Below are 44,471 nucleotides of genomic sequence, written 5' to 3'. Positions count from 1 at the left end.
TGAAGAGTCCGTGGAATCGGAGTTGCAGACATTGCAAGACAGTCGATGTTCGCTTTTAAGGACTTTAATTTTTCCTTGTCTTTTACACCAAAACGCTGCTCTTCGTCGATTATCATAAGACCTAAATCTTTGTATTTTACGTCTTTTTGAATTATTCTATGAGTTCCAACAAGAATATCCACTTTTCCGCTTTCGAGTTCTGCAAGAATTTTTTTCTGCTCTTTCGGAGAAACAAAACGGCTCATCTGTTTTATTGTAACCGGAAAATTTTTAAACCGTTCAAGACAGGTTTCATAATGCTGCTCCGCAAGAATTGTCGTAGGAGACAAAAAAGCAACCTGTTTTCCTCCCATTACAGCTTTGAACGCCGCTCGCATGGCAATTTCCGTTTTTCCAAAACCTACATCGCCACAGACAAGCCTGTCCATTGGAACTGGTCTTTCCATGTCTCTTTTTATTTCCTGCGTAACCGAATACTGATCTGCTGTGTCTTCATAAGGGAAACTCGCTTCAAATGCTGTCTGCCATTCATTGTCTTTTGGAAAAGGAAATCCTCTTGAAGCCTGACGGCGGCTGTAAAGCGCAATCAATTTTTCAGCCAAATCTTCAACAGCCTTTTTAACTTTGTTTTTGCGGTTTTCCCACGATTTTGAACCGATTTTATCGAGATGAGGTTTTTCGCCCTCGTTTCCAATGTATCTTTGGACGAGGTTTACTTGTTCAATCGGAACAAAAACAAATTCTTCTTCGGCATATTCAAGTTTTATGTAATCGCGTTCATTGCCCATGGCTTTTATGCGCTGAATTCCTTTAAACTGGCCAATTCCATAATTTACGTGGACTACAAAATCGCCTTCGTTAAGCTCAACAAAAGTGTCAATTGCCTGACTCTTTACATGTCCGAGCGATTTTTGAACATGCTTTCTTCTGCCAAAAATTTCATTTTCCTGAATAACCAGAGTTTTTGTCTCATCAATTCCAAATCCGCCGCTAACCGGAAAAGGAAGAACGGCAAGCGCAAAGTCTTTTAAAATTTCTTTTATGCGAAGCGACTGATTCGGATTATCTGCAAAAACAACTACGCTCCAACCGGAAACAATCACCGCATTTAGCTCATCTTTCAGATAGTTTATGTTTCCAAAAAAACTTCTGCCAGGATTGCAACGAACAGTCAGTTTTGAACGGGATTTTTTTGAATTTTGAAGAATTTCTGTTTTTTCGCCTTCGCAATGTACAGTTTTTTCAACATCTTCAGCTTCCGTTGTAAGAGTACGGAAGAAAATTGACTTTTCGTGAATGTTTATAACATCATCAAAATTCAAAAGCATCAGCCCTGCTTCGAGAACAGGAAAATTTTGACGCGCAATTCTGAACATTCCGGAATATTCCCTGGCAAAGCTTTCCTGCGCATTTTCCTGACGGTCGTAATCAAAATAAAAAACCGGAGTATTTTCTGCAACGTAGTCTAAAACCGTATAAATTTCATCCCACAAAACAGGATAAACAAGTTCTTCGCCTTCGCTTTGAGCCTTCGTTTTTAATTCTTCAATAAGCTTTTCTTTTGCTTTTTTTGCAGCCTCCGTAAGTTCAAGATGTTCCGAAAACTCTTCTGTTTTTTCAAGCTTAGAAATAAATTCGTCATTCCAAATCACTTCTTTCATCGGAAAAACTAAAATCGAATCAACAGTTCCAATTGTAGCCTGATTTTCCGGATTAAAAGTTTTTATATTTTCAATCTGGTCAAAATCAAAAAGAATTCGGTTTGCGACATCCATTCCTGGCGTAAAAACATCAAGAACTTCGCCCCGAAGAGTAAATTCTCCAGGCACGCTAACTTTTGGAACACGAAGATAGCCCAATTTGGCAAGATTTTCTGCAATTTGAGTTGAATCAATCTGCTGATTTTTGCGCAGGCTAAAGACAAGAGAACGAAGATATTCTGGCGGAGGAACAGGAGATTGAAGAGCTCTTTGCGTTACAAGGAAAATTCTAGGTTTGACTGAAGAACTTAACTTTCTTTCCTGAAATGCAAGTTTAGACAAAAAAGCCGAACGTTTTCCAAAAACCGCAGAACCTACATTTGCCGCCCTATACGGAACAGTTCCCCACCACGGAAGCGTAAAAATTTCCACATTTTCCTCAAATGCAGTCGCAAGATCCGAGGAAAGCTCCGCTGCATCTTTTTCGTTTGGAACGACAAAAACTGCATCAAGCGAAGCAGAATCGTTTGCTTTGATTATATTTTTTTGAGCTGGATTCACCGCAGAATTTGAATACCGTCCGGTCGCCTCATACTGCATTCTGCTAAAAGCCGCATTTTTTGCGCTATCAAGACAAGATGCCGCAAAAAAAGGAACTGCAGCTCCCTGCAGGCCGTTTATTTCGATTGGAAAAGAAATTTCACCGTTTTGAGAAGTAATTTTTTTTACGGCGGAAGAGAATTCCTGCCAACCATTTAAAATTGACAAAACGGAATTTGATAATAATGATTTCATTAAAAGTATCCGATATTAAAATATAACATGTTGAATTAAGGGAGACATAGGTTTTGAAACGAAGCCCACTTTTGATTATAGCGATTTTTTCTTTATTTGCACAGACAGCGTTTTGCAGCGGTCTTTCGGATGAAAAAAATGACGCAAAAAAAGACTTTTCCGATGCGAGCGTAAAAATTAAATTTTACGACAGAACAGTTTATTACACTTCTGCAGCTCAGGATAATCCTGTTTATGTAACTGTTTCTATCGAAAACACAGGCTCTCAGACGCTGCGCTTTAAGCTTGCAGACGACCGCGCATTTAGCCTTGATTTTGTTACAAGAACAATAAAAAACAAAGTTTTGCCGGCAACAGAAAATCTTATTATGAAACGTTCTGCAAACCAAACAGTATATTTTCGGGAAGTTTCTATTGAACCAGGGGAAGCATATTCTTTTGTCGAAAACGTAAAAGATTATATTAAGTTTGAAGAACCTTCGATTTATTACCTTGAATTGAAATTTTATCCAGAACTTTACAAATCAAAATACATTGAATTCGTGTCAAACCGTCTCAGCCTTGAAATCCGCCCTTCACCATCAGCGGCAAATTCTTTGATTCTTCCTGTTTCTGAAGAAAATGGACTTCTCCTAAAACCGGAAAACATTTCTCCAGACAAAGTTGTAGAACAGACAATTGTTGCAAGGCAGAAATCTCTTTGGAATCAGTATTTTCTGTATATGGATATTCAGGAAATGATGCTTAGAAATTCACAGCAGCGACGCCGTTACAACGCTGCTTCTGCTGACGAAAGGGAGCGCATATTAAAAAATTACAAAGCCGACCTTATGCAAAACAGAATCGACAGCGATATTGTTGCCGTTCCTGAACATTTTTCAATCGAAAATACATCTTACGGTCAAAATGAAGGAACTGTAACAGTAAAAGAATGGTTCAAATATCCGAATTTCCATGAAGTTAAGCGCTATATTTACAAAGTTCGCCAGCGCGATGGAATCTGGCAGATTTACGATTATTCAGTAACAAACCTCGGAACAGAATAAACAAGTAATAAAAAAATATTAAGGTAAAAAAATGAAAGCACTTTTGGTAGCAGACAATCAGATTGCAATTGACAACATTTCTCAGGTTCTCGAAACAGCAGGATACGACGTTATTATTTATAAATGGCTTTTAAAAGCTCTTGATAATGTTGAAGAAATTGCTCCCCACTTGATTATTGTAAGCACAAAGGATTATCCGCGCCATTGGAAAACTCTAACGCAATACGCGCAGACTGTATGCACATCTTACAAACCTCAGGTAATTTTATACTCGGAAGGCGGTCTCGAAGATGAAGAAGCTCAAAAGGCAAAAGCTTTAAATGTCCGCGGAATATTTGACTCAGTTGATGTAAAAGGTTTAGACGAATTTAGAAAGATTCTTACAAAAGAAACTGACATTTATTCAGGAAAACTTCTTTCTGACGATGGAATTCCGACAGTTGGAAACCTGCTAACCAACAGCGAAAATGATGAAAAAACTGAAACAGAAAATTCAATTCAAAATACTCAAAATAAACAAAACTGCGAAAAAGAAGAAATTGACGAACTTTTAAAAAATGCCGCAGAAATATTGAATTCTCAAGAAACAGAAATCGTTCAGCCAAATAAAAGTTCTTCTATTGAAAAAACTGAAAACTCTTCTGACAATGAAAATTCTCTGCTAGAAATCAAAGAAAATGCAACCCCTTCTGATTTTTCCGATATTGTAAAATCCGGCGAAAAAATAAAATCCATAGCCTGCACTTTTATGTTTGAAAATCCAGTTTCTGGAAAACTTATAACCGGTTATGCCTGCAATTTTGACGGAAAAACCTTTGAATTCAATGCCGACATTCCAGATTTTGTAAAAAATCTTTACAACGGAATTGAAATTGAAAACTGTTCGTTAAAAACAAAAGAAAGCACAAAAAATGTTCATACAATCGTAAAGCAGAATGAAGAAAATATGATTTTGGAGTTGCGCTGAATAAGATGACGCAAAAAGTAAAAACTGCAAAATTTTTTTGTGAAAACTGCGGCGCCGAAGTTTCAAGAAATGCAAAAGTTTGCCGGCATTGCGGGAGATTTTTTTCAAGCGTACGCTGCCCTCAATGCGGAAAAACCGGAACCCCAGAAGAATTTTCAAAAGGCTGTCCTGCCTGTGGCTATACTGTTGAAGCTTCAGCAAAAAACGAAAGGTCCATTCTAAAAAAAGACAAAAAAGCTCCATTTTTAAAAAGGAAAGCCTTAAAAAATCAAATAACCAGATTCAACAATCAAAGAAAAAGCGAAAAAACTTCTCAAAATGACGAAAATCTTCCTGTCTGGATTTTTCTTTTTATTTTTTTTATATTCTTGCTGATAATTTATTTTTTCTTAAAATTCTTTTAAGTTTTTCATTTTTTGGAGGCTAGATATGAAAACTTTTAAAATTGTTCCTCAAATCGTTGAGTACGAATCTTCAAGTGATTTTTGCAATGAATTTAAAATCGGAAGCGGCGATCTTGTTTTTTTGAGCAAATCTTCGGAAAAATATTTTGCAGGAAAACTAGGAAAAGCACATGTTATTTACAGAGGCGATTATGGCAGCGGAGAACCGACCGATGTCATGGTTGAAAAAATTTACGAAGACATAAAAAATATCGACTATAAACGCGTTATTGCAATTGGCGGGGGTACAATTCTTGATGTAGCAAAATTGCTGTCATTAAAAACTTTTCATCCAGTGGTTGACCTTTATGACAAAAAAATTCCGGCAGTCCGAGAAAAAGAACTTGTAATCGTTCCGACAACTTGCGGAACAGGAAGCGAAGTTACAAACATTTCAATACTTGAACTTACCGTCAGAAACACAAAATTCGGACTTGCAGTTGACGAGCTCTATCCAGACTATGCCGTTTTGATTCCTGAACTTTTAACAGATCTTCCATATAAATTCTTTGCAACAAGTTCAATCGACGCGCTTGTCCACGCAATGGAAAGCTATCTTTCACCAAAATCCACTTCTCTTTCAAGAAAATTCAGTTTTATGGCAATAGATTTAATTTTGGGCGGTTATGTAAAAATGGCTGAAAAAGGACAAGATGAATATAAAAATCTACTCTCAGACTTTTTGACAGGCTCAAATTACGCAGGAATCGCATTTGGAAACGCCGGAACAGGATATGTTCATGCAATGAGCTATTCATTCGGAGCAACTTACCACGTTCCTCACGGAGAAGCAAATTACGTTCTTTTTATGGCAGTTTTTAAAACTTACCAGCAAAAAAATCCGAACGGCTTTATTTCCTCGCTGAACAAAAAACTGTCAGAAATTTTAAAATGCAGCGAAAATGAAGTTTATGAAGAACTCGATAAACTTTTAAATAAAGTTCTTCCTCTCAAAAAAATGAGTGAATACGGTGTAAAAAACAACGAGCTCGACATCTTTACAAAAAATACAGTGGAATCTCAAACCAGGCTGACACAAAACGGTTATATTCAGTTTTCTGCCGAACAGGTAAAAGAAATTTACGAAAGTGTATTTTAAACAAAACTGCAAGAAGAGGCTTTCAAGTTTTTACAGTTCATAAAAAATGTTTTTTAAACTTTTTGGATCTGTAAATTCAAACCTGAAAGCTTCAAACTGCATTTTTTCGTCAGGTTTTGCATTCGGATTGTAAAGCTTATCCCCGCAAATAGGATAACCGGAATATGCAAGATGCGCGCGAACCTGATGCCTATAGCCTTCCGATATCCGGCAGACAGCAATATTTTTTTTAATTTTTATATCCGTTGAATAAATTTTATTTCCGCACTTTTTTATATCCGCAGCCGAAGAATTTTCAAAAACAGGTTTTACCATCCACCCTTTCGGACCAAACGGGCGAAAAGCCGATATTACGGTAAAATTCTTTTCAAAATCGCAGTTTTGGCTTTCGTTTTTATTCAATTCAACCTGGGCACGATAATATTTTATAAATCTGCCATTTTTTTGCTCTTTGCGCAAAAAATCATAACTTTCCTGATTTGAAGCAATCAGAAGAAGACCGGAAGTTTCAGTGTCAATCCTGTGCAAAAGACCATATTCAATTGATTTTTTTCCAACAACCTGTTTTAATTCTGGAAAAAATTCTATGGTCTTTGAAAGGGCACTTTCATCTCCTTCAAAAAGAGGAGCGCTTGCAAGTCCTGACGGTTTATAAATTACTGCAAAAGGATGATTTTTGTCAGGGGCTTGAATTATCTTTATTTCTGCCATTGTCCGTAACCTTTTTTTGCCTCAAAAACCAAAAGCTTTTGGTTTTGAACAGTCATTTCAGTTTTCAACTTGGAGTTTATTTTTTCAGGAGGCAGAGATTTTTTGAATGATTCATGAAGTTTTTTTAAGACTTTTTTAAACCTTACAGGAACTTTCGCCGTAAAAACAGATTTTTCATTTTTTCCAGGAAGCATAATTTTTAGCTTGTAAGCATGCAGCATGAGAGTTGCGTTCTCAAAAACCGTGCTTTTTGTCTTAGAATAAATCCTGTCTCCAAGAATCGGACATCCTATAAATTTTAAATGAACTCGAATCTGATGAGTTCTTCCTGTGTAAATTTTCACTTTCATAAGGCTGTAAGGACCATAACAGGCAATACATTTGAATTTTGTAACTGCAATTTTTCCGTTTCCTTCCAAATCAGTAGCTTTAAAGCGTTTTCTGTCGTGAGGATCGCGTGTGAGCTTTGTTCTTATAAGCCCTTCTTTTACAGGAGGATGTCCTTGACATATGCATATATAGATTTTTGAAAGTGATTTGTGATTTTTGAACTGATTTCCTAAAAATTCTTCTGTATCACGGTTTTTTGCCGTTATAATGATGCCCGATGTATCTTTGTCGAGGCGATGGACAATTCCAGGTCTGCGCCCTTCAAAAATTGCAGAATTTTGATTTTTTTGCTGAGGAACCGCTTCCCGTCCCCAATGATACAAAAGAGCATTTACAAGCGTTCCGTCCCAATTTCCGGCAGCAGGATGAGTTACAATTCCTTGCTTCTTATTTACGACAGTCACATTCTCATCTTCATAAATTATGTCCAATGGAATGTTTTGCGGCTCTATGTCGTCAGGAATCGAGTCTTCCCACTGAAAATAAATTTTATCTCCAGCCTTTATTTTTGAATTGAGTTTTGCTTTTTTTTCATTTACGAGAATTTCGATTATGCCGCTTTTTAATTTTGAGCGGTTCATTGCATTTGGAAGAGAAGAAAGAAATTTATCGAGACGTTCAGTTCCATTAAATTCAGCAGGAACCGTTTCGTTAAAAAATGGCATTTTCAAGTCCTCCGATTAAATATTCTTTTTTATGTTCTCTTTCCCGTTCAAAATTAAAATCTTCTTCAAAATTTTCATGTTCAGAATTTTGAATTTCCAACATCTGCTCGCTAAAAGGAATTACGCGGATTGTTTTTTCAATTTTGTTCTGTCTGGATTTTTTTACGTTCCTCATAATCAGATTTATTGCAAGATCTGTAAGTCCAAGGCCAACACTTGCTGCCGCTGAAATAGCAAAAATCTGTTTTTGTTCAGTTTGAGTATATCTTGTTGTCGATTTATTGAGCGGATTATGAAAAGTTCCATGGACTGCAAGACCGTAGCCAACCGTTGTCCAAAGCGTTACAAAAGGAAGCGAACCGAATGTAATTATTTCCGTGCGTCTTAAATCTTTAGACCACTGAGGAACCGTCTGCTCCGAAGTTTTTTCGGCAAAAGCAAAATTTGAAGAAAAAATCAATAATGAAAGCAAACACAAAGACTTTAATTTCATTTTGAATAATTCCGCTCGCCAAAAATTGCAGTTCCGATACGAACCATTGTAGAGCCTTCTTCAATTGCAATTCTATAATCTCCGCTCATTCCCATCGAAAGTTCTGAAAAATCAAATTCGCTGAATTTTTCAGCAAATTCATGCTGGATTTTTTTTAAAGTTGAAAAAGATTTTCTGACAAGTTCTGAGTCCTGCGAAAAAGGCGCCATCGTCATAAACCCCTTTATTTCGATATGAGGATACATTCCTTTCCTGAAATTTTGCACAGCTTCCTCGAGGTCTGGTTTCGCCGTAAAACCTGATTTGGATTCTTCTCCTGTATGAATTTCAAACAAAATTTGAATTTTTTTATTGATTTTTGAACACTGTTTTTCTATTTCGTTTAAAAGTTCAATCCGGTCAACAGATTCAATCATCGAAGAAATTCTTACTGCCTCTTTTACTTTGTTGCGCTGCAAGGAGCCGATTATATGAAGTTCTGGAGAAAACCCCGCGCTTCTGATTTCGTCGAATTTTTGAGCGGCTTCTTGAACCCTGTTTTCCCCAAAAAGATTTTGGCCAGCCCTTATAGCTTCTATAACTTCTTCAGCAGGATGAAATTTGCTTACGGCCACGAGTTTTACGTTTCTTGGAATCGTTTCTAAAATTTTTTTTAAGTTTTCCTGAATTTTTGACATTTTCTACTTTATTCCATTTTAGTTTTTTCTATTACGGAATTAAGCGCATCTGACAGTTTTAGCAAATCGTCTACGCTTAAATTTTCAGCACGGATTGAAGGCTCAATTTCTGCAATTTTTAATGCTTCGTCGCAAATTTCCGCTTTTACAAACCTGGACAGGTTATTCCTCAAAGTTTTTCTTCTAAACGCAAAAATCTGACGGACCATTTTTCTAAAAAGCTCCGGATTTTCGCACTTAGGGAAATCTTCTTTTTTCGTCATCAAAACGGCGCGGCTTGCAACATTCGGCACAGGCCAGAAATTCCCGCCAGCCAAATCCATAACCGGTTTTACATCGTAAGCCCACTGACACAAAACACTGAAAGAAGAATAATCTTCCGTCCCAGGCTTTGCATTCATTCTTTGGCCTACTTCCTTTTGAATAGTAAAGACAGTTTTGTCAAACCTAAAGCCTTTGGTTATCGTGTCGGCAATAATTGTCGCCGCAACATTGTAAGGAAGATTTCCAAAAAATCGTTCCGGAATATCATTTTCTTTTGCAAATTTAGGCCAGGTTTTTAAAACATCGCCTTCCACAAGAGAAAAATGACTGGAATTTGCATATTCTTCAAAAAATTGGGTCAGCAACCTTGCAAAACCGTGATCAATTTCAAAAACGGTAAGATTAACACCGCGTTCCAAAAGTTCGCTTGTCATGCTTCCAAGACCAGGACCTACTTCCCAGACTTTCATTTCAGGCTTTACGTCAAGAACATCGACAAGTTTTTTTCTGGCATCTGCATTTACCAAAAAATTCTGTCCGAATTTTTTCTGCATCGCCATATTGTTTTCATCCATAAAACTTTTCAAGGCAATTGGTGAATTATAATCAGGATGCTGCATTTTTTTCTCCGCAGTTATGTTAAATTGTGATTATTGGAGCTTTTGCAAAAAATAAGACCAAATTTTTTAAGATTAAATAAACCGCATTCATAATAACACTAAAACCGCCACCTAGAAAAGGGATTACAAGACTCAGCAAAGTTCCAAAAAGTCCCGCATACAAAAAAAATATTACGAAAGGACTTAAAATCACAGAAGAAATTATTCCAACAGGCATGACTTTTCCGAAAAGACTGAGAGTTACAGGAGCAGTAAAAATCTGAGCACCTGCGCTTTCACTCAAAGCTGAAGCAAGTTTTGGAAAAAAACGCTTTCCCATAAAAAATTTTATAACCTGCCCTATGCTCATAATTCCTGCCAGAGCGCCGTAAGACAGCATAAAGGCTGGTGATTTTAAATGGACAGGAAAAATCATCAGCTGCAGCAAAAAACTTGCAGAAAGTACCGTTATTCCCTTAAAACGGCGCATTCTAAGCGAAGAATTAAAAAAAACAATCAAAGAGCTAAGCATTGCCCGAAAAAGCGACGGCGAAAGTCCTGCAAACCAGACAAAAAATATAATAGCTGCAAGTTGAAAAAAATCCGCCGTACTGCGTTTTGCAAGCCGTTTTCCCAAAAAAAACGCAATTCCTCCAAAAAGATTCAAATGCATGCCAGAAAGCGCAAGAATGTGCGAAAGTCCGGCATTTTTAAAAGCTTCGCCTGTCAAGGTTTCGGTATATTCTCTCGAACCAGACAGAAGAGCCAATAAAAGACCTCCCGCTTCATTCCAGCCATACATAAGCCTTTTGAATTGCAACCTGCATAAACTCCGTATTTTTTGAAGAAAGCCAGAAAAAGACTGCGAAAATCCAAAAGAAACTGCCGATTTTACAACAAAAAATGAAAAATTTTCATCTTCAGAAAAATTTACATTTACGAGGAAATTGTTTCCCGTTTCAAATAAAAGCGGATATTTTTTTTCGTTTTTTGAAACATTAAAAGAAGTATAGATTTTACCAGGATAATATTTTTCAACAAGTTCTGAAGGAATTAAAACTTTCACAGTTCCAGAGCAAGCTGTTTTTGAAGAATTATCTAAAACAGCCTCCGAAACCTTAAAATCCGCAACATAGTATTTTTTTTCAGAAGAAGATTTTACAGGACTTGATGCAAGGCTGCCCTTTAACTGAACAATTTTTTCCGAAGGAAAAAGGCAGTTAAAACATTCCCTGTCTTTTATTGAAACAATATCAAAATAAAACAAAAACGCACAAATAATTGCCGCTAAAAAAACAGGATTGGCCAGAAAAAGATACAAAAGAGACTTTAGAATTTTTTTATTTTTTACCACTTAAGTTTTGCCAGAGAATTTCTGGCTGCTGTTTTTACATCTTCCGAATAATTCAAATAGGTTACATAGAGAAGATTGTCAAAAGCAGTCTTATCTCCGAGCGCTCCTAAAGAATTGATTACGGCCAAAACAACATTTTGGGCAGAAAAATTATTTTTTTCAGTTTCAGAATTTATTTCTGCAAGATAAGCCGAAATTGTCTGAGCCGCGTCTGGCGAAGACAGCTTTGCAATACATTCGATAACCTGAATAAACTGCTCATCGTTCAAACAGGAGGTTTTATATTCATCTTTTGCAATGGCAAAAAAACGAACCGAAAGTCCTGCTCCGCGAGTCCAGTTTGCGTCAGAAATCGCCTTTAGAAGCTTCAGCTGAAGTTCGGCAGTAGCTGCATTTTTTTCCGACTTATCTTCCATATAATGAATTGTCGCTAAAAGTGCATTTTCAGCAATTTCTGCCTTAAAATTTAATGAAATTTCCGAAGAATTATTGATTAAATCAAAAAATCCTCCAATTTCTTCAATGCTGCTCGAAGAAATCAATTTTATTGATTCAGTTATATTTGCGTACGAAAGTCTCAAAAGCGATTTTTGAATTTCCAGCGAAAATTCTGGATATTTTTTTTCTTTCCAAAGCCTGTAAACAATAAAAAAAGACTCCTCATTTCCTGTTTTTCCGACCAGTTCAATGACTTTTTTTGTTACGGCAGAATTTTGAGAATTTGAATCAAGCTCTTTTAAATAGCCGTTCATCAAATTTTGAACTTTAAAAAATGATTTTGAATTTGAAACGTTTTCAAATTTTTCAAGAACTGCAATTCTTACAGTTTCATCTTCAAAAACTTCAAAAAGCTGTATTAAATTCTCTGTAGCCGACGGGAAATTTTTTCCGAGAATTTTTTCATCTTTTGGCAGCTTAAAAAGCGACGCCACAGCAAGCGCGCTAAAGTCTCTGTCTGATCTTGCAATTTCTTCGTTTTCGAGAATAAAATCAATTCCTTTTTTTGCAAGCCTGTCGCCTTCTTCACCTGAGGATTCTTTTACTGCCCGAGTCTTATCCTGAATATTTCCCTTGATAAAACTTTTTTCAAAATCGGAAGTTTCCGCGTAAAGACTAAAAATAAATGCCAAAGCTAATATGAATATTGATTTTTTCATTTTAAATTATTCCTAAATTTTAGTTTACATCAATTTCTGCAAGTTTGTCTAAACTTTCCAAACTCTTATCAAAACGAATATCCAAACCTTGAACTTTCGCATCTTCTGTTTCGTTTTCAGTTTCACTTTCAACAGGTTCAAGATCTGCAATTTCCTGTTCATTTTTGCCTGAGGCAATTTCGTCCTTTGACTGATCGTCTTCGGTTGCCGCAAGAGCATCGAAAATATCTTTTTTATCCTGTGGCAAAACATTGTAAACAAAACTCAAAATTGCATTTCTCATTCCTGTATCAAGATGAATACACTCAAAATGCAGCCTTGACTGATTTATTTCGCTGTTATATTCGACCGCACGAACAATTCCGTACATCAAGATTAAAACGTCATTTATCATAAACTGAAGCTTAATTTGCGCATTTGCAATTCCTTTTCCACCGACGCGGATCATAGCTCCGTCTTCAGAAATATCCTCAAGCACAACCCTGTAACCAGGTTCAGTTTCGACAAGGTTAAAATCCGCAACAGGCTGCTTTATAAAATACATTGAAGCATTAAGGTTACATTCACAACGAACCGACCTTCTTTTTTGAGCGCGCAAAAGTTCGTTTGTTTGAGAAAGAAAAAGAACTGTCTGACCATTAAAAACTCCGGCATTTGTAACTTTTGTGTCAAAAACGTAGGAAGCATCGCCTTTTCGCCAAAGATAAACGCTTATTTCGTGATTTATCCACTCTTCGCTCAAAACTGTAGCAAATCTATTTTGAACAGGAAGCTTTATAATTATTTCGTGACTGTTATTTAAAATTTCTGATGAAAAAACACCTTTATGCCCTGGAAAAATAACCCTCAGACGCTGACCTTTATCAAGATATTTTGTAGATTCTAGTCCGCATTTATTTTCGTGCTCGATGTTGATTCTTGTTCTAAATTTATAAAGTTTTGTAAGAAAATTTTGAATTTTTGGAGAATTTTCATATCCTCTTCGACTGGCTTCTGTCAAAAGAGAGCTTATCGCACGGTTTAAAGTCGGAACTGAAACAAAAAGAGCAGACGGTTCTTCAAGCTCAGTCATTTTTGCAAGTTTCCAAAGAGCAATACATTCTGCAAATTTAAAGCCGCTGTCATTTCCAGCCGTGAAAAACTTTATTTTGTCCGAAAAAACGACCAGAAGCCTAGAAAAAACAAGAATTAAAATAACTATAATAACTAATGTAAAAACCACTTTTTTCACACTCTCTTTTTTTATTATAATATATTTTAAATGAAAAAAATGCTTTTCGCCACAGAATTCTTCTTTGTTTTTTTGATTTTCCTTTTTCCGCCATTAAAAGCCAGGCCTCAAGCTGGAATTTCCATACAAGAAATAAAACTGACACTTTTCTCTTTGGCAATGACTCTTGCATGCGCCACGCTTTTTTTCTTTCATCTAGACATTTACAAAAAAAAATACATTCAGGGTTCAAAAATAAACATCTTCGTAAAACATTCCGTAATTCTAATCGGTTTCGGAACATTGGTTCTAAGTTCTAGTGCTTTTCAGGCAATTTCATTTTTTATGAACAAGGGGCTTTCGGTTCAAAAAAGCCTTGCCGCGCCAACTTCCTTTGTTTTATGGCTAAGTTTGTTTTGCGCAACTGTTTTTGCCGCTTTTTGTGAAGAATTTTTATACAGGTTTTATATTCCAGATGTCGGAACAGAACTTTCAGACGGAAAATTTCCGCTTTTCTGGGAAATTTTTGCGGTTTTAATTTTTGCTTTTTCGCATTTCTATCAAGGCGCGGCCGGAGTTTTCAACGCATTCTTTTGCGGCATAATCTTAAGGCTCATCTTCCTAAAAACAAAAAGCCTCTGGTGCTCGTTCGGCATTCACGTTTTTTACAATTTTTTCGTGATTTTTATAGAATTTCTAATTCAAAAATAGAAAAAAACGTGCTATTTTTTGAGCAAAATTGTGTTATTTTAATATTTCTTGCAGGCGCTCATAAGTCCAGCTGCTGACTTCAAAAACAGCATTGTCTTTTACAACCTGCGGCTCAACTGTCTGGCTGTAAAAATATTCAAAACCTTCCTGAGTTTTTCGCTTGTAAAAATCAACTCTCTGCAAAGAATCGTACTGTCCAAACAAAGTTACAGATTTTTCAAAAACCGCATTTTCCGGAAAAGCATTTTCTCCGTAAATTTTTCCATGGCGAAGGCTTAAAAGCGTATGCAAATCCGCCGAGGAAAGCCTCAAGTTTGACGGATTTTTTATTGCAAAAAAGATTTCTGGAATCGACCAAAAATTTGCATCGGTTTTTAAGCAGGCTGAAAAATCATCTTCCGTTTCGTAGCAAATTTTTCCTTTTTCTGCGGCAACAGTTATTCTAGATGAAAGCGAATCCGACGCTCCAAAATACAATTTTGAAAGAATTTTCCCATTAGGGCCGACAACTGTAACAATTTGTGCACTACCTTCGATTAAACCAAGCTCAAGTCTTCCATTGGCACTGTCTGAAATTTCGTACATATTACGAATTTTTGTCAAATTCTTTGTAAAATTTGAAACAATTTTTTTGTCGGCAAAGATTTTTATTCCTCTGCTTTCGCAGCTCCACCACTTTCCTTCGCTTTTTAAAACAAGAATTTCCTGAGGAGATTGAATTATAATTTTTTCTATATTTTCGTTGTACGATGGGTTTACAAGGGCGGATTTTATTGAATTCACAGAATTCTTTTTTCCGGAAAAAAATGAAAAACAAAAAAGAAAAAACGAAAAAATGGTCGTAAAACTTAAAAAGAAATTTATTTTTTTATTTTTCATTTTTTTTCTCCATCGTAAAAAATATCAGATTCAGACTTTTTTATTTTTGGCATAGAATTTATTTTTTTGCGGAAAATAAAAAAACAAAAAGCCAAAAAGAGAATTGATGACGGAAGAATGACAAAACAAACTATAAGGACAAAATTTTGCTTTTTTATAAAAGCATTTTCATCAGAAATCTTATAAAGCGAGCTATTTGAAACGTTTTTTTGTATCAAAAGGCCAAGTTTCTCTTCTCCGCGGAGTTTTAATAGAATAGTTGCAGCGTAATCGTAATTTCTAAAATCTCCCTGCTCAGAATTGCTTATAAAACCAGTCATTAAAGAATTTAAAAAGAACTGGTCAGAAATCAAGGCAACGTTAAGATTTTTTTCCTTATCCTGCAAAATTGCCGCAAGAGTCAAACTTTCGTTTTTTTCGCCCTGAGCCGCCGCGGACTTTGGAACAGCAAAAGGATCCAAAACAAAAAGAGAAGATGAACTCTCTGACGGTTTTTGCTTCCAGGCAAGCGGGCTTGAGACAAGAAGCGGCTCCGTTTTTCCATAACAGATGATTGGGCTTGCCCAGGTTATTATTGCGCCCTCAAAAGCTTCTTTTTGCGGCAGAATACTAATCCACAAAGGATAATTCATAGTCTTGTAAACAGTGTCGGACCCCTCTGTAGAAGTCATTGTAAGAGGAAAATTTGAAATATCTTCTGCCAAAGAAAAATCAAAGGCAAATCCCCATCCGTTCAAAACTTTTAAGAACGGATTTTGATTTTTAGAAACCTTCCATTCATCTTTTATATCTACGCTGTAAGGAGATGTCATAATCAAAGCAGGAACTCCGTTTTCTACAGCAGTTTTTATGGACTGAGACTGTTCATCATTCAACTTATCCGAACCCAAAACAAGAATTTGAGTATTTTTTATGTCTTGAACCTGAATTTTTTGAAGAGCCTCTGGAATTTCGTCAGTTTTTATAGTTTGCGTCAAAAAACCTCTTGCATTCAACCAAGGCTGAACATAAGAATAGTCTTCCTCGGAACACCCGTTTCCCGTAATAACAAAAACCTTGCGTTCTTTCCCGCTTACAAGCAGCTGAATTCTTTGCGCCAAATCATATTCAAGAGTTTTAGTAGAAATTGAAAAAGGAATTATTGAAGAACTGTCCAAATACTGCAAAACTATTGCCGAATAAACTGTCATATATTCAAGTTTTGTAGAATTTTCGCTTTTCATCTGCCGCCCCTGAATTCCAAGCCTCTCAAGCTTTTTAGGTTCTGCCTTTTTTATTGAAAAAAATACATTTTTTGAAGACGAAGCAAAAGTGCTCAAATATTCGGCAACTTCCTGCGATTGAGGATAAAAATTTTTTAATTCTTTCGACTGATAATAAGTAATTCTCAAAGGATTTTGCAACTGGCTGCAAAGTTTTCTGCTTGTTTCCGAAACAGAAAACTGTCTAGTTTTTGTAAAATCAAGGCGGAAATATATTCTTTCAAACGAAATAGCAAAAAAAATCAAAGAACAAAAAAACAGGCTTGCCGTAATCCGGCTGATTTTTCTTTCAGTGCGTTTATTCTCGCAAAAAAACGCAAGAAACAAAAACAAGACAGAAGCAAAAAAGTAAAACGCAAAGTCACGTGAATCTAAAATTCCTTTTGAAGCAGCATCAAAATGCCAGGCAAAACTCATTTTCTGCAAAAAAACAGAAAGTCCGTCGCCAGTTTTTAAGTATAAAGGAATCAAATGAACAAAATTAAAACTAAACAGAACTGTTATGCTCAATAAAAGGCTTAAAATATTCTGTGAAATTTTTATTGCAGAAAACAGAAAAAGGACAAAACAAATTGCCATAAAAGTGTAAAACACAAGCGCAAGATAACCGGTAAAAATCTGGCCGGCATCAATTCGTCCAAAAAAATTAACGCTTGCAGGAATAAAAACCAAAAGCAAAAGAGGAATCAGACAAACAGAGAAAACAGAAAAAGAAAGCGTAAAAAAACGGCAAATCCCACCGACAGGAATCGAATCATCCTCGATAAATCTTTTTATTCTAAAACACAAAAGAGGAATTACTAAAATAAAGACAGAGGAAATTGAATTAAAAAACGCTGAAATTGAAATATTTGAATTTGAAACCAAAAAAAAACGGTTTACAAAATAAAACATAAAAGACGTATACAAAACCGTCAAAACAGAACTTACATAAAAAAGCGGATTTATAAAAAAAGAATACAATGAATGTTTGTAAAGTGATTTATTTATCATTTTTGCTTAAAAAGAAAAATTTTCTTCTCCGTCAGATTTTTTTATAAGATAGAAAAAAGCTTCCTCGAGATTTTTTGTTTTTGTTTCGACCGTGATAGAATCAATCGTTCCTGTAATCAAAATTTTTCCGTGGTTTAAGATTATAATTTTATCGCAAAGGCTTTCTGCTTCCTGCATAAGATGCGTCGAAAGAATTATAGTATGATTTTCCGCCAATTTTTTTACGGCTTTTCGCATATTTACTATTTGGGCTGGATCCAAACCAGAAGCAGGCTCGTCCAAAATCAAAATTTCAGGATTATAGACAAAGGCCTGTGCAAAATTCACTCTTTCGCGAAAACCTTTTGAAAGTTCCTTGATTTTTTTTAGAAAAACCTCTTCAAGAGAAAAAAGTTTTTCGGCCTCTAAAACATTTTTTTTGTCGGCTGAATGAAGGTCGCAAACTTCACAAAGATATTCTTTTACAGTGTAATCTTCAGGCAACTGAGGAAGTTCTTCTACAAAACCTGTAATATTTCTGACCTTTGCAGGCTCCTCGCATGATTCGATTTTTCCATACTTTTGCGAATCTATAAAAATATGCCCATTTGTCGGAAAATGCCTTCCAGAAACTGCCTTTAAAATCGTTGTTTTTCCAGCACCGTTTGGACCTAAAATTCCTGTAATGAGATTTTTTTCAAAACTGCACGAAATATTATCCGCGGCAAGAAAACTATTATATTTTTTTGTAAAATTTTTTAATTCAATCATAATAAACAGTAACACTCAAAAAAATAAACAAAAAAAATTTTCAGTCAGTTACACTTTTTTTGTAAAATTTTATTCCTCATAAGGAAGATCAAAATGCATTCTGTCGCGAGTAAGTTCTGCGTTCGGATAGACTTTCTGGGCCTGTTCAAGCAAAACGGGAAGCTCCTTGTCGCTGTAACGCGGACTGTAATGAATCATTGCCATTCTCTTTGACGAAGAATCGCGTGCAATGGTTGCGGCCTGCCGTGAAGTCATGTGCTTTTTTTCTTTTGCCTGCTCAAAACAATCGTCGGCAAACATTCCTTCGCAGATTAAAAGGTCGCTTCCTTGAACTTCTTTTGCAATCGATGGAAGATAAAGCGTATCTGTCACAAAACTGAATTTTCTTCCGTGACGTTTACTTCCCATAACATCTTCTGGCTTTACAATTTTTCCGTCAGCAAGCGTAATTTTTTCTCCGCGCTGCAAACGTCCAAAAAGAGGCCCTACAGGAACTCCGAGATCGCGGGCTTTTTCAACATTAAATTCGCCTGGACGGTCAAGTTCTTCCAGAGTATAGCCCACGCATGTTTTTGTGTGCTGCAAGGGAAAACAACGGATATAAAAATCTTTTCCTTCGTGCACAACGCAGGGAGCCGTGATTTCTTTTACGATAATCGGATAATTTATGTACATATCCAAAACTTTGCGGCTTGTTTCGACATATTCTGCAATTTTCGGCGGTCCATAAATATAAAGCGGTTCTGTCCTGTCAACCTGGGAATTCAGCATTAATATTCCAGGAAGACCGGTAACGTGATCGGCATGAGTGTGCGAAATAAAAATTGCATCGATTTTTTTCCATTTCAAGTTCAGTCTTTTTAAAGAAACCTGAGTTCCCTCTCCACAGTCAAATAAGAATAAATCACCGTCGCGGCGCAAAAGAACAGAAGTTAAATGACGGTAAGGAAGAGGCATCATTCCGCCGCAACCTAAGACAAAAGCTTCAAGATTCATTATCTTCCCCTGATTTTTTTCATAATTTTTTTGTGATAAAATGCACGCAAACTTTCTGCCAGACAGTAAAGTCCATAAAATTTTGACAGCGGAATGTCTACACTTCCAGGTCTGTGCACTTCTCGCCCGCCAAACCCCGTCTTAAAAAGATAAAGTCCGTGCATAGGATGATTTTCGCTTCCCGTCGGAGGAATTCCGTAAAAATCATATATTTTTGAGCCGTAATTCTTTGCATCGCAAATTGCAGTCCACTGCACAAGATAATTCGGCATTAAATTACGCTTATTGTTTGACGAGCATCCATAAAGATAAACCGCCTCGTTATCTTGAAAAAGAGTTATTATTGCGGCCAAATCTTCACCTTCATGGCTTGCTATATAAAGGGTGATTTTCGTTCTTTTTTCTGAGCCAGATTTTGACGATTCTGCACCTCGTTCGAGCAAATCACGATAATAAGAAAGAGGATGAAGTCCAATTCCGTCACGAGATGCAGTCTGCCTGTAAAGCGAATAGAATGAATTTAAATCCTTCTCAAAATCCGCAGAATCCGCATCAACCGCGCGAACTTCAACTCCGTGCTTTGAAGCGTAGCGTATGTTGTAGCGCCATTTGCTTTTCATATTTTTTAAAAGCTCATCTTCAGAAAGAGATAAATCCAAAAAAGTGCTGTCAGGAGGCTGAATATCAGTCTTGCTTTTTTTTAAGTTTACACCGGCAATTTTTGAAAGCTCACCAAGCCTTGAAAGATACTCATCTCTAATTTCAACCGAAGGCATGTCAAGAGGAACATCAAACCTTATAAAAAGAGGTTTTTCAGAAAGACTATTTTTTATTGTTTCAGAAAGAACTCCAAGCGACTTCACATAGCCAACTTCACTTTCCGCATGAACTTCAAATCCAGGAACACAGTTTTCCATCTTAAATTCTGGAGCCATAGGAACATAGCATATAGAAAATTTAAGCGGACCTTTTTTAAAAATTCTAAAAAGAACGTTGATTTTATCAATTTTTATAGATTTCCAGCCATGCGCACTTTTAAAATCGCACCAGAAATCGGACTGTTGAAAACGAATAGACATAATAACTCGCTCATTTTAGCAAAAAAATGAAAATTTGGAAATAGAAAGAAGATTGTTTTAAAAACGTTTCCGCCATTTAACAAAAATAAACAAAAATCTCTGGATTAGTGCAATTTTTTTCTTCTGCTCACGCCGATTCCGTCGCCGACCTTGAAGAATTCGGTCTCAAAATTCTCGTTGGTTTTCAAAAAGTCGATATATTTCCGGATTTTCTTTACGAGTTTTATCGTGCTGTAGTTGTGTGTCAGGCTCAAGTCCTCGACCATTCCGTGAAACGACAGATTGTCGCTTATTATCACGCCTTTTTCAGCCAAAAGCGGAGAATATCTGTTGAAGAAATTTATGTACTGCGCTTTCGCCGCGTCGATAAAAATCAGGTCGAATTTTCCTTTGATTTCCGCAGTGAGCGCGTCGCCTAGAATCAGCGTGATTTTTTCTTTCAAGCCTTCACTTTCAACATTTTTGACAGCCTGAGCATACCGGGCAGAATCAATCTCGATTGTCGTTACGTGAATGTTATCACGGATTTTCGCAAAACGGATTGACGAAGTTCCAATCGCCGTTCCGATTTCAAGAATATTTTTAACTCCATGATTTTTGATGTAGTCCGCGATAAAGCCGCTTCCAGCATTCTGAAGAACAGGAACCTCGTTTTTCATCGCGTATTTTTCCATTTCTGTAACGCCGCCGTCTTTTGAAAGAATGTCGATGAATTTCTCAATTTCGCTTGCAACAGAAAAACAAAAGTCAGGCTTTTCCGCCATCAAAAGATTCTTGTTTCCAAGTCCGCCGCGGCAGGCGACAGTCTTGCATCCGAACGATTTTCCAGCCTGAATGTCCTGCGCGCTGTCTCCGAACATTATCGCATTTTTTGCGCTGAAATCTGTTCCGAATTTTGAATTGATTTTCCGCAAAGTGTATTCGAGTCCGTCTGTGGCCGGCTTTTTCGGGATTTTTTCTCCGTTCTCATCCAAAGTGTCAGGTCCTGTTATAAGGTCAAAATATTCAAAGACATCAAGCTTTTTTAAGATAACTTCAGCGATTTTTTCAGGCTTGTTTGTAAGCAGGCAGACTTTTTTTCCTTTTTCTTTAAGAATTCGAAGGAGCTCTTTTATTCCAGCGTAAAGACACGTTTTTTCGACCGCATGGCTGTAATAATACTTCAGATAAAAATCAAGAATTTTTTGGAAATTCTCTTTTCCGTAAACAGAATTCTCGTCGAATTTGTTTTTTGTTGAGAATTTAAGGGCGCGTAGCAGAAGTTTTTCAGTTCCGTCGCCCACAAATTCAACAACTTTTTCAAGAGGAATCTGCCAGTAGCCGAATTCTTTAAGCGAAACATTCACAGCCGATGCAATGTCCTCCGCAGAATTTATAATCACGCCGTCGCAGTCAAAAATGTAAAGTTCAATCGCCATATTTTTTTTTACTTTTATAAAAACAAAGAGCCGCTACTTGCCGTTTATCGCATTTTGCATGCAAAAAAACAGGCTTTTACGGCTCTCAAATATTTTTTATTTTATCCGATTTCAGAATTGACAGCGTTCACAGTCTTGATTTCTTTTCCGGCCGCAAGGATCTTTTTGCCTGCGATTTCGACTGTGCCGCTCACAGCGTTGATTGAAACAGAGAAGAATTCGTCGCCTGTGATTTCAGCCTTTTTTGCCGCGTTTTCGTCCGCGCCCTCAAGAACAACTTTTGTTCCAGGAGCAGCCCATGAAGCGTCCAAAACTTCCACGCAGTCTTTGCCGTCTTTGTCCTTGTAGTCGCCTGCGAGCAACATTCCATAGCTTTCAACACCGCGCATTTTTCTCGGAGCAAGGTTTGCCGCAATCACAACGTGTTTTCCAAGCAAATCGCTTTCTTTAAGGTACATTCTAAGTCCAGACTGAATTGTGCGTGGAGTTCCGCTGCCGTCGTCAAGAGTCTCAATGTAGAGTTTCTCGCCCTCCGGATTCGGCTTTACGTCAACAATTTTCGCAACGCGAAGCTCGATGTTCTTGTTGAAGAAGTCAATCTGCTGCTCAGGCGTAAGAGCTGGCTTCGGCTCTTCTTTTTTCGTCTTTTTGCCCTTGTTTTCCTTTTTTTCCTTTTTTTCTGATTTTTCTTCTTTTTTTCCTGCGAATTTAGAACGGAAAGCGTCCACAGTCTTGTTGTCGAGCGGAGTAAAGTAAACCGAAGTCTCGGCGATTGTGTCCAAGCCCTCAAGTTTTCCCAAGTCGCTCCATGTCAAAGACTCTTCCGCGCAAGGCTCTGCAAAAGTCGCGGAATAAATCTTCTTTCCGAGATAGCCTGCGATAATCTGGGTGTAAGTCGGAAGATAAGGCTCGAGAAGAATCATCAAGTCCTTGATTACGTACGCGAGATTGTAGAGAATGTTGTCCGCAACAGCCTTGTCGGTCTTGATTGTCTTCCAAGGCTCGGCCGACTGGAATGCCTTGTTCGCGATGTCTGAAATCTCCATGATTGTGTGGAGAGCATCTTTTATCTCAGCCCATTCAAGAAGCTCTGTCGCTTTTTTCTCTTTTTCTTCGATCTGCGCCCACAAAGCCTCGTCTTTTTTGCCTTCAGGAATCTTTCCGCCGTAGTTCTTGTTGATGAAAAGCAATGTGCGGTTCACAAGATTTCCGAGATTTCCAATCAGCTCCTTGTTGTATTTTTCCTGAAAGTCCTTCCAAGTGAACTGGTAGTCCTGATTTTCCGGGCGGTTGTAGTAAATGTAGAATCTCCACGCGTCGCTTGGAATTCCAGACTCTTTCGCGTCTGAGCCGAAAACGCCTACTCCTTTTGACTTTGAGAATTTTCCGTCCTCATAGTTCAGGAATTCTGTTGAAGACATATGATAAAGCTTTGTGTAGTCTCTGCCCGTTCCGATTTCTGAGCAAGGAAAAACAACTGTATGGAACGGAATATTGTCCTTTCCGATGAACTGGAAAAGCTCGATTTTCGCGTCGTCTTCGGCGAATTTCTCATCGCTTTCTGACGGAAGCCACCATTTTTTCCAGTCAAAAGATTTTTTTCCGGCAGATTTCAGCTCGTCTTCAAGCTGCTTTGTGATTGACATATATCCGATTGGAGCGTTGAACCAGACGTAGAAGACTTTGTTCTCGTAGCCAGACTTTGGAACAGGAATTCCCCATTTCAGGTCGCGTGTGATTGCGCGCTCGTTCAAGCCGTCCCGAATCCATGCGCGTGTCATCTGAATCGCGTTCTGCGCCCATTTTCCCTCGACACTTGCATTCTTCATCCATTCCTCAAGTTTTGGAGCGATTGAAGGCAAGTCAATGTAAAGATGCTTTGTCTCGCGAACTTCCGGAGTCGAGCCGCAAGTGTGGCATTTAGGATTCAAAAGCTGTGTCGGGTCAAGAAGAGTTCCGCAGCTGTCGCACTGGTCTCCTCTCGCGTCTGTCGCGCCGCATTTCGGGCAAGTTCCGTCAACATAGCGGTCTGCAAGGAACATCTGGCATTTCGGGCAGTAAAGCTGCTGGCTTGTATGCTCCTTTATGAAGCCGTTCTTGTCCAAGTCATTGAACATCGACTGGGTGATTTCAGTACATTCCTCGTTTGAAGTGCGTCCGAATTTGTCGAATGCAATGTTGAACCACTCGTAGATTTCCTTGTGAATCTTGTAATAGTAATCGCAAAGCTCGCGCGGAGTCTTTTTGTCCTGAAGAGCCTTTGTCTCTGTCGCTGTTCCATACTCGTCAGTTCCGCACACATACATTGTCTCGTAGCCACGTGAGCGGCAGAAACGTGCGAAAACATCAGCGGAAAGCATCTGGATAAGGTTTCCGAGATGCGGAATATTGTTTACATAAGGCAAAGCCGAAGTGATAAGCCGTTTAGTCGTTTTGATATTTTTCATAGATAAAAAGTATAGTAAATTTTTACAGATTATACAAATGGGAATTTTTTAAGTGTTTTTTAAGATTCGGGTGGCTTTTTGCACAGCAAAAACCGGGTGTTCCGAGGTTCCGCGTCCCCGCGCTCCATTGCCTGCTGCCAGCAGCAGACAACGCCAAAGGCGCCTCTACACCCCCTGCCACATTTTCTGACTAGTAAATTTTTCTTATTAAATCCAAAAAAGCCGGAGTTTTTACAAGGCCAAGCTCTTCCGCAGTAAGCTTTTCCGTCCTTGAGTATGGATTTCCGTTTTCATCCGCAGAAGGATTTACATCCGCAGTTACAGACTGAGAACTTTCCTTTTTTTCAGGAATTTTTTTTACCAAAACTTCATCTCCAATATTCACCCGGTCATAAAAACTTTTTTGAGTTAGAATTCCTTGAGAAATTTCTTCATCGCTTTTTTCTATTTCAATCTGCCCAAGAGCAAATTTCTCATCAAAACTTACTCCCGGCTTTGAATCGCAGGTCCGGACATTTCCTTTTTTTACTACGTCCAAAACAGTTCCTTTTTCAATTCCCTCGTTTTTTCCCATGTCAATAAGAATTTCATTTCCGCTTCTTGCAAGAATTTTTCCACGCGCCGGAAGCAAATTCAAGACATTTCTTCTAAAAGAGCGGATTATCGACGAAAACCTGTCATTTCCAGTTCTAAATAGATTAAATTCGCTTATTTTTATTCCGTTTCTGCCATTGTAAACGGCCGCATCAAGACTTACTTCACGCTCAGTTTCCTCAAAATTCATCAAAATAAAATAATCCTGAGAACTTTTTCGTGCCTTCAAAAAAGCCTCTCCAAAGTTCGCAACAGGATTTTTTTCAACATTAACCGCAGTAACCGCAATTCCGTTAAAACTTTCACTTGCCATTTCAGCGGCGATTTCCTGAGAATCTGGATGCAAAAGAACTGCGTTTTGTCTTGTATAATAAAGCCCGATATTCCATCTGATTTTATCAAGATAGAACGGCTCAACATTCCATTTCGCGCTCAGAGAATATTTCATAAGCGAAGAAAGAGCTTCAATAGTATCGTTAGTTTTTGTGTAAGTATATTTTTCTTCATCCGAAAGAGTTTTTTCGTCAATTTTTTCATTATTTTTTATAAACGAAAGCTGCTCCAAATAAAGCTCATTTTGACCGAGTTTGTAAATTTCTGCGGCAAATTCGCTTCTAGCAATTATGTTGTTCGGATCAATTTTTAGGGCGCGCTGATATTCGTACCTTGCCTGCTCGCCTTTGAAAAATTTTGCATATTCCCTCGCCTTTAAAATATGAAACTGCGCCCAAGCTGAACGCCTTGTATCTTCAAGCGGCAAATTTTTATCAACAAGAAGCTCAAGCGCGCTTCGCAGAATTTCATCCTCAGGCTCAATTGCAAGCGCCGCAGACAAAATTTCAAGCGCGGAATCAAAATTTTTCTGACGGGAAAGCGAAAGTCCTTTCAGATACCAGGCTGCAATTGTATTTCGGTCTTTGTCGATAAGATAATCGCAAATATCTATTACTTCATCATATTTTTTTTGTTCATAAAGAATCGAAGAAAGAAGCATATAAGCCTGATAAAAATCAGTCTTTAACTGAAGAGCGGAACGCGCTTTTTTTTCGGCTTCAGCAAAGTCGCCTTTTTTTGCCTTTAAGTACGCTGCAAAATAATAAACTTCACTTTCTGACGGATGGCTTTTTAGAGCCTGTTGAATGTAATTTTCAGAAAGTTCATCTTTTCCCGTTTCCGCAGCAAGAAGCGCAAGCGAAAGAAGAGCTTTTCTGTTTGTTTTTTGACGTTTTAGCGCATCAAGATAAAAACTTCTGGCAGAATCAAAACTTCCGTTGTAAAGCTCAATTTCTGCAAGCCCAAAACGCGACTCAATATTGTTAGGATACTTATGCAAAATTTCCTTAAAAATTTTCTGCGCCTCGTCCAAACGGCGCAACGAAATAAGGCACATTCCGCGCAAATTCAAAACATCGGTGCGGTCTTTTATGAATTTTTGCGCGCTGTCCAGATAATCAAGACAAAGCTCAAAATCATTAAGTTCATAAGTCGCCTTTGCAAGCAAAAACCACGCTTCTCCAAAAGAAGGATTTTCCTGAAGCACAAGCTGAAACTCTTCACTGGCCGAATACCAGTTTTCTTCCGCCTCAAATTCTTGACCGCGCTCATAATGTTTTAAGGCAGAAAGATTTTCGGCCTGCGCAAAAAATGCACAGTGAATAAAAAAAACTAAAATCGGCAAAGCATTTTTTTTCATTTTCTCCCACCCAAAAGTAAATCGAACATCTTTTAACGTTATTCTTTTTCCGATTCTTCTGATTCTGCTTTTTTTATAACTTTAATAAGATTTACGCGGTGGCCTTCCATATCTTGAACGATAAATTCAAAGCCGCCCCAATTAATTTTTTCATATTTTACAGGAATTCTTCCAAAAAGATCGAGGACAAAACCGCCTAGAGTATCAAAATCTTCCGTCGGAAAGTTTGAATTTATGTTTTCGTTCAAATCTTCGAGATTGACCCTTGCGTCGCAAAGCCAAATTTGATTTCCAATCGCAAGAATATCTTCCCTTTCGTTGTCAAATTCGTCCTGAATATCGCCAACGATTTCTTCAATAATGTCTTCCATGCAGACGACACCGCTCACTCCACCATATTCGTCAACGGCAATTGCAATATGAATATGGCGCCTTTTAAACTCGCGCAAAAGTCCGTCGATTTTTTTTGATTCAGGAACAAAATATGCCTTTCTAAGCAGTTTCTCAAGGTCAATTTCCTGATTTTTTGAAATCACGGCAAGCAAATCCTTTACATAAAGAATTCCAAGCACATTGTCGATTGATTCCGAATAAACAGGAAAACGCGAATGTCCGCTTTCTGCAATTTTTGCAAGGAGTTCTTCCTGAGGAGTATCAATCGAAAGAAAGTCGACATCAATCCGGGGAATCATAACTTCCTTTACAGAAGTTTCTGACAAATCCTCGATTCCTTTTATCATATCTTTTTTTTCTTCAATTAAACTTAAATTATCCTGACTTTCTGACTGCTCATTGCCGTTTTTTCCAGAAAAATTTGAATTTGAACCGTCGTCTTTTTTCTTTCCTAAACCAAAAATACTCATAAAATCCCTTTTTATTTTTTAGCGCGTCTTGAAATTTTTAAATCTTAAGACGCGCTTTTAATGCTTAAATAAGATCGGCATCAGAAAAAGTTTTTAAAACTTCTTCCTGTTTTTTCAGCATCGGACTTTTTATTTCAAGACCTTCGCCGACATGCTCTTCTCCGTGATCCATTCCATTTAAATGCAAGGTTCCGTGAATCAAAAGCCTTTTTAATTCTTCATTCTGTGTAACCTTAAAATATTCTGCATTTTTTGGCAATGTATCAAGAGAAATTATAATGTCGCCCGCACTGAACCATTTTATTCCGTTTTCATCAGTGTATTCTTCACCATTTTCAAAGGAAAGAATGTCAGTTGGAGCATCTATTTCACGGTAATTTTTATTCAATTCCTGAATAAACTCATCGTTGCAAAACAAAATCGAAAGTTCCTGACCGTCAAAACCAAGTCTTTTTAAAACTTCCTGTTCATATTTTTCAATTTTTCCAAACCAGGCAGGCTCGCTAAGTCCGTCCTGCATAGAAACAAGAACTCTATTCATTTTTTTCACCTTCAGAATTATTTTTTTCAGAAGTAGAAGAATCCGTTGAATCCTGATTTTGATACTTTATGCGTCCGTGATAATATGCCGCAAGAATCGAAACGAAAGTATTTTTTATTTTTGTCATTTCGCCGTAAGTAAGGGCGCAGTCGTCCAGCTGTCTTGCCGCAATTTTTGCTTCAATCAGCTGCTGAATAAATTTTTCAAGACGCTGTGCTGTTGGCTTTTCCAAAGATTTGCAGGCAGCTTCAACAACATCGGCAAGCATGACTACAGCGCTTTCTTTTGTAGAGGGAAGTTTTCCGTCATAACGGAAATCAGCTTCGTTCGCGTTCGGATCTTTTTCTTTTGCCTTGTTGAAAAAATACGAAATTACAGAATTTCCATGGTGCTCTGCAATAATATTTACAACCTGGGCAGGAAGATGCATTTGATGAGCCTTTTCAACGCTCAGGCGCAAATGACTTTTTATAATTGAAACCGAAAGCGACGGGTTTAAATCCGTATGTTTATTTTCAGAATCAATGTTATTTTCCGTAAAATACTCAGGATGCTCCATTTTTCCAATATCGTGGTAAAGAGCCGCAACTCTCGCCAAAAGCGAATTTGCCCCGATTTCCTTGCAGGCGCTTTCTGCAAGCTGGCTTACCATTATGCTGTGCTGATAAGTTCCGCTGGCTGTAAGCAAAAGTTTTCTCAAGACAGGAGAATTCTGATCGCTTAAATCCATGAGCCTGAAAACCGAAGCCGTATTCATTACAACTTCAAGCGGTGTAAGAAGACCAAGCGCAAGAATACCAGAAATAAAACCGTTAAATGCAACTCCTGCAAGCGGGAATACGCAGTCAGAAAAATTATCATTAAAGATAACTTTTAACACGCAGATATAAATTACGTTCAGAACGGCAACACCTATCGAAGAAAAAATCATATCAATTCTGTTTTCTATCGTACGGAGAATTTTTACGATTGAGAGAGAAGATGCAAGTGTATACAAAAATGGAATCAATTCAAAATTGCAGGCACAGAGCACTCCAAAAGAAATCAATATCGAAAAATAAAGTCCAAAAATCTGTCCAAAAAGAATCGTAATCAAAGCAACGCACAATCCAGAAGGAATAATTACAGGAAGATTGAAAATTCCCTGAAAAAGCGGAGCCTTGTCGCCAAAACAGGCAACTCCAAAAACAACTACAAAAAGCAGAGAGGCAAGAATAATTTCTTTAAGCTCAACCTTGCGTCCTAGGCAGACAGGAGAAAAAAGCAAAAATGCCATCGCAGAAACAAGCATAAGAAACAGAATATTGTCCGCGAAAACCCTGTAATCAATGTAGGACGGAGATGCCGCCATCTTTCGCAGTTTTAAATAATCCTCTTCCGCAATTGGAAAACCTTTTCTTATTACTTTTTCGCCTTCTTCGACCGCAATCGGAAACTGATCATCGGCTGCAAGATTTGTCGTAGCAATGATTGTCTTGTCGGCAACCATTCCCGGTTCATATTCGTCAATCGAAAAAGAAGCAATAGTCTGCCGCGTGCTCGCGTCAAAATAAACAATTACGGCAGAAACCAAAAATGTAATTGAAAAAACAAGCAGAATCGCCCAGTTCTTCTTTACATATTCAAGTGCAGAATGAAATAAATCATAAAAAAAAGAATTTTTTCCGTTATTCGCTTTTGTCATTTTCATAAGCCTGTACAATTTTTTTAACAAGCGGTGAACGAACGACATCTTCGCCGTCAAGTTCAACCATGCTTATTTCTTCTATACTTTTTAAAATTTCAAGTGCCTGAACCAGACCAGATGGAATTTTTTTCGGAAGATCTATTTGAGTAATATCTCCCGTTATAAACACTTTTGAATTCTCTCCGGTTCGGGTAAGGAACATTTTCATCTGTTCACACGTCGTATTCTGCGCTTCGTCAAGAATTACAGCCGCATTGCTCAAGGTACGTCCGCGCATATAAGCCAAAGGCGCAACTTCAATTATACCATTCTCCTGAAATTTTTTCACCATTTCTGAAGGAATACAGGCGCTCATAGAATCATAAAGGGGCCTTAAATAAGGATTTATTTTGTCCTGCATATCTCCCGGCAAAAAACCAAGACTTTCTCCAGCCTCGACAACCGGACGCACAAGAATAATTGAACTTATTTTATGGCTTAAAAGAAGACGCAGGCTTTCTGCAACGGCAAGAAAAGTTTTTCCGCTTCCTGCAGGACCTGTTGCAAAAACCATGTCATTTTTTCGGAACGACTGGATGAGTTTTGCCTGATTTTTTGTTTTTGGATAAATTTTTCTCGTGCTTCCTGGAATTGAAATTGAAAATTTCTGAGCATCAAAATTTTCAACTCCAGTATTCAGAACAGATTCAATCAGTTCGGAACCAGAAATACTGTTTTCAAGCCTATTCTCAGAGATTTCATCGCTAAGACGGTCGATTATGAACTTGAATTTCTGCTGAATTTCAGCGGAAGCTTCAGCAATTGAAAGTTCGTTTCCTTTTGTAAAAATGCTGACTCCAAGATGCTGTTCGATGAGCTTTAAATTGCTGTCATTCGTTCCACAAACCTGAGAAAGAATCTCCGGATCTGAAAGAACTATAGTAAATTCGTTTTCCAATTTGCTTATTCTATCACCTTTCTTTAAAAAAATCATCAAAAAACTGAATTTATTTTAAACTCCATTCTCCATATTCATCAAGAATTTCCGTCTTCATTCCTGACATTGGCCGCCAGCTTACGCTCAAAGAAAAATACGGACTAAAGTCGTAATGCGCCTGCTGGCTAGAAGTTGCAGAAATGTAGCGCGGTGAAATTTTAAACGAACAGTTCAAATCCCAATCGTCAAGATCGTGAGTTATCGACATTACAAGAGATTTTAGCTTAAAGGCGGAATTTTTCCGTTTTTCGTCGCTATCAAGCCTGAATGAATCTATTAAATCATTCAAAACATTTCTTTCTCCGTTGTTTCCGTAATAATAGGCATAATCTGAATCTGAACAGAAATATCTGTAAATTACGTTGTTGCGGCTTTCAGAACTGAATGAAAAATCAAGAAGCTCATTTATCTTAAAAGTAATCTTCGGTATAAAAACAAAATAACTGCTTGTCGGACGCACAAAATCATAGACAAAACTTGTAGAAAGTGACGGTGTCCACGAAATTTTGTCGGTCCAGTGCTTGAACGTTTTTGAAGGACTTGTGTACGCAAAACTCAACGAATATGGCTGGAATTTTTTGTCTGAAGTTGACTTCCATCCTTTTCGGCTGGTTATATCTCCGTTTGAATCATATTCAACGTCAAATTCATAAACATTTGAATAACTCATTGTATATGCAAGCTGCGCGCCATAACCGCTCAAAGAAAATTTAAAGGAATCGTGCTCTTCCTCTTCCCAATCATAAACGTAAGACTGAGAAAGACTCAATTTGCTGTTAAAAAACTTAAATGAAAGCGACTGCGAAATATCGTTTTTTACCCAGGTGTCGTCAGTAGAACTTTTTTGCTTGATTCCTGTTCCGACAGAAAAAGTTGTGTACGGAAAATTAAGCGAAAAAACGCCTGTGTAAGAATCAACCTGAGGAGGAAGAGTTGTCGTAAGCGAAAGCTGCTGTCCAAAATCCCCTTCATTTGCAGCAAGAACAAGATTCAGATTATGTGTCGTTACACATTCTTCGTCGGTCAAATCCATCGTAAGATATTCCCACTCAGGATTGTTTACGTCGTCGCTTATGTATTTTGTCTGGATCATTTTTACGGTCGTATTCCATGTGAGGGCCGTATTTGAAAAATAATTCGTGTAATAGAGAGGCTTAAAAGTAAGCGCGTTCGTGTCCGTCAAATCGAGTTTTCTTGCATTGTAGTCGGCTTTTTTAATCGAAGCAATTGAAGATTCAGAATATCCTCCGTCCGAAGTGTCGTTGTTCAGATAAGGATGCTTTTGAAAAACCGGATTGAACGTAAAAGTGTCTGCAAGCGAAAGAAAGCTGTCTTTATAACCGAGATTGCTCGTCAAAGTTGCCGGAGCTTTTACCTGAATATAAGTTGCCTGGACAGTCCGCCAATCAAAATCTTCAGGAATCTTTAAATTTGAAGATGAATATGAAATTTGTGAAGTAAAATCCGGCGAAATACTGTAACCGAGTTTGTAGGTAATTCCATTTAAGCTGCGTACAGAACCGTTCAACGTGGCAATCGATGGAAGAGCAGACTCATCAAAAAGAATATTTTCTTCAGAATCGGAACTTTCTTCTTTTTTGTCAGAATTTTCTTCATTTTTTTTGTCATCAAATTCAAGAGGCGGCAATAAAGAAAGCGAAACTGACTGTTTTTTTGAAGATGCCGAAGCCTTCGGATACTGAAAAATCGTTCCAGAAATTTTTGCGCCGATTTTAAAAGGCGTAACCTGGCTCGGATAGTAAAAATATCGTTCTGGAGTATAGCTCGCCCATGCCGAGTCATTCCTGTATTCATCACGGTCAGTCAAGGCCGCCGATTGGGAAGAAAAAACTATCGAAGAAGAAAAACTAGAAATTGAAAGAGTAGAAACAAAAGGCTTTATGAATTCCGGCAATTTGAAAGTATAAGAGCCGTTTAAATTCCAGTTAAATGAAGAAACCGTCGTAACGCTGTCTTCTTCAGAATCGTCAGTTGCAACACCAGACATAAGAAAGTCAATCCAGTCCATTGTCTCCGCGCGATTGTTAAAATCATAGTCAAAATATGGATCCGAATAAAGCGGCATTGAAAGCGTAAGGTTGAACGGAGAAGAAATCGAAAGCTTTAGGTTAAACTGATAACGGAACGGCAAAGTATAGCCCATCAAGTTTGAAGAATCCAGGACCTTATCTCCAAGCTGGTTGTACGGAAGATAAGCCGAATTGTTTTTAAAAATAGTATTGCTAAATCCAAGTTCTGTATTGAATTGAAGATCTGAAAGTATCTTGGAAGGTTTTAGCACAACGTCAGCGCCGACCATCGCTCCCAAATTTGCATAATAGTCCGCCATAATTTTTACATGATTTGTAGTGTCGCCTTTAAAATCCGCATCAAGATTATGAAGCACGATTCCTTCACGCACCTGCTCTTTCATAGAGTCGGTTTTCATAAAGCTGAAAGGATTTATTTTATCATCATCGTCAGAATTCGAGCTGTCATTTGTAGATTTTGCGTCCGCAGGTTTCCGGCCATAAAGATAAGTTGTCGTATTTATAAAATATCCCTCGCGGAATTTATAGCCCATCGCAGGATTAAAAATCAATTCGTCTTTCGGATAATAAAAAGCAGGAAGATAAATCAAAGGCACACGGCCAACATAAAGAAGCGCGCTAAAAAAGGCAAATTCTCCGCCCGGCAAAAGCCAAATTCTCCGCGCGCGGATTTTCCAATGAGGATTCTCATCGTCGCAAAAAGTAAGCTCGCCGCCTTTAAAAGCGATTGTTCCTCCGGAATCCCTGCCGAAAATTTCACTTGCAACAATCAAAGTAGAGCCGGAAGGAAGATTTATTGCATCTGATGAAGTTTGAACTGCACGGCCGTTGTCAAAAACTCCCTCAAAGGTCGAAGTATTAAAAAGAAGACTGTTTGCGGTGATTTTTTCTCCGCCGGCAGAAGACGAGCCGCTCTGTTCAAGACAGACGTTTCCTTCCGCATAAAGCATTTCCGAAGAACGGTTGTAGTTTATTCTGTCAGCAGAAACTGTTGTTTTGTCATTTCCGCGAGAAACAGAAATTACGACATTTCCAGAAAGAATAATGCAGTCGCCGCCAGAAAGCTGATCTTTTTTGTACTCAGATTTTTCGGCAGATTCAATATTTATGACAGAAACCTGCCCTTCAGCCGAAGATTCTTTACAAAAAGCAAAAGACACAAGAGAAAAAAATAAAAATATTAAAAGCGCTTTTTTTCTCATTGCAAGACCGTCAGTTTTTGTGCGCCGCATTTAACGTTTCTTCAAGATATTTTCCTGTCCAGCTTCCAGTTTTTTTCCAGTTTGCAACAATGTGTTCAGGAGTTCCAAAGTCAACAATCTGACCGCCACCAGTTCCACCTTCAGGACCAAGATCAATAATCCAGTCCGCCTGAGCAATTACGTCGAGGTTATGTTCAATCATAACGACAGAATTTCCCTTGTCCACAAGTTTTTGAATAACTTCCATTAGAACCTTTACATCTGCAAAATGAAGTCCTGTTGTAGGCTCGTCAAGAATGTAGAGAGTTTTTCCTGTTGAAGGACGGGCAAGTTCCGTTGCAAGTTTTACACGCTGAGCTTCTCCGCCAGAAAGAGTAAGCGCGCTCTGTCCAAGCTGAATGTAACCAAGTCCGACATTTTTAAGAGTTTCTAGTTTTCTTGAAATATGCGGAATCGCGGCAAAAAAATCAGCAGCTTCCTCAATCGTCATATTCAAAACATCAGAAATATTTTTTCCGTGGTAGCGGACGTCCAAAGTCTCGCTGTTAAAACGCTGACCGTGGCACACATCGCACTGAATAAAAACATCCGGCAAAAAGTTCATTTCGATAGTAAGAGTTCCGGCGCCCTGGCATTTTTCGCACCGCCCGCCTTTTACGTTAAAACTAAACCGGCCTGGAGTATAGCCTTTAGCCTTTGAATCAGGAAGCGTGCTAAAAAGCTCGCGGATCGCATCAAAAACTCCGACATAGGTTACAGGATTTGAACGCGGAGTTCTTCCGATCGGGCTTTGGTCGATATTTATGACCTTATCGATATTTTCAATTCCAAGAATTTCATCATGAAGCCCCGGCTTGTAGCTTGTCTTCATCAATTTATTTGAAACAACAGGATAAAAAATATCGCTCAAAAGTGTCGATTTTCCAGAACCGCTAACTCCTGTTATGCAGGTAAAGGTTCCAAGAGGAATGTCGACCGAAATATTTTTTAGATTGTGTTCGCGCGCACCTTTTATTGAAATAAAACTTCCATTTCCTTCCCGCCGCTTTTCCGGCAGCTGCATATAAAGCTTTCCGCTCAAATAACGTCCAGTAACGCTTTGTTCAACCTGCATTACCTGCTGAGGAGTTCCACTTGCAATCACTTTTCCGCCATGAACGCCAGCTCCAGGACCTATATCAACAATCCAGTCGGCAGTACGCAAAGTCTGTTCATCGTGTTCAACAACAATTACAGTATTTTTTAAATCCCTAAGGTAATTAAGAGTGTCGATAAGCCTCTGGTTGTCGCGCTGATGAAGTCCAATGCTCGGTTCGTCCAAAATATACATAACACCAGTAAGACCAGAGCCAATCTGAGTTGCAAGACGAATTCTCTGGGCTTCTCCGCCAGACAAAGTTCCTGCAGAACGGTCAAGTGTAAGATATTCAAGTCCGACATTCTTCAAAAAATTTAAACGGGCATTTATTTCTTTTAAAAGCTGAACCGCAATTTTTTTCTCCGTTTCAGAAAGTTCAAGCTGCTTAAAAAACTCAATGCTGTCCGCAACGCTCAGACTGCAAAGTTCAATTATATTCTTTCCTCCGACAGTAACGCCAAGCGCTTCTTTTCTAAGACGCATTCCATGGCAGGATGAACACTCGGAAACAGACATATAGTTTTCTTCAATCCGCACACGCTGAGATTCCCCCCAGGCTTCATTGTGCCGTCTTTTCATTTCCGAAAGAATTCCTATCCACGGACGGTTGTATTCAGAAAAGCCTTCTCCGCTCTGTTTTTTGTAAATCCAGCGGATATTTTTAGTCAAATCGCCATTCCACAGGCTGTCAAACTGTTCGCGGGTCAAATCTTTTATCGGAGTATCAAGAGTCCAGCCGTTTTCTTTTGCAATCGCCTGAAACATCGCCTGATTCCATTCGCTCGACGGATTAAAAAACGGAAACGCCCCCTGGTTAAAGCTTAGAGAAGAATCCGGAAGTATTTTTTTTGAATCCCATTCCATTTTTTCACCAAGTCCAGTACATTCCTGGCAAGCTCCAAAAGGATTGTTGAACGAAAAAAGTCTCGGCTGCAGTTCCGGAATAGAAATTCCGCAGTCCGGGCAGGCATTTTTTTGAGAAAAAAACACTTCTTCTTCATGCCAGCCTTTTTCGCTGCTGTCATTTACACGCCTTAAAACAACAAGAACTCCGTCAGAACTTTTCAAGGCAGTTTCAACAGATTCGGCAAGACGTTTTCTTGAGTCATCTTTCAATGCAATTCTGTCAACGACAATTTCAATCGTATGCTTTTTCTGTTTGTCGAGTTTTATTGAATCGTCCAGTTCAACCATAAGTCCGTCGATTCTTGCGCGAACAAAACCTGATTTTTTTGCATCGTCAATGATTTTTTGATGTTCGCCTTTTTTTCCATGAATTACCGGAGCCAAAAGCGTAATTCTTGTTCCTTCGCCCCAGTCCATGATCGAATCGATAATCTGATCGTCAGACTGCTCCTTAATTTCTCTTCCGCAGACAGGACAATGCGCATGCCCGGTTCTTGCAAACAAAAGACGGTAATAGTCGTAAATTTCGGTAACTGTTCCAACTGTAGAGCGAGGATTATTATGAGTTGTTTTCTGCTCGATAGAAATTGCAGGCGAAAGTCCTTCAATCTGATCGACATCGGGTTTGTCCATGCTTCCCAAGAACTGCCGGGCATAAGAAGAAAGAGATTCCATATATCGCCTTTGTCCTTCGGCAAAAAGCGTATCAAAAGCAAGCGATGATTTCCCAGAACCGGAAAGTCCCGAAATTACTACAAGCTTATTTCTCGGAATTTCTATGCTTATATTTTTTAAATTGTGAACACGGGCGCCATGAATTACAATTTTTTCGCCCTCAACCCTATTTATGCTTTGCAATTAAGTTACCCTTATTAAATTTCCATATTCATTACAGCACGAACTTCTTCCAGCGTCTTTACGGCAATCTCGCGGGCCTGGACAACACCTTTTTTGAGGACGCTTCTAATATAGTCCATATTACTTTCGAGTTCGGCGCGTTTTGCGCGCAAAGGACGCAATTCTTCGTTCAAAGCTTCTGTCAGCACAGATTTCAGCATACCGCCGCCACCATCGCCAATTCTCTCGGCAATAGCTTCAGGCTCTTCTCCAGTACAAAGAGAAATTATCTGCAAAAGATTGGCAACTTCAGGACGGTTTACAGGATCATAAGAAATATGACGCTCCTGATCTGTTTTTGCTTTTTTTATGAGCTTTGCAGTCTCATCTTCGCTTGCACAAAGCATAATCGTATTCCCAAGCGATTTTGACATTTTTGCAGAACCATCAAGACCTTTTATCATTGGAGTTTTAGAAAGCAAGGCGTAAGGCTCTGGAAAAATAGGATTCTTCGGGCAAAATTTATTGTTAAAACGTCTGGCAATAAGACGCGCAACTTCAAGATGAGGAAGCTGGTCTTTTCCGACAGGAACGACATTTCCCTTACAAAAAAGAATATCAACCGCCTGATGCACAGGATACGTAAGCATTCCGGCATTCACCGATTTCATTCCAGATTTTTCAATCTCGTCCTTTACAGTCGGATTCCGGTCAAGCTCAGAACTAGAAACAAGAGTCAAAAAAGGAACCATAAGCTGGTTTGCCTCTGGAACGTGGCTGTGCGGATAAATGCAGACATCTTTTCCAGGTTCAATTCCCGCGGCAAGATAATCAATTACAAGCTGCTTTGTATTCTGACTGATTTTGTCAAATGCGTCGTGATCCGTCAAAACCTGATAATCGGCAATCAAAATCATAGTCGGAACGCCAAGCTTAGAAAGGCGGACACGATTTTTAAGCGAACCAAAATAATGTCCAATATGAAGATTTCCGGTCGGACGGTCGCCTGTCAAAACACGGTATTTTTTCGGATTAACAACAATATCTTTTTCAATCATTTCAGATTTTCTAACCGCTTCGGCAAGAATTTTATCGGCATTATTTTCAAGTTTTTCCTCAGTCTGAGACATTTTATTTTCCCTGCAAAAATCAAAATTAAAGCAACATAAAAAGTTACATTAAAATTATATAAAACTTCAGCATTTTCTTCAATTAAGAACAAAAAAAATCAAGAATGAAGCACAGCTTCCTTTCAAACCGGCTCTTACTGCAAGTCCTCCTCGCTTCGCTCGTCCGGTCTTTCCGTGGCGATCCGGGCTAAGTTTTCCGGCCTAACAAAAAAAATGCGCACGAGTTTTCTCATGAGCGGACTTATTTTCTTTCAAACACTTTTCTTAAACATTTGTTTTAATTAAAATCATTTCTATGACAAAAAACACCGCACCTTCTTCTCCTTATCTTGCAAATTTTGAAAACTGGCTCGATTCATTCTTGAATTTTGAAAAACTTCCGCAAAAAAACATGTTCTGGCTCGACACAATGGAACACTTTGCAAAACTCGCAGGCAACCCAGAACTCTCATATCCAACATTTCACGTCGCAGGCTCAAAAGGAAAAGGCTCAACATCCGCATTCATAGCCTCAATTCTCGAAGAAGCAGGCTTAAAAACCGGACTTTACAGCTCGCCGCACATTGAAAACTTTCTGGAGAGAATCACCCAAAATCAAAATTTTTTGTCCAAAAAAAACTATGAAGACGCAGCAGAAGAGCTAAAGTGTCTAATAAACTGCACTGATTCAAAAACTTTCTTAAAAAACCGCCCAATTACATGGTTTGAGCTCGTAACGCTCTATTCTTTTCTATGCTTCAGAAAAGCAAAACTTGATGCGGCTGTTTTTGAAGTCGGACTCGGAGGAAGGCTCGACGCGACAAACGTCATAAAGCCAAAAGCCTGCTGCATAGGCCCAATTGAACTCGAGCACACAGAATATCTCGGAGACACAGTAGAAAAAATCGCGGCAGAAAAAGGCGGAATTATAAAAGAAAGAACTCCTGTTTTTATAGCACCGCAAATTCCATCCGTAAAAGAAGTCTTTAAATCAATCGCAGCCCGAAAAGACGCAAAAATATTTTTTGTCGATGAAATTTGCAAAATTAGTACAAAAATTTACACATCATCGGAAAAAATAAAGACTAAAATGGCTATCTCATCTTCGTTTTTTTCCCGCCCATTAACCGCGGAGCTAAATCTTGCAGGAGAATTTCAGGCTCAAAACGCAGCGCTTGCGGCTCTGGCAGTAAAAACCGCATTTCCAGAAATTTCAGAAGATATTATCGAAAAAGGCCTTTCAAAAACTTCGCTTCCAGCCCGTTTTGAGCTTGTAAAAAGTCCTCAGAATTTCAGCAAAATTCCTTATCTTATTCTGGACGGAGCGCACACGCCAAAAAGCATAAAATTAACATTGGAAACAGTAAAAAACGCAAAAATAAAAATCGACGCCCTTCTTTTTGCCTGCGCCCAGGACAAGCACAGCAAAGAAATCGCAGAACTATTTTCACAGAGCATATGTACAGATTCTCAAAATTTTCAAAAAATATTTTTGACAGTTCCAGGCAATATAAAAAAATCAGACCTGTCAGAGGTCGAAAATTCGTTTGTTTCTGCAGGTCTTTTATTTGATTCAGATTCGAATTACAAAAAACAAATCGAGAAAGTTCTTGATTTTTGCAATTCAAACAAAAAAACTTTGCTCATAACAGGCTCGTTTTATCTGGTTGCGGAGGTTACAAAAATTCTAGGCACACGCTTTGAAACTCCACATGTAATTTCATAGCTGATAGTTCCTGTCATATCGGCAATTTTTTGAGCGCTTTGCAAAGCTCCGCTTTCTTCAGGTCCAAAAATTACGGCTTCACAATAACGTTCAATATTACTGTCTTCTCCAAGCTCAATCATACACTGATCCATACATATTCTTCCGCAGACAGGATAATTTTTTCCATTAATTGCAACATAAAGTTTTTTGCCATCTTCATTAAAACAGCGAAAAAGTCCATCTGCATAACCAATTGGAAGAACTCCGATTTTTGTTTTTTTAGAAGAAGTCCATCTTCTGCCATACGAAACAGACCTGTCTTTTTCAAATTCGCGGATTGCGACAACCTTTGTTACAAGCTCCATAACAGGTTTTAAGAAAGTTTTTTCACCAAGTTTTTCAAAATATTTTTTATCAACCTGACCTGGATAATATCCGTATGCAATAATTCCAGGACGGCACATATCAAGGTGCATTTCTGGATGAGTCAGTGTAAGCGCCGAATTTGAGCAGTGGCGGATTCCAGGATCAATTCCTTCTTTTTTTACGTTTTCAACCGCTTCCAAAAACAATTTGAACTGTTTTTCCGTATACTCACAATTTTCAGGCTGGGTACTGTCTGCGACAGAAAAGTGAGTGCATATTCCGCCCATTTTCAAAACACCTGTTTCTGCGATTTTTTTTGCAACTTTTCCGGCATCTTTTGCAAGACAGCCAAGTCTTCCCATTCCGGTGTCAACCGCCAGGTGAACGTTAAAGCCGTTTTTTTTGTATTTTTTTGCAGCTTCCGCAACAAAGCCGATGTATTCTTCATCAAAAACAAGAGGCGTAAGCTCATTTTTTACAACCTCTTCCATTTCTTCTTTCTGGCACAAGCTCAAAACAAAAATTCCGACTTTTATTCCTGCAAGCCGAAGCTCAATGCCTTCACCCACAGTCGCAACAGCAAGAAAATCCGCTCCGCACTCAACGGCGGTTTTTGCGCATTCTACGGCGCCATGACCGTAGGCGTCAGCCTTTACCGCAACACACATCTTTGCATTTTTGTTTATTTTTGAGCGAATATATTCAAGGTTATATTTTAAATTTTCAAGGTGAATTCTAGCGAATGTCGGTCTCATTTTTATGCCTCGTCTTTTTTTTTAATTTTGCATTATTAAAAGTGAATTCTCAGCCCCACTGACTAAATGATAGGTTTTTGAAACTTTTTTAGCAATATTTTGAACTGATAAAACTTCCATAAATTTAATTTTTTTACTGCCTGTTTTTTTATTGAGAAAAACTTGATTTTAGGATAAAATTAGAAGGTATGCTATTTTTCCCATAAAAAAATACATATGGCAAAAATTTATCTGGAGACATCATGAAAAAATCACTTTCTGTAACTTTAAGCATTGCGACATCAGTTGCTTTTTTTATAACATCCTGCGCATCAGCTCCAAAAGACCAGCCGCAGCCTCAAATCGAGCAGGCTGAAGAAATTGAGCGCCCAAAAACACCTCAGGTTCCTAGAAAACTCAATGTTGTAAACAGCTCTGTTTCGGCACAAAAAGAAGAAACCGAAGAATCAATATATGCAAAAAAAATTGAGGGGATCAAACTTTCAGTTGTTTCAAGTCCAAAAGAAACAACAAAAGGAAAGGCTTTTTCTTCGCCATTCGTTTTTAAAGCAGAAAAAACAGACGGAACTCCGGCTGCAGGCCTTGAGCTCTCAATAAGTTTTCCTGAAACAAAAATTAACGGTCAGCCGACATTTTCTCTGGCAAATCTTACGACAAATTCTTCTGGAACTGTAATTTTCGTACCTGCAACTCCGACATTTTCGTTTAACAGCGAAATAAGTGTTTATCCTTCCGGCGATGTTACAAACGCAGAAATTGCAAAACTCGCAGAAAAAGTTTCTGTAAGCGCGCCTTACAAAGTTAAGACAAACCTCTACTCACGTGGCGGAACTGTCGCAATCGTAGATTTCAATGCATCAGGAAAACCGATTTTAAGCAATTCAGTTTCTTCGTCAAACCTTCTTATGGCGCTTATGCGCTCAGGTTTTGTAAGAATCGGAAATGCTGATTTTTCAAATGCAATTTTGACAGACGACATTCCGACAGTCTATAAAACCGCGTCAAATCTCGTAGGTTCAAATTCTGCATATCTTATTTTTGGAAAAGTAAAATATCTTACACCAATTGTAAAAAATGCTGACCAAAAATACACGCTCACGATCGAAGGAAACCTTACCTGTCTTGATATGAAAAATGGCTCGATTTTATGCGAACTGCGCAGCACAGCTACGGTAACAGAAGATAAAGATTGGAACTGCCTTAATTCTGCAAGAAAACTTTTGGCAGAAAATCTGGCGCACGAAATAATCTACGGACTTTAATTTATAAAAGTGAGGATAAACAGATGATTTTCACAGACACAAGAGACAAATCTGTAAAGACAGATTTAAAAACCGCTGTAGTCAGCGGCATGAATGAAAAAACCGGAGGACTTTATATTCCGGTCGATTTTCCAGAACTTGATAAATCATTTTTAAATAAAAATCCGGAGCCAAACCTTCGCGATATTGCTTTTGAAATGGCAAAACCTTACGTTGAAGGAGAAATTCCAGAAAACGATCTTAAAAAACTCATAAACGATGCCTATCCTTTCCCTGCTAAGGTTTCAGGTCTCGACCCGAATTCATACGTTCTCGAACTTTTTCACGGTCCAACATGCGCATTCAAAGACTTCGGTGCTCGTTTTATGGCACGTGTAATGTCATATTTCAACCGCAACGAAGACAAACCGCTCCATATTCTCGTTGCAACTTCTGGAGATACAGGTTCTGCCGTAGGTAGCGCATTTCACAATGTTCCGGGGCTTGATGTTACAATTTTGTATCCAGAAGGAAAAATTTCACCGCTTCAGGAAAAACAGCTTTCAACTTTTGACGGAAACGTCCGTGCTCTAAGAGTAAAAGGCACGTTCGATGACTGCCAAAAACTTGTAAAAACAGCATTTACAGATAACGAGCTTCGCGCCTCACTTCGCCTCTCATCTGCAAATTCAATAAATATCAGCCGCCTTCTTCCTCAGAGTTTTTATTATATGTACGCTTCGCTCTACGTAAAAAACAGAGCATGGCAGTACAATAGAATTGAAAATCCTTCTATAATTATGGTTGTTCCAAGCGGAAATTTCGGAAACCTGACATCTGGACTTATCGCAAAAAAAATGGGCGCTCCAATCACAGGTTTTGTCGCTGCAACAAATACAAACCGAACAATTCCAGACTGGATTGCAACAGGAGACTACAAAGCCCGACCTTCAGTAACAACCTATGCAAACGCGATGGACGTTGGTGCTCCAAGCAATTATGAGCGAATTTCAGCAATGTATTCTCTTGACGATGTACGCCATCTATTTGCTTCTTATTGGCTTGATGACAGCGGAATCATCGATTCAATCAAAGACTGCTATGCAAAAACAGGCTACACTATCGATCCTCATGGAGCTGTCGGCTGGAAAGCATGGAGCGATATTAAAAACGGAGCCATGGCAGAACTTGCACAGGGCAAAAAACATGATTACACAAAACCTGGTCTTACACCAAATCTCCCTGACTGGGCAGATGATGTAATTTCTAGGAAAAACGCAATCGGCGTAGTTTTGGAAACAGCCCATCCTGCAAAATTCGGCTCAATAGTCGAAAAGGCAATCGGCTCAAAACCAATAATTCCAGACAGGCTTGAAAAAGTTATGCGCCTCGAAGACAAATCAATTCAAATGGAAAACAACTACAGCCAGTTCAAATCATGGCTGCTTGAAAACTTAAAATAAAACAAAAAAAAGGCTGTCTGAAAAGTAAAACTTCCAAGACAGCCTTTTTTATTACATATTTTCGTAAGTCTGGACATTATCTTCCAAATGTTCAATCGCTATTCCAGCTTCCTCAAGCATTTTTAGGCTGTCGGCTTCATCATGGTAGTGTTTTTCACACACAACCCTTTTTATTCCGCAGTTAATTAAAAGCATTGCGCAGGTTCTGCACGGAGTCATTTTGCAGTAAACAGTACCGCCGTCAATAGAAATTCCACGTTTAGCAGCCTGGCAGATTGCATTCTGCTCCGCATGAACGGTTCTTACACAATGCTGGCTGACAGTTCCGTCACTGTGCAGCATTTTTTTTAGAAGGTGGCCTGCTTCATCGCAATGCGGAAGCCCCGCAGGGCTTCCAACATATCCGGTAACAAGAATCTGATGATCTCTTGCAATCACGCAGCCAGAACGGCCTCTGTCGCAAGTCGCACGTTTTGCAATAGTTCTTGCAACTTCCATAAAATATTCATCCCAGGTCGGGCGTAAATATTTTTCTTTGTTTGAAGATTCGTTCATACTAAAAAACTAGATAGCTTTTATTGCAAGGGCAAAAACAAATACGGCAGCAAGAATCCACGTAACAGGAGAAATCTCCTTTGCTTTTCTACCAGCAACTTTAGAAATTACATAAGCGATCATACCAAAGGCAATACCCTTAGAAATAGAATATCCGAAAGGCATTACAAGAATTGTTATAAAGGCAGGAATTCCGTCAGTTATTTCGCTAAATTTGATTGAAGTTACAGACTGCATCATCAAAAATCCGACAAAAATCAAGGCAGGAGCCGTAGCACAAGAAGGAACAAGAGCAAAAAGCGGAGTAAACAACAGGGCCAAAACAAAGAAACCTGCAGTAACAACAGAAGAAAGACCTGTGCGGGCACCGGCAGCGACACCGGCAGAAGATTCAACGTAAGAAGTTACAGTTGAAGTTCCAAGACAAGCACCGGCAACTGTACCAATCGCATCGGCAAGAAGAGCATTCTTTACATTAGGAATATTGCCCTTTTCGTCAATAAGCTTAGCCTGCTCAGCAACGCCCATCAAAGTTCCAATAGTATCAAAAATATCAGTAAAAAGGAAAGTAAAGAAAACTCCGAAGAATTTCAGCGTAAGAACATCTGAAAATTCAAATCTAAAAAGAAACGGAGCATGAGGAACAGAAACAGGTTTAAAATTTTCAGGAACAGCCGTAAC

The 44,471-nt window shown here is 38.4% G+C and carries 35 protein-coding genes; 8 read left to right on the top strand and 27 right to left on the bottom strand.

Annotated elements, in window-relative coordinates; genetic code table 11:
• The coding region (locus B4N75_RS01425) for a DEAD/DEAH box helicase (RefSeq protein ID WP_296706404.1) at positions 1 to 2,495 on the bottom strand (2,495 nt) is incomplete at its 3' end.
• 53 nt (positions 2,496 to 2,548) lie between these two features.
• Here B4N75_RS01425 and B4N75_RS01420 point away from each other — a divergent pair.
• From B4N75_RS01420 to B4N75_RS01405, 4 genes are read left to right on the top strand one after another with little or no spacing between them, the layout of a single operon-like run.
• Positions 2,549 to 3,541: a hypothetical protein gene (locus tag B4N75_RS01420; RefSeq protein ID WP_296706401.1), complete on the top strand. Its 993-nt coding sequence runs from the start codon at positions 2,549 to 2,551 to the stop codon at positions 3,539 to 3,541.
• Between the two features lie 31 nt (positions 3,542 to 3,572).
• Positions 3,573 to 4,508 carry a hypothetical protein gene (locus B4N75_RS01415; protein WP_296706400.1) on the top strand — a complete coding sequence of 312 codons (936 nt, stop codon included), beginning with the start codon at positions 3,573 to 3,575 and terminating at the stop codon, positions 4,506 to 4,508.
• A 5-nt stretch (positions 4,509 to 4,513) separates the two neighbouring features.
• The gene (locus B4N75_RS01410; protein WP_296706398.1) at positions 4,514 to 4,912 is read left to right on the top strand and encodes a zinc ribbon domain-containing protein; all 399 of its coding nucleotides are present in this window, start codon (positions 4,514 to 4,516) and stop codon (positions 4,910 to 4,912) included.
• A 25-nt stretch (positions 4,913 to 4,937) separates the two neighbouring features.
• Positions 4,938 to 6,050: a 4-hydroxybutyrate dehydrogenase gene (locus B4N75_RS01405; protein ID WP_296706396.1), complete on the top strand. Its 1,113-nt coding sequence runs from the start codon at positions 4,938 to 4,940 to the stop codon at positions 6,048 to 6,050.
• A gap of 30 nt (positions 6,051 to 6,080) precedes the next feature.
• Here B4N75_RS01405 and B4N75_RS01400 read toward each other — a convergent pair whose 3' ends face one another.
• Genes B4N75_RS01400 through B4N75_RS01365 form a run of 8 tightly spaced genes read right to left on the bottom strand, consistent with a single transcriptional unit; the run spans position 6,081 to position 13,582 of the window.
• A complete protein-coding gene (locus tag B4N75_RS01400; protein ID WP_296666565.1) occupies positions 6,081 to 6,761 on the bottom strand; it encodes a pseudouridine synthase family protein in 681 nt (226 codons plus the stop codon).
• A complete protein-coding gene (locus B4N75_RS01395) occupies positions 6,749 to 7,816 on the bottom strand; it encodes an RluA family pseudouridine synthase (protein WP_296022638.1) in 1,068 nt (355 codons plus the stop codon). The genes B4N75_RS01400 and B4N75_RS01395 overlap by 13 nt, the downstream gene beginning before the upstream one ends.
• Entirely contained in the window at positions 7,803 to 8,309 is a 507-nt protein-coding gene (locus B4N75_RS01390; protein ID WP_296692321.1) for a hypothetical protein, read from the bottom strand. Before B4N75_RS01390 ends, B4N75_RS01395 begins: the two co-directional genes overlap by 14 nt.
• Positions 8,306 to 8,986, bottom strand: a complete 681-nt coding sequence (locus B4N75_RS01385; RefSeq protein ID WP_296666571.1) for a YggS family pyridoxal phosphate-dependent enzyme — start codon at positions 8,984 to 8,986, stop codon at positions 8,306 to 8,308. Before B4N75_RS01385 ends, B4N75_RS01390 begins: the two co-directional genes overlap by 4 nt.
• 8 nt (positions 8,987 to 8,994) lie before the next feature.
• Positions 8,995 to 9,870 (bottom strand): 16S rRNA (adenine(1518)-N(6)/adenine(1519)-N(6))-dimethyltransferase RsmA, encoded by an 876-nt coding sequence (gene rsmA, locus B4N75_RS01380; protein WP_296706394.1) that lies wholly within the window; start codon positions 9,868 to 9,870, stop codon positions 8,995 to 8,997.
• Between the two features lie 19 nt (positions 9,871 to 9,889).
• Complete coding sequence (locus tag B4N75_RS01375) at positions 9,890 to 11,203, bottom strand: ComEC/Rec2 family competence protein (protein ID WP_296706393.1); 1,314 nt, start codon at positions 11,201 to 11,203, stop codon at positions 9,890 to 9,892.
• The gene (locus B4N75_RS01370; RefSeq protein ID WP_296022643.1) at positions 11,197 to 12,360 is read right to left on the bottom strand and encodes a hypothetical protein; all 1,164 of its coding nucleotides are present in this window, start codon (positions 12,358 to 12,360) and stop codon (positions 11,197 to 11,199) included. Before B4N75_RS01370 ends, B4N75_RS01375 begins: the two co-directional genes overlap by 7 nt.
• Positions 12,361 to 12,379: 19 nt before the next feature.
• Positions 12,380 to 13,582, bottom strand: coding sequence for a PilZ domain-containing protein (locus B4N75_RS01365; protein ID WP_296022644.1), 1,203 nt, complete (start codon positions 13,580 to 13,582; stop codon positions 12,380 to 12,382).
• Positions 13,583 to 13,621: 39 nt separating this feature from the next.
• Between B4N75_RS01365 and B4N75_RS01360 the strand changes: the two genes are divergently transcribed.
• Entirely contained in the window at positions 13,622 to 14,281 is a 660-nt protein-coding gene (locus tag B4N75_RS01360; RefSeq protein ID WP_296706391.1) for a CPBP family intramembrane glutamic endopeptidase, read from the top strand.
• A 33-nt stretch (positions 14,282 to 14,314) separates the two neighbouring features.
• On the opposite strand, the gene B4N75_RS01355 is transcribed toward B4N75_RS01360, so the two are convergent.
• The 15 genes from B4N75_RS01355 to trpS all read right to left on the bottom strand — a co-directional run bounded on the left by B4N75_RS01355 (position 14,315) and on the right by trpS (position 37,723).
• Complete coding sequence (locus B4N75_RS01355; RefSeq protein WP_296666584.1) at positions 14,315 to 15,160, bottom strand: hypothetical protein; 846 nt, start codon at positions 15,158 to 15,160, stop codon at positions 14,315 to 14,317.
• Complete coding sequence (locus B4N75_RS01350; protein ID WP_296666586.1) at positions 15,157 to 17,415, bottom strand: GldG family protein; 2,259 nt, start codon at positions 17,413 to 17,415, stop codon at positions 15,157 to 15,159. The genes B4N75_RS01355 and B4N75_RS01350 overlap by 4 nt, the downstream gene beginning before the upstream one ends.
• Before the next feature lie 6 nt (positions 17,416 to 17,421).
• Complete coding sequence (locus tag B4N75_RS01345; protein ID WP_296022648.1) at positions 17,422 to 18,165, bottom strand: ABC transporter ATP-binding protein; 744 nt, start codon at positions 18,163 to 18,165, stop codon at positions 17,422 to 17,424.
• A 69-nt stretch (positions 18,166 to 18,234) separates the two neighbouring features.
• Positions 18,235 to 19,161 (bottom strand): ribonuclease Z, encoded by a 927-nt coding sequence (locus B4N75_RS01340; RefSeq protein WP_296022649.1) that lies wholly within the window; start codon positions 19,159 to 19,161, stop codon positions 18,235 to 18,237.
• Positions 19,161 to 20,240: a lipid II:glycine glycyltransferase FemX gene (locus B4N75_RS01335; RefSeq protein ID WP_296706388.1), complete on the bottom strand. Its 1,080-nt coding sequence runs from the start codon at positions 20,238 to 20,240 to the stop codon at positions 19,161 to 19,163. Before B4N75_RS01335 ends, B4N75_RS01340 begins: the two co-directional genes overlap by 1 nt.
• Before the next feature lie 104 nt (positions 20,241 to 20,344).
• Entirely contained in the window at positions 20,345 to 21,658 is a 1,314-nt protein-coding gene (locus B4N75_RS01330) for an HAD hydrolase-like protein (RefSeq protein WP_296706386.1), read from the bottom strand.
• Between the two features lie 101 nt (positions 21,659 to 21,759).
• Positions 21,760 to 24,105, bottom strand: coding sequence for a methionine--tRNA ligase (gene metG / locus B4N75_RS01325; protein ID WP_296706383.1), 2,346 nt, complete (start codon positions 24,103 to 24,105; stop codon positions 21,760 to 21,762).
• 190 nt (positions 24,106 to 24,295) lie between these two features.
• On the bottom strand, positions 24,296 to 26,392 hold the full coding sequence (locus B4N75_RS01320; protein WP_296706381.1) for a tetratricopeptide repeat protein: 2,097 nt from the start codon (positions 26,390 to 26,392) through the stop codon (positions 24,296 to 24,298).
• A 38-nt stretch (positions 26,393 to 26,430) separates the two neighbouring features.
• Positions 26,431 to 27,255, bottom strand: a complete 825-nt coding sequence (locus tag B4N75_RS01315; protein ID WP_296023749.1) for a hemolysin family protein — start codon at positions 27,253 to 27,255, stop codon at positions 26,431 to 26,433.
• Between the two features lie 64 nt (positions 27,256 to 27,319).
• Entirely contained in the window at positions 27,320 to 27,796 is a 477-nt protein-coding gene (ybeY, locus tag B4N75_RS01310) for an rRNA maturation RNase YbeY (protein ID WP_296668264.1), read from the bottom strand.
• Positions 27,789 to 29,480 (bottom strand): HDIG domain-containing metalloprotein, encoded by a 1,692-nt coding sequence (locus tag B4N75_RS01305; protein ID WP_296668266.1) that lies wholly within the window; start codon positions 29,478 to 29,480, stop codon positions 27,789 to 27,791. Before B4N75_RS01305 ends, ybeY begins: the two co-directional genes overlap by 8 nt.
• Complete coding sequence (locus tag B4N75_RS01300; RefSeq protein ID WP_296668268.1) at positions 29,464 to 30,420, bottom strand: PhoH family protein; 957 nt, start codon at positions 30,418 to 30,420, stop codon at positions 29,464 to 29,466. The genes B4N75_RS01305 and B4N75_RS01300 overlap by 17 nt, the downstream gene beginning before the upstream one ends.
• Positions 30,421 to 30,469: 49 nt before the next feature.
• On the bottom strand, positions 30,470 to 33,742 hold the full coding sequence (locus tag B4N75_RS01295) for a hypothetical protein (RefSeq protein WP_296668269.1): 3,273 nt from the start codon (positions 33,740 to 33,742) through the stop codon (positions 30,470 to 30,472).
• Positions 33,723 to 36,605, bottom strand: coding sequence for an excinuclease ABC subunit UvrA (uvrA, locus tag B4N75_RS01290; RefSeq protein ID WP_414718205.1), 2,883 nt, complete (start codon positions 36,603 to 36,605; stop codon positions 33,723 to 33,725). Before uvrA ends, B4N75_RS01295 begins: the two co-directional genes overlap by 20 nt.
• 23 nt (positions 36,606 to 36,628) lie before the next feature.
• Positions 36,629 to 37,723 (bottom strand): tryptophan--tRNA ligase, encoded by a 1,095-nt coding sequence (gene trpS, locus B4N75_RS01285; protein WP_296668272.1) that lies wholly within the window; start codon positions 37,721 to 37,723, stop codon positions 36,629 to 36,631.
• Positions 37,724 to 38,018: 295 nt separating this feature from the next.
• On the opposite strand from trpS, the gene B4N75_RS01280 reads away from it, so the two are divergent.
• Positions 38,019 to 39,428 carry a bifunctional folylpolyglutamate synthase/dihydrofolate synthase gene (locus tag B4N75_RS01280; RefSeq protein ID WP_296706377.1) on the top strand — a complete coding sequence of 470 codons (1,410 nt, stop codon included), beginning with the start codon at positions 38,019 to 38,021 and terminating at the stop codon, positions 39,426 to 39,428.
• On the opposite strand, the gene alr is transcribed toward B4N75_RS01280, so the two are convergent.
• Entirely contained in the window at positions 39,362 to 40,531 is a 1,170-nt protein-coding gene (gene alr, locus B4N75_RS01275) for an alanine racemase (protein ID WP_296668276.1), read from the bottom strand. The genes B4N75_RS01280 and alr overlap by 67 nt on opposite strands.
• Positions 40,532 to 40,773: 242 nt before the next feature.
• Between alr and B4N75_RS01270 the strand changes: the two genes are divergently transcribed.
• Together B4N75_RS01270 and thrC are read left to right on the top strand one after the other, a co-directional pair.
• A complete protein-coding gene (locus B4N75_RS01270) occupies positions 40,774 to 41,793 on the top strand; it encodes a hypothetical protein (RefSeq protein ID WP_296706375.1) in 1,020 nt (339 codons plus the stop codon).
• 23 nt (positions 41,794 to 41,816) lie between these two features.
• On the top strand, positions 41,817 to 43,235 hold the full coding sequence (gene thrC, locus B4N75_RS01265) for a threonine synthase (RefSeq protein ID WP_296706374.1): 1,419 nt from the start codon (positions 41,817 to 41,819) through the stop codon (positions 43,233 to 43,235).
• A 51-nt stretch (positions 43,236 to 43,286) separates the two neighbouring features.
• Here the strand turns inward: thrC and B4N75_RS01260 are convergent, their stop codons facing one another.
• Complete coding sequence (locus B4N75_RS01260; protein WP_078930028.1) at positions 43,287 to 43,790, bottom strand: deoxycytidylate deaminase; 504 nt, start codon at positions 43,788 to 43,790, stop codon at positions 43,287 to 43,289.
• A 9-nt stretch (positions 43,791 to 43,799) separates the two neighbouring features.
• Positions 43,800 to 44,471: NCS2 family permease (locus tag B4N75_RS01255; RefSeq protein WP_296706372.1), on the bottom strand; the 672-nt coding region annotated here is incomplete at its 5' end.

It is taken from the genome of Treponema sp. UBA7570 (assembly GCA_002477955.1).
Lineage (GTDB): Bacteria > Spirochaetota > Spirochaetia > Treponematales > Treponemataceae > Treponema_D.
This window is presented reverse-complemented; position numbering and strand designations above follow the sequence as displayed.

Coding starts and splice junctions, on each gene's coding strand:
- B4N75_RS01345 (WP_296022648.1), bottom strand. CDS start 18,165: ATGATTGAATTAAAAAATTTTACAAAAAAATATAATAGTTTTCTTGCC.
- trpS (WP_296668272.1), bottom strand. CDS start 37,723: ATGTCTCAGACTGAGGAAAAACTTGAAAATAATGCCGATAAAATTCTT.
- B4N75_RS01360 (WP_296706391.1), top strand. CDS start 13,622: ATGAAAAAAATGCTTTTCGCCACAGAATTCTTCTTTGTTTTTTTGATT.
- B4N75_RS01355 (WP_296666584.1), bottom strand. CDS start 15,160: ATGAAAAATAAAAAAATAAATTTCTTTTTAAGTTTTACGACCATTTTT.
- B4N75_RS01405 (WP_296706396.1), top strand. CDS start 4,938: ATGAAAACTTTTAAAATTGTTCCTCAAATCGTTGAGTACGAATCTTCA.
- B4N75_RS01320 (WP_296706381.1), bottom strand. CDS start 26,392: ATGAAAAAAAATGCTTTGCCGATTTTAGTTTTTTTTATTCACTGTGCA.
- B4N75_RS01370 (WP_296022643.1), bottom strand. CDS start 12,360: ATGAAAAAATCAATATTCATATTAGCTTTGGCATTTATTTTTAGTCTT.
- thrC (WP_296706374.1), top strand. CDS start 41,817: ATGATTTTCACAGACACAAGAGACAAATCTGTAAAGACAGATTTAAAA.
- B4N75_RS01415 (WP_296706400.1), top strand. CDS start 3,573: ATGAAAGCACTTTTGGTAGCAGACAATCAGATTGCAATTGACAACATT.
- B4N75_RS01410 (WP_296706398.1), top strand. CDS start 4,514: ATGACGCAAAAAGTAAAAACTGCAAAATTTTTTTGTGAAAACTGCGGC.
- B4N75_RS01295 (WP_296668269.1), bottom strand. CDS start 33,742: ATGCGGCGCACAAAAACTGACGGTCTTGCAATGAGAAAAAAAGCGCTT.
- metG (WP_296706383.1), bottom strand. CDS start 24,105: ATGAAAAATATCAAAACGACTAAACGGCTTATCACTTCGGCTTTGCCT.
- B4N75_RS01260 (WP_078930028.1), bottom strand. CDS start 43,790: ATGAACGAATCTTCAAACAAAGAAAAATATTTACGCCCGACCTGGGAT.
- B4N75_RS01395 (WP_296022638.1), bottom strand. CDS start 7,816: ATGCCATTTTTTAACGAAACGGTTCCTGCTGAATTTAATGGAACTGAA.
- B4N75_RS01315 (WP_296023749.1), bottom strand. CDS start 27,255: ATGAGTATTTTTGGTTTAGGAAAGAAAAAAGACGACGGTTCAAATTCA.
- B4N75_RS01340 (WP_296022649.1), bottom strand. CDS start 19,161: ATGAATCTTGAAGCTTTTGTCTTAGGTTGCGGCGGAATGATGCCTCTT.
- B4N75_RS01270 (WP_296706375.1), top strand. CDS start 40,774: ATGAAAAAATCACTTTCTGTAACTTTAAGCATTGCGACATCAGTTGCT.
- alr (WP_296668276.1), bottom strand. CDS start 40,531: ATGAGACCGACATTCGCTAGAATTCACCTTGAAAATTTAAAATATAAC.
- ybeY (WP_296668264.1), bottom strand. CDS start 27,796: ATGAATAGAGTTCTTGTTTCTATGCAGGACGGACTTAGCGAGCCTGCC.
- B4N75_RS01350 (WP_296666586.1), bottom strand. CDS start 17,415: ATGATAAATAAATCACTTTACAAACATTCATTGTATTCTTTTTTTATA.
- B4N75_RS01335 (WP_296706388.1), bottom strand. CDS start 20,240: ATGTCTATTCGTTTTCAACAGTCCGATTTCTGGTGCGATTTTAAAAGT.
- rsmA (WP_296706394.1), bottom strand. CDS start 9,870: ATGCAGCATCCTGATTATAATTCACCAATTGCCTTGAAAAGTTTTATG.
- B4N75_RS01390 (WP_296692321.1), bottom strand. CDS start 8,309: ATGAAATTAAAGTCTTTGTGTTTGCTTTCATTATTGATTTTTTCTTCA.
- B4N75_RS01400 (WP_296666565.1), bottom strand. CDS start 6,761: ATGGCAGAAATAAAGATAATTCAAGCCCCTGACAAAAATCATCCTTTT.
- B4N75_RS01305 (WP_296668266.1), bottom strand. CDS start 29,480: ATGACAAAAGCGAATAACGGAAAAAATTCTTTTTTTTATGATTTATTT.
- B4N75_RS01330 (WP_296706386.1), bottom strand. CDS start 21,658: ATGGCGATTGAACTTTACATTTTTGACTGCGACGGCGTGATTATAAAT.
- B4N75_RS01280 (WP_296706377.1), top strand. CDS start 38,019: ATGACAAAAAACACCGCACCTTCTTCTCCTTATCTTGCAAATTTTGAA.
- B4N75_RS01385 (WP_296666571.1), bottom strand. CDS start 8,986: ATGTCAAAAATTCAGGAAAACTTAAAAAAAATTTTAGAAACGATTCCA.